The sequence below is a fragment of the Streptomyces sp. NPDC058637 genome (assembly GCF_042717325.1).
GTDB lineage: Bacteria > Actinomycetota > Actinomycetes > Streptomycetales > Streptomycetaceae > Streptomyces.
In genome coordinates, this window is record NZ_JBHXRD010000014.1 from 119962 (window position 1) to 177632 (window position 57671).

The window sequence follows — 57671 nt, forward strand, 5'->3', positions numbered from 1 at the left end:
AACGCCCCGTCCTGGGCGTGCCGGCGAAATGCGGGGCCGGGGGCGGGGGGTGGGGGGCCCCCCGGGGCCCCCCCGACACCCGGCACCCGGCGGTGTGTCAGCATCTGTTGTTGCTGGTCTGGTTGCGCTTGAGGTAGTCGTTCCAGGTGACACCCTGGACGACCGCGACGACGACGGCTCCGTTGAGCTTCTGCTCGTAGTGCAGATGCGGGGTGATGTCGTAGAGGGCGGACGTGTTGCCGACCTCGCCGATCTTCTGGCCCATCCCCACCGTGTCGCCCGCGTGCACCGAACGCGTGTTCAGATGGGCGTACCGCGTCTGCCAGCCACCCCCGTGACCGATGACTATCGTGTTGCCGTACCCGGCGCCCGTCGAGTAGTACGACTCGAGGACCGTGCCACCGGCGCTGGCGAACACCCGGCGTCCCAGGTCGTCAGGGTTGCCGTTCGCGTCGTAGTGGTTCCAGTCGATCGAGTGCGCGGGACTGTGCCCGGACCAGTTGCTGCCGAGCCATGTCTGGTTGCACTCGAAGGGCATCTTGAAGGCGGGCCGTGCGGCCACGGCGGCTTCCGACGAGTCCACGACCGGCGCCGCCACAGCGACCGGAGCGGTGAGCGTGACTGCCGCGAACGCGGCCATGGTGATCAGCGACCGGCGAACGTTCCTTTGCATGGTTCTCCCCTTGTCGTCGGGTGACACGGCGTCGGGTGACACGGCGATTCAAGGAGGCGGGCATACACAGCGGATACATTCCGCCCGCCGAACCTCACGAGCGCACCCCACGGCTCGGGCATACGGGTGGTGGGGCGCGATGACGTCCTTCGCCACGGAGTCGTCCGGTCCTTCGCCGTTCCCCGCCCCACCGAGCGTCATCCGGGCGTGTGGACCGTCTGGATCAGGCGGTTGGACCTGTTCTCGCGGATGAGTACTCCTCGGCCCGTCGGCTGCCGGCTCGCGTACACCCCGGGGAACAGCTGGCCCTCGCTGCGATCCCCGGCCATGAGGACGGCGGTCGCTCCCGACTCACGCAGACCGTGGACCAGCGGCTCGTACATGCCCCACGACGCGCCCGTCACCTGGCGCGACAGGACGAAGTGGAGGCCGATGTCCACGGCCGAGTGGATGTACGGCAGGAAGGGGGCGAGCGGCGAATAGCCGTCCTCCATCAGTACGTCGTAGTCGTCGACGAGCACCACGATCCGTGGGCCGGTGCCCCAGCTACCGGGCTCCAGATCCTCGGGAGGGGTGCTTTCGTCGGGCAGCCGCTTCTCCAGCTCCGTGGCGACTCCGGCGGCGAGCCCCTCGCACAGTTTGGCGTTGTAGGCGTAACCGCCGTCGAACTCCTCGGGGATCACGCCGCGCAGACCCTGCCGCGGGTCGATGACGGCGAAGATCAACTCGTGTTCGCCGTAGCGGTCGACGAGGCCGCGGGCGACGGTTCTGAGGAGATTCGTCTTGCCGCACCCGCGGTCGCCCAGCACGATCAGGTGCTGGTCATGGTGGAAGAGATCGAGCAGAACAGGAGCGAGCGCGTCCTGGTCCAGGCCGATCGGCACCTGCCGGGGCTCGGCGGCCGGGCCGGGGAGCAGGTGCGGCTCCAGGACGGGAGGCAGCACCAGGACGGGCTGTGCGACCTCACCGCTCCAGGCGGCGCTGACCGTACGAACCGTGCGGTCGAGGACCGCCTCCAGATCGATCGTGTCCGCGAGTCCGTCCGTGCGCGGGAGCGCGGTCTGGGCGAAGAGTCCGCCGTCGGTCAGGACACGGCCTGGTTCGTGGGGTGACAGCGTCCCGGCGAGTGTGCGATCGATGCCGGACTCACCGGGGTCGCTCAGGCACAGCTCGATCCGGGTGCCGACTGCCTGGGCGGTCGTGTGCACGTCGTTTCGGCTGAGCAACCCGGCGACGACGTGGATTCCGTAGCCGCCGCCCCGTTCCAGGAGGTCGGCGACCGTGTCGTACAGCTCGTCGAATTCGTCGCGCAGTGTGTCGAAGCCGTCGATGACGAGCACGATCTCGGCGGACGCCAGCTCGGGCAGCCGTCCCGCCGCGTGCGGGGTGCGTAGCTGCTCGACGGAGTCGATGGCGTGCTGGCGGAAGAGGTCCTCGCGGGTGGCGAGCATGCCCCGCACCATCTCGACCGTGCGGCCCGCGCGCTCGCGGTCGGCCCGGCCCGCGATGCCGCCGACGTGTGGCAGCCCGGAGAGGACCTGGAGGCCGTCACCGACCAGGTCGAGGCCGTAGACGCCGACCTCCCGCGGGGTGTGGGTGAGTGCGAGGGACAGGACCAGCGTGCGCAGGAGGGTTGTTTTGCCGGACTGCGGGCCGCCGGTGACGGAGACGTGGCCGTCAGCCGCTGCGAGGTCCAGATACCACGGGCCCTGACTCTGTCCGGTCGGGTCGTCGAGCAGACCCAGCGGAACCTGCAGCGGGCCCTGCCGGCCGGCGAGCTGCATTCCGCGCGGGCCGGCTTCCAGCGGACCGGCGGCCTTGTCGAGGGCGAGCGCGACCGGAAGCGGTGGCAGCCAGATGCCGCCTACCGCCGGGGCTGCGTCCTCCAGCTGCTCGACCACGACGTCCAGCTCGGTCTGCACGGCCTCCCGGTGCGTTGACACCGGTTCCCCTCGGCCAGAGCCGTACGGTGCCGGCAGGGTGTTGAACGCCTCGTACTCCAGGACGAGAGGCAGGCTCTCCACCTCGTCGGCCTGCGGCGTCGGTGCCCGGTAGTCGCCGGAGACATGGCCCGCCCTGAAGCGCTCGTAGTGACCGGTATCGGTCTTGAGGTAGCCGAAGCCCGGCAGCGGCGGCAGGTGGAACGCGTCCGTGGTGCCCAGGACCGTGTGTGACTCGTCGGCGGAGAAGGTGCGCAGACCGATCCGGTACGAGAGGTAGGTGTCCAGGCCCTCAAGGCTGCCGTCGTCGATACGCTCGCCGGACAGGAGCAGATGCACACCGATGGAGTGCCCGACGCGGCCGACGATACGGAACAGGTCGACGAAGTCGGGTTTGGCGGACAGGAGTTCGGCGAACTCCTCGACGACGACGAACAGGTGCGGCAGAGGATCCAGCTCGGGCCGCTCCCCGGAGCGCAGTACGGAGTACTCACCGATGCCGGCGACGCCGCCCGCATCTTCGAGGACCTGCCGGCGGCGCTCCACCTCACCGGCGAGCGAGGCGTGGAGGCGCTCGACGAGGCCCGCCTCGTTCTCCAGGTCGGTGAGGGTACCTGCGACGTGGGGAAGCTCCGCGAACGGCGCGAAGGTCGAACCGCCCTGGTGGTCGACGAGGATCAGGGAGAGGTCCTCGGGCGGGTGCGTCGTCACCAGAGCGAGGACGAGGCTACGCAGCAACTCCGCCTTCCCCGAACCGGTGGCACCGACACACAGGCCGTGCGGGCCCATGCCGAGTTCCGAGGAATCCTTGAGGTCGAGCAGCACCGGTTCGTGCGTGTCGCTGATGCCGATGGGCACGCGCAGGAAATCGCGTCCGTCACGTGGGGCCCACAGCCGTGACAGGTCGAGGTGTGCCACGTCGTCGATGCCGAGCAGGCCGGCGAGGTCGACGGGGCCCGACAGCGGGGCGTCCAGCAGTGCTTCGGCGGACAGCCTCAGCGGCGCCAGCATCCGGGCCAGGCTCTTGGCGAAAAGGGTGCTGACCTCGTCGACGGTGCCGTGGGCGCTGATGTGTTCGGCTTCGCGCAGGTCCTCGACGAGCAGCTCGGAACCTTCGACAGTGATCCGGATGCCGACGTGTCCCGGTTCCTGGACGCGCTGTTCGACAAGGTGCAGGACGGTGACGCCCATGTCGGACAGGCCGACCGTGGTGTCGGGACGGGGCAGATCGACGGCATCCTCGCCGTGCCCGTCGATGAAGACGAGGAGCGGGGGAGCCATGGACAGGGCCTCCTGTCCGGCCGTTCCGGCCGCGCCCCGGCGCACCTCGGCCGCGTAGGAGGCGCGGCGGCGCAGGTCGGGGCCGAGCTGCCGGGCGAGCTGGGGGGCCGACGGGGCGATGCGCCGGGCGGCGACCGGGCCGTCGAGCTGCTCGACGTCCAGGAGGTGGGGCAGCCACTTCGCCCACTCCCAGTCGGCGATCCGGTCACCCGGCACGGCGAGTGCCATGGCCACGTCGTCGGGGGCGTGCGTCGCGGCGGTCTGGACGAGCAGGGCGCGGGCCACCCGCAGACAGTCCTCGCGCGGGCCGATCACGCTGATGTTCCCCACCCGGTCCAACGGAACCGTGAGAGGCAGGTCGATTCCCGTACGGAAGCGTTTCACCAACGCCGAAGCCTCGTTGAGCGTGAAGACGTCCGGCGGAGTGAGGACGGACGAGCTGCCGTCGGCGATCCGCAGGTCGCACACCATCACCTCCCCGATGCCGACCCGCACACGCAGGAAGTCCGCGTCACCCCGGCGGCGTTCCCACAGGCGCGCGGGGTCGCGCACGATGTCGTACAGGGCGTACGGCGGCGGATCGAGCACGTCGGCACGCTCCCGGCGCGCGCGCTCCTCCGTAGCGAACTCCTCACGCAGGTCCTCGACATAGGCGAGGTAGACCTTCCGCCGGGTGCGGCGGGTGCGATGGGCCCTGCCGTACGGGGAGAGGAGGAGCGCGACGGAACTGATGACCGTTGCGACGAGGACGATCGCGCCCAGTGCGGCGAACTGTTTGTCGCGTAGAACGGTCATCATCACGACGGATGTCATGACCCCGGCGACGGGGAGCAGCGACATCGCGATGGTGCCCGTCATCCCCTCGGGGAGGTTGGGCGGGGCCTCGATGGTGCGTGCCGGTGTGGCGGCCGGCGGCCGGGTGGTCCGGGCCGGGCGGTGTATCAGTCGGGTGCTCATGGACGTCCGTCACTCACGGTCAAGCTCGGCATGGGGTCAGCGACGCTGTCTGCGGCAGCTGGAAGACGTCCGCGGCGAGCCGGGTGACGGCCTGACGCGTCGCGTGTGCGAGCGGCTCGGCACGGATCGCTCCGGTGGACGCGAGCTTCCGCGTGGCCTCGCCGAGGTCGATCACGCACGGGGCGCCTGTCCGGTGAGTACGACGACGACCCTGCCCAGGATCACGTGGCGCTGCTGTGCCTGGGCCCACCCGCGCACGTTGCGGGGAGCCGACGGCGCAGTGGCCGGGTGCCGGGGCGTAGCAGCAGTGAGCCGAGCGCCGGGTCCGCGCGGGTGATCCCGGCGACCTTGCGCGCCGCCCACGAGGAAACGATTCGGCGCAATCCGCGCACGGCCTGGGACGCGAAAGGCTCGCCCTGCGACCGCTCCGGGCGGGCGAGCAGCGCGGCGATCAGGGTGAGGAAGGTAGCCACCGCGGACGCGGTGGTCCGGCGCGAGGTCCGCGGGTCGAGGTTGTCGGCCACCTGGTCCGAGACGTCGTGCAGGACGGGAGCGGGAGGCGCGGAACGGGATCTGACGAGCGTGAGTACGGCACCGTCGGACGTCAGCAAACGCCCGGACGACGTGCGCGATGCGACCCGAATGTCGGTCAACTGGGGCATATCCGGCGGTATTTGACTGATCGGCGCACGGGGAGGGCAGCGCGATGTCGTCCCGATGTCGCTCGCCGGCCAGGGTCACCGGCTCAGTCCCGTCCGGGATGTCATTGCTGTGCTCGCCACGTGCGGAAATCTATCATCGCCACGTGGGGAGATTCCGGGCTAACTGTGCGTACTGATCAGGAACTCATGGGGTTCTCGCGCAGCTCGAGTGGGCAAGCGGACCGCCGAAGTAGCCCGGACGATTCCGGCCGACATCGGTGTCTTCGGAAGAAGCACGCCTCTCCGCGGAGAGTTCTGCCCGGCCCCCGACTGGTGCTGTCCGGGCAGACTGCGGATGGCGACCGACGTGGAGAGCTGCGGCCTGGGTGCGTGTGGTCCCACGCTCACTCACAAGAGTGGCAAGGCAGCTATGACGATCGGCGAGATGGGATGCAACCTGGTTGTCAGGACGGATCGACAAGGCGCTTGCCGTTGAGCCAGTGCCGTGACCGGGGTGTCGTGCCGATGCTGCAGTCGGTGAATCTGCCGAACCGACCGTGCGGGCTCATATTCGACTCTCGGCGCAACGTGCCGCCGACCAGCCTCGCTCTGAAGTCTGTTCACGCGTTCGTCGGTCGGCCGGCGAGTGAACGCTATGTGGGGAACTCGCCGCACCAGTTGCGTCCGATGAGGACGGCGGGCAGGTACTCGGACTCCACTTCGATGGGGATGCCTGCGTCGTGGGCGATGCAAGCCATGGCGAGGGGTGCGAGGGCGACAAGGCCGGAGGCCTGGTACATGCGGCTTTCCTCGCTCCAGTACTCCTTGTGCCATTGGAGGGCGGTGGTGAGTGCCTGGGTGAAGCCGGCGTGGTCCTTGCGGACGAAACGGTGGAACATCTCCATTATTTACGGCGTCCTGCTGGGCATTCAGCCGAATACCGCATCGGTGAGGTCCGGTCCACGTCCGTCGATGATGTCGGGAGCCTCGATCCCGTATCCCTCTGCGTGACCGTAGTACGTCGGCTCGCCAGGCTCCGCCTGGACTCCGAGCAGTTGAACGAGCTCCTGCAGGGCGGATGAGAGGCGTGGGGCGTTGGCGGCATGGATGGCCGGATGGGGCCGGCCCCGGAAATCACAGTGACCCCATACGTCGTGGTACACGGATAGTTCGGCCGAAGGGCCGATCTCGTCGGGTGACACGACAAGTTCGACCAGACGGTGCTCGTCGTGGCCAGTTCCGCTCGCGTCGAACCACGTGCCGGATCCGAGTACAAGAATCTCGCCCATCTCTGCCTGCGGATGACCGTTCGGCCGACAGGCGCGGAGGTCTCCGGGCAATGTTGGATCGTCGAGCGAACGCCTGACAAGGTTCAGGCGGCTGTGGATGCCTAGTCCGCCTTTTCCCAGTTGGAACCAGCTCCACTCGAGCGTGTCCGGCCCTAGCAAAGCGTACTTCTGGAGAATCGCGCTCATGCGTCCTGCGGTTCTGAGCGCGGATCCCAGGCCAGGCTCCAACACGCCGTCCAGGTCCCAGAACCACGAGCCGCACTCTCTCGGCGCGCGCATCAGCATAGTCATCGAACCAATCATTGGTCGGCGGCATGAAGCCGGCTTCGGAGGGGGAGCGCGATCAGCGCTCATAGAGGTGAGAATCCCACTCTCGCCGGGCAGCGTGCGCCGCCTTGCCACGCCGGAGGTGGGTTGAGCCGCGGCTCGATGTGTTGCGGACGGACTTCACCGAGCACGTCTCCGATCGGGGAAGCGGTCGGAGACTTCGGTGAGTTCACCGACCTACTGGAGGGCTGGGACCACGTCCTCCCTGAAACCGCGCGGCTGGGGCGGGGAGTTGCGGGGCTGAGCGAATTGGCCGAGACCGTCTTTAGCCCCCACTATTGGAAGTCGGCTTTCAGGTTGGGAACTCGCCCAGCCAGCTGCGATTCAGTAGTTGGACGGGCAGGTAATCCGATTCAACCCCGCTTGGGAAGCCGCCATCGTAGGCGAGGCAGGCGATGGCTAGTGGGCCGATGGCCCACAAACCCTCGATGTCATTCTCGCGGTCATCATCGGCTGTCCAGTACGCTTTGTGGGGCTCTAGTGCTTCAACCAGGGCGGCATAGTCTGGGTGAGAACTGCGGAAGGCTGCTGTGAGCTCCTCAACCATTCTGGGCTGCTGCCGCAACCAGTATGCTTGCAGTGCGGCTGCCCAGTGGTAGAGGTACTCGTCGTGCTCTGCACCGGATGCTCGAAATACATCCTGAGGCACCTCGCACAGTTCGGTCATCCGCTTCTGATCGCGTACCAGAAGGCATCGATCCATTCCGGTGCACTGGCAAAATTCCTGGGTCCCGTAGCGGGCAGTCTTCGCATCTCGTGATGGATGCGGCATTCCACCGAGCCTTCGGTGGTCCTCGCTGCACGGAAGACTGCTGACCCAACCTGCATCGTGTTGACCACCGCTTCCCAGGTGTCGATGGCTGAGCCTCTGGGGTCGACCGTTGAACGTGCCTGAACGCATGTCCGCACAGAGTTCCACAACGCGTCGATCATGTGTGGCGCCTCTTCCAGGGACTCGATCTCCTCGATCGTCCTCGGTGTCACCCTCCGCGCGTAGGCCTCGTCGTCTGGCCCAGGGGCACCATGGCGGGGCACGGTTACGGTCACGAGCGCTCCTTAGCGCAACCCACATGCTTGACGGCCGCCAGACACCTCCGCACAACTCATGTTGGTCGTAGGCATGATCGAAGCGGTGCGCGAAGTGCACCGGATCGCGGAGAGCCTGGACGCTGAGTCAGGCAGGAGAGGCTGAGCGGTGCTCCACCGCATGGCCGGTAATCACGGCTGAAGGGTATGTCTGCTGGTCGTGGTCAGGACCAGAGCGCAGCGCGAACGCGCGCCATAGGCTTCCGCCGGACTGCCGATTCCGCTCTGCGCTGATCGTGCGTCTGAACCGGCCACGGCTCGGCTTCGGAGCGGCTGAGCCGTAACGAGGGAGGAGGGTGTACAGGTGCACCTGGTGGCTGCCTAGTTGGGGTCTGTTTCCCTATGTGGGGAACTCGCCGCACCAGTTGCGTCCGATGAGGACGGCGGGCAGGTACTCGGACTCCACTTCGATGGGGATGCCTGCGTCGTGGGCGATGCAAGCCATGGCGAGGGGTGCGAGGGCGACGAGGCCGGAGGCCTGGTACATGCGGCTTTCCTCGCTCCAGTACTCCTTGTGCCATTGGAGGGCGGTGGTGAGTGCCTGGGTGAAGCCGGCGTGGTCCTTGCGGACGAAACGGTGGAACATCTCCATCGGGGGGTACATCAGCTTGCCCGCCGACTCTGGATCGGAGGCGGCTTGGGGGTCGGTGCCGTCGACGGCTGCTACCAGGTTCTGGACGAGGTCGGGGCCGCCGAGCCAGTAGGTCTGGAGGGTTTTGATCCAGGCGTAGTGGTACTCGTCGAACCTTTCGCCGTTCTCCCTGAGAAGGGAGAGCGGCACCTGGCACAGGGCGGTGATCCTGTCCTTCTCGCGGCATATCACTGCCAGGTAGAAGGCGGTGGTCCAGGCTCCGGGGGTCACGTACCACTGGGGGCCGGTGGCCTGGAGCGTGCGGTCCTTGTGCGCGATGCGGCACTGCACATGCTCGTCGGGCGTGGTCGCTGCGGCGAACACGGCAGAGCTGACCTGCATCGCGGTCACCCAGGCATCCCACGTGGGATAGATCGCCGCGCGCGGGTCCAGCAGGCAGTGGGACTGGGCCAGGGTGAGCGTGGTGCGCTGGGCCCGGCCCAGATTCGTGGAGTCGGACTCAAGTCCCTCGATGAGCTTCTGTGCACTTCCTTGGAGCACGGCAACGCCTGCTTCCGCCTTCTCCGTGGGGAGGGGGAGGCGGGCAATATGGAAAACCAACGCGTTACTCCTTGAAGATCTTGAAATGCTTGAGCTCAGCTCCAGCATACTTACCGGCGTTCTCAGTGGCCTGCACAAGGACGTAGCGCAAGGTCTTGTTCGTGATGGCTGTGTCGATCTCCTCTGCGTACTTCGCGTCCTCCGGCGAGAAGGGGCCGCGGGCTTCCATGTCAGCGACAACCGTGCGGACGTACTCGAGGGTCCCCTGTTTCACCAAGGTGCGGCTGTCCAGTTCGCCGTTGCCTTGACGCCAGTCCAAGGTTCCCTGAGGGCCCTTCGCCTCGACGATGATCAGGTTTCCATCCTTGTCACGCCAAAGCTGGTCAAACCTTCTCGACCCGTTGGGCGTCTCGGGGAGGTCGGTTATTTCCCGGGCGCCGTCGAACTCCTTCAGCAGGAGCATGTGCTTGCGGGCAGCTTCTTCGCCAAGGGCCTCGCCCAGCTTGCTGTTGTTCGAGACGCCCGGCCCGACAGTCTCGTCGAAGTACTGCTGCGCATCGGCGAGTACCCGAGCAGTCTCACCGGTCGGGGTAGTGTCGAATGCCTTCTGGGCATTGTTCAGCTCCATGCCTGCGATGCGCCTGGCCGAGACCTCGTCGAGGTGGTTAAGCCCCTGGGGATCGACTGTGGCACGGTCCCTCACGAGGTCTTCGAGATGGAAGTCCTCCGAGCTTGCGTACGGCAACTCGTTGGAGCTCATCCAACTGCCGTCCGGCTTCTCGATGAGCTTAGGCAGGAGCTGGCCGTCGACCAGGCTCTCGGCGTTGTTGCGTTTGCCGATTCCCCACTTGTCGTAGTGCTGCGCTCGCCAGGCCGGGTCCTCGTTTGCCAGCCGGACGTGTTCGCGGGTGATGACCGCTCGTTCTTCAGGTGTCCGTCTGCCAGCTGGCTTCTCGCGGGCAGCCTCGTACTCCGCGCGGTGGGCTGCGGCCTGGGCGCTGTGCCCCCCGTTGCCCGTCGTCGAGCCGCCAGGGGCGCCGTGAGCCGTACCTCCCGTGGACGGCGTGTCCGAGTGACCTCTGCCGCTGCCAGCGCTGTCCGGAGCCCCGGCCGAGGTGCCGTCGCCACCGCCCGCATGAGGTACGGGGTTGCCGCTGCCTCCTGGTGTGCCGTCGCCAAGGCGGCCCGCAGGTGGGTTGCTGTCCAGGTTGTTGCTCGGCATGTGGTTCGCCGCGCCCCCCGGGGTGCGATCGGCGGCACCACGCTCCGGAAGATTGTCCTCTGCCCGGCCGACGCCGCCCAGGTCGTCGCCGAGGCGTATGCCGTCACCTGCGTTGCCCCCGGCCCGTGCCCCCGCGCCGACCAGCACCGGCTGCCGGACCGGGGCCTCCACGCGGGCGTGGTCCGGGGTGTTCGTGCCGGCGTCGGTCCTGCCGGCTTCCCTGTGGGCGTCCTCGGCCCGCTGGACGAGGACGCCGCTCTCGTCGTAGAGGTTGCCCTCGCGGTCCGCGTAGGCGGCGCCCTCGTCGAAGGGGTTCTTGACCGTGCCCTCCGGGAGGGCGATCACTCCCTCCGGGAGTCTGACCGTGCCGTCGGCGAGCCGGACCGCTCCCTCCGGGAGGGTCGCGCCCGCCGGGAGGTCGACCGTGCCGTCGGTCAGGCGTACGGCGCCTTCGGGGAGGGTGAAGACGTTGTCGGGCAGGGGTGGTATCTCGACGGTGCCCAGGCCCTTGAGGCCGGTCATCGCGTCGCCGATCTTCGACATGCCGAAGCCCGCGCCCTTGAAGACGTACGTCATCGGGTCGACGAACCGGCTCACCTTGCCCGCCGCCGACAGGGCCTTCGCGGCGAGGGCCGCCTTGCCGCCGCCCGCGACCGCGCCGCCGGTGCCGCCCGTGAAGACGGTGGTGACGACGTTGAAGGTGACCGCGCCCGCTGCCCGGGAGGGGTTCTCGCCCCACTGGTCCCAGGCCACCAGGGCCTTGCCCGTCTCCTTCATCGCCGTACGGGAGTCACGCAGCCAGGAGGGGAGTTCGTCGTCCTTCGCCGTCCAGTAGGCCGGTCCCGCCACCACGGTGACCAGCAGGCCGGTGCCGAGCTGGGCCAGGCCTTTCCACGCCTGGCCGGCCGCCTCGAAGCCGTCGTAGCCCACCAGGGTGCCCAGGCCCTTGATCGTGCCCCAGACCCCGTCGACGAAGAAGCCCTTGGTGAAGTCCCAGGCGTGTTCCCACACCTGCCAGCCCGGGGTGGACTCGACGAGCGGGTCGCCCCAGGGGAGGCCTTGGGCCTGCTTCAGGGATTCGGCGTCGTAGCCGTACTGGTGCGAGCTGTCGGAGCCGTCGCTCTTCTTCAGGGGCAGGAGACAGACCAGCGCGGTGATCTTGTTGTAGCAGGTGATCTCCGCGTCCTGGAACGCGGAGAGGGTCTCGGCGATCTCGTCGCGGCGGTTGTTGTTCTCCTCGACGAGGTCGCCGTCCTCGCGCCACTTGTCGTCGGCGTCGACCTTCACGAGGAAGGCGCCGGCGTCCCGCTTGATCTGCCTGAGCTTCTCGACCAGCGGGTTGACCTCGTCCGAGTACGTGCTCAGCGCACCGGCGATGGCCGTGAGGTCGGACTTCAGCCTCTGCCCGTTGTCCGCGACCGGCTTCGTCGTCGCGAACAGCTGGTCCGCCTCGGGTGCCTGGTAGAAGGCCTGGAGGCCGCCGAAGCTGCTGTGGATGTCACCGGTGGTCGTCGCGACGGTTTCCGCGGCCGAGGTCAGCTCGCTGACCTTCACGTCCAGGGTCGCCAGGTTGCCGGTGAAGACCGGGATGCCCTCCAGGCGGATCGGCTGGTCGTCGCTCACCCGCGCCCCCCGGGAGCGTCCTGCAGCAGGTCCAGCCGTACGGCCTTGGCCGCGTCCTGCGCGTGCTTCGCCGCGTCCAGGTCGCCCGCCACGTACTCGTTGGTGGCCTTCGCCGCGCCCAGCACCGCGGCCTGGATGCGTTCCGCCGTCGACTTCAGGAAGCTCTCGCGCTGGGCCAGGTACTGGCTCAGCGCCGAGGCCACCGGCCCCAGCGTGGCCTTCCCCGCCAACGGGGCCGCCCCCACCGGCACCGGACCCTGCACCGGCGTCGAGGCGTCCGTGCCCGGCACGGCCGTCCCCGCGGCCGTCGCCGCCTCCGACATCGTCGTGACCAGGGCCGTCAGAGCCTTCTCCAGGTCACCCGCGTGCGTGCCGGTGACCTTCAACTGGCCCTGCACCCCCTGCGGCTTGATGTCCCACGCCGTCATGAACGCCCCCACCCCGCGTACCGATGTACTGCTTGCACCTACGTCACTGCCCCGACCTCAGGAGGAACGTTCCTCCCGTTCCTCCGGCCCGGACGCGCAGCGGATCAGCCGATGTTGTCGACCGCTGCCTTCGCGCGCGCGAGCGTCTGCTGCGCCGTGCCGTCGTTCTTCTCCAGCGTCGTCCGCAGCAGCTGGATGATGTTCCTGACCTCGGTCGAGGTGCTGTTCCAGCGCAGCTCCTTGCCGTGGTACTCGTCCGCGACCCCGTCCGCGGCGAAGTCGGCCATCGCCGCCTTCACCTGGGCGTCCCGCGCCTGGATCACCTGCTCCAGGCGGGCGATGACCGCCTGGATGTTGCCCTGCGCCTCCGTGGAAGCGCCCGTGTCGTACGAACGGCGGTCACTGTCCGTGGCCATAGTCGATTACTCCCCGTGGAATGAGATCAGACCTGTCGTGGAAGGCCTGGCGTGGAAGAGGGAAAGCGGGAACGCGGGACGGTCAGCCGCGACCGGAGAAGCGGGCCGCGTCGAAGTTCGCCGACGCCATCTGCGACTTCGCGTTCTCGCCCTGCTCCTGGTCACCCTCGCCGAACGCCGCGTCCATCCCCGACTGACCACCCAGCAGCGCGGACAGCGATCCGTTCAGCGCCGCGGTGATCTCGTCCGAACGTGACTTGAACGAGTCGAAGGCCACCTTGCCGGCACCGTTGAACTTGCCCTCCAGCGGCTGCGCGGCCTGGATCAGCTGATTGATCAGCGTGCCCAGGTCCGTGCTCGACTCCGTGGAACGCGACATCAGGTTCGACAGAACCGATGCCCCCATATCGAACTTCATCAGGTTCCCCCCGCCAGACTGAACAACCGTACGAACAACCATGTCTATCAACCCGGACATCGCTGATGCAATCAGCAATCAGGTCACTGTGACCATCCCAGGACACTCCGGCAGCCCCCGTCACGCGCCCTTCAGATGCCGCATCAGCCGCTCGAAGTCCTGCCATCGCGACAGGTCCGACGGATCACCCGGCAGGGGGTAGTACCACGCGGGACGTGCCCGGGACCCGAGCTGAACAGGCTTTTCCGGCAGAGGAGTACGCCGGGCGCGGTCGCCGGGTATCGCCCGGACCTCGTCCGCGCCCAGCACGAAGGCCAGCGGGACACCGGGTCCTTCGAAGCGTGGCGGCACCGCGAGGTCACGCCGGGCTTTGCGGAGTTGTACGAGCATCGACTGGAACCGGTGGCGGGTGGCGAGCACCTCGGCGGCCCGGGGCAGCGCGTCCAGCGGGATCTCCTCGTCCGGTCCGTAGCCGAACGCCAGCGTCACCTCCTCCTCCACCCCCGCCGTCGTACGGGTGACGCGCACGGTGGCGAGCCCGGGCCGGTCGGGGCTGCCGACGACCACGGCCCAGGTGGGCCGTGGGGCCCGCTCGTGGGCGAGGTCCGTGAGGCGCTGCGGTGACCAGGGGAGGTTGGCGGGTTCCGCCGTCCCCCAGCCCGCCGGGGGCGCACCGGTGAGCTCACGCCACACCGACTCCAGGCCGCCGCCGAGCACCAGGCGGTCGTCGGCGGGGTGGACCGAGCGGAACGTCACCGCCAGCTGCCGCTCGCCGGTGTCCGACACCTCCCCGTAGGACGCGGCGACCAGGCTGCGCGGTTCGCCGGTGGTGGCGCCGGGGTCCTCGACCGGTGCGAAGATGCCGTCCTGCCAGCGCAGCACGGCTCCGGACAGCCCGTCGTAGTAGCCGTCCCGTTCGTCCTGGACGATCCAGCGGGAGGGCCACGTTCCCAGGAGGTGACGTACGGCGGGGGAGAGCGTCGTCCCGGGTGGTGCGACGACCTGGAGCCCGAGCCCGGCCTCCGTGGCGGCCCGGTAGGCATCCGCGAGCCAGGCCGTCAGGGCGACGACCGGACGGTCCTGGATGACGACGGCGACCTTCTCGGTGAGCACGTCGACGGCGGGGACCGCGGCGGCCGGGGTGGGCGCGACGCTCACACCGTCGGAGGGCACCACGGCCAGCGAACGGGCGGCCTCCGGTGGCCAGGCGGAGCCACCGGCCAGGTGGGCGAGCCGGGCGGCGAACGTACCCGCGAGCTGTTCGGCCTCCGCGACACCGGTGGTGGCACGGGCCTCCGTCCACCAGAAGGGGACCGGCGGCGCCGTGGCTCCGAGCAGTCGTTCCGCCTCGCCGGTCACCTGGACGAGCAGTGGTGCCTCGACGGATACCAGGGGACGGCCCTCGGGGTCGCAGAGCTGCACGACGGCGCCTTCGCCGTGGGTGCCCACCAGTTTGTCGGGACCTCCGGAGAGCAGTCCGACCAGTACGGTCCACGGGTCGGGCATGCGGGTGGTGAGGGCGATGACGTCCTTGGTCATGGGGTGCGTCCGGTCCTTCGTTGCGTGGGTGCCGGGTGCTATCCGGGCGTGTACACGGTCTGTATCAGGCGGTTCGCGTAGCCCCTGCGGATCAGCACACCGCGTCCCGCGGGCTGCTGGGTGGCGTACACGCCCGGGAACAGCTGGCCCTCGCTGCGGTCGCCCGCCATGAGGACCGCCGAGGCCCCCGATTCGCGCAGACCCTGCACCAGCGGCTCGTACATCCCGCGCGACGCGCCCGCGACCCGGCGCGTCAGGACGAAGTGGAGGCCGATGTCCACCGCGGACGGGATGTACGGCAGGAACGGCGACAGCGGCGACTGTCCGGCCGTCGTCAGCACGTCGTAGTCGTCGATGAGGACCACGATCCGGGGTCCGCTGCCCCAGTTGCCGGGCTCCAGGTCCTCGGCGCCCGTGCTGTCGTCGGGGAGCCGCTTCTCCAGCTCGGTGGCGATTCCCGCGGCGAGGCCGGAGCAGAGCTTGGCGTTGTACGCGTAGCCGCCCCGGAACTCCTCGGGGATCGCGCCGCGCAGGCTGCGCCGCGGGTCCATGACCGCGAAGACCAACTCGTCCTCGCCGTAACGGTCGATGAGGCCGGCGGCGACGGTCCTGAGCAGATTCGTCTTCCCGCACTCGCTGTCACCCATGACCAGCAGGTGCTGGTCGTGCTCGAACAGGTCCAGGAGGACGGGTTCCAGCGCCGTCTGGTCGACGCCGATCGGCACCCGCCGGGGTTCGGCGGCGGGACCCGGCAGCAGGTGGGGTTCCAGGACGTGCGGCAGGACCCGGACCGGCTGGGCGACCTCTCCGCTCCAGGTGGCGCGGACCGTGCGGGCCGTGCGCTCCAGGACCGCTCCCAGGTCGGTGGTGCCGGCGAGTCCGTCCGTACGGGGCAGGGCCGCCTGGGCGAAGAGCTTGCCGTCGGTGAGGACGCGGCCGGGCTCGTCGGGGGACAGGGTCTCGGAGAGCCTGCGGTCGATGCTGGACTCGCTCGGGTCGTTCAGCCGCAGTTCGAGGCGGGTGCCGAAGGTCGACTGGGTGGCTATGCGTACGTCGTTCCAGCGGAGCATGCCCGCGACGACGTGGATCCCGTAGCCGCCGCCGCGCTTGAGGATGTCGGTGACCGCGTCGTCGAGGTCGTCGAAGTCGTCGCGCAGCGCGCCGAACCCGTCGACGACGAGCACGATCTCGGCCGACGCGAGCTGAGGCAGCCCGCCTGCCGCGTGCAGGGTGCGCAGCTGCTCGACGGAGTCGATGGCGTACTCGCGGAAGAGGTCCTCGCGGGTGGCGAGCATGTTCCGCACCTCCTCGACCGTGCGGCCCGCGCGCTCGCGGTCGGCCCGGCCGGCGATGCCGCCGACGTGGGGCAGGCCGGACAGGGCCTGGAGCCCGCCGCCGACCAGGTCGAGGCCGTAGACGCCGACCTCCCGCGGGGTGTGGGTGAGCGCGAGGGACAGGACCAGCGTGCGCAGGAGGGTCGTCTTGCCGGACTGCGGGCCGCCGATGAAGGCGGCGTGGCCGCCCGCCACGGTGAGGTCCAGGAACCACTGGCCCTGCCACTGCTTCGTCGGGTCGTCGAGCAGACCGAGCGGCACCTGGAGCGGGCCCCGTCGCTTGGCGAGCTGCATCCCGCGCGGGCCGGCTTCCAGCGGACCGGCGGCGCCGTCCAGGGTGAGGGCGGTGGGCAGCGGCGGCAGCCAGATGCTCCGTACGGGCCCGGCAGCGCCCTCCAGCTGCGCGACCACGACGCCCAGCTCGGTCGGCCCGGTCTCGCGGCGGCGGGACGCCGGTTCCCTCGGGCCCGACTCGTCCGGCCCGGCAAGGGTGTTGAAGGCCTCGTACTCCAGGGCGAGGGGACCGCTCTCCGTCTCGTCCGCGCGCTGCACGGGGCCCCGGTAGCCGCCGGAGACGTAGCTGGCCTTGAAACGCTCGTAATGACTGGTGTCGACCTTGAGGTAGCCGAAGCCCGGCAGCGGCGGCAGGTGGAACGCGTCCGTGGTGTCCAGGACCGTGCGCGACTCGTCGGCGGAGAAGGTACGCAGACCGAGCCGGTACGAGAGATAGGTGTCCAGGCCCTTGAGCCTGCCGCCCTCGATGCGTTGGCTGGACAGCAGCAGGTGCACCCCGATGGAGCGGCCGATACGGCCGATGGACAGGAACAGGTCGATGAAGTCGGGCTTGGCGGTGAGGAGTTCACCGAACTCGTCGATGACGACGAACAGGTGCGGAAGCGGGTCGAGGTCGGGCCGCCTGTCGGCGCGCAGCGCGGCGTAGTCGCCGATGTCGGCGATGTCGCCCGCGTCCTTGAGCGCCTGCTGGCGGCGCTTCACCTCACCGGCGAGGGAGGCGTGGACGCGCTCGACGAGGCCCGCCTGGTTCTCCAGGTTGGTGATGACCCCGGCGACGTGGGGCAGCTTCGCGAACGGGGCGAAGGTCGCACCGCCCTTGTAGTCGACGAGTACCAGCGCGAGGTCCTCGGGCGGGTGCGTGGTCACCAGGGCGAGGACGAGGGAACGCAGCAGCTCGGACTTTCCCGAACCGGTGGCGCCGACACACAGGCCGTGCGGGCCCATGCCGAGCTCCGAGGACTCCTTCAGGTCGAGCAGCACCGGTTCGTGCGTGTCGCTGATGCCGATGGGCACGCGCAGGAAGGCGCGTTCGCCGCGCGGGGCCCACAACCGCGACAGGTCCAGGTGTGCCACGTCGTCGATCCCGAGCAGGCCGGCGAAGTCGACGGGGCCCGACAGCGGGGCGTCCACCAGCGACTCGGCGGACAGCCTCAGCGGCGCCAGCATCCGGGCCAGGCCCTCGGCGAAGGGGCCGCCGACCTCGTCGACGGTGCCGTGGGCGCTGACGGGTTCGGGCTCGCGCAGATCCTCGACGATCACCTGGGCGCCCTCGACGGTGACGCGGATACCGACGTGTCCCGGCTCCTGGACGCGCTGTTCGAGCAGGTGCAGGACGGTGACGCCCATGTCACGCAGGCCTACCGCGTCGTCGGGGCGCGGCAGGTCGACGGCGTCCTCGCCGTGCCCGTCGGTGACGACGAGGAGCCGGGAGTTCATGGCCAGGGCGTCGCGCCCGGCCAGGCCCCGGCGCACCTCGGCCGCGTAGGAGGCGCGGCGGCGCAGGTCGGGGCCGAGCTGCCGGGCGAGCTGGGGGGCCGACGGGGCGATGCGCCGGGCGGCGACCGGGCCGTCGAGCTGCTCGACGTCCAGGAGGTGGGGCAGCCACTTCGCCCACTCCCAGTCGGCGATCCGGTCACCCGGCACGGCGAGTGCCATGGCCACGTCGTCGGGGGCGTGCGTCGCGGCGGTCTGGACGAGCAGGGCGCGGGCCACCCGCAGACAGTCCTCGCGCGGGCCGATCACGCTGATGTTCCCCACCCGGTCCAACGGCACGGTGAGGGGCAGCTCGGTCCCCGTACGGAAGCGTCTCATCAGCGCCGACGCCTCGTTGAGCATGAAGAGGTCCGGCGGGGTGAGGACGGAGGAGCCCTGGTCGGCGATGCTCAGGTCGCGGACGGGCATCTCACCGGTGCCGACCCGCACACGCAGGAAGTCCGTGTCGACACGGCGGCGTTCCCACAGGCGCGCGGGGTCGCGCACGATGTCGTACAGGGCGTGCGGCGGCGGATTGAGTACGTCGGCACGCTCCCGGCGCGCGCGCTCCTCCGCGGAGAGTTCCTCGCGCAGGTCCTCGACGTAGGCGAGGTAGGCCTCCCGCTGGGTGCGGCGGGTGCGCTGGGCCTTGCCGCGCTGGGAGAAGAGGAGCGCGACGGAGCCGATGACGGTCACGACCAGGATGATCGCGCCCAGCGCGGCGAACTGGCTGTTGCGTACGACGGTCATCATCACGACGGACGACATGACCCCGGCGACGGGAAGCAGCGACATCGCGATGTTGCCCGCCTTCCCCTCGGGGAGGTTGGGCGGGGCCTCGATGGTGCGTGCCGGTGTGGCGGCCGGCGGCCGGGTGGTCCGGGCCGGGCGGTGTATCAGTCGGGTGCTCATGGGCGTCCGTCACTCACGGTCGGGCTCGGCATGGGGTCAGCGACGCTTCTGCGACAGCTGGAGGACGTCCGCGGCGAGCCGGGTGACGGCCTGACGCGTCGCGTGCGCGAGCAGTTCCGTACGGATGGCTCCGCCGGCGGCCAGGTGGCGGTCGAACGGGAGGACCTGGACGCTCGCCCCGGTGGACGCGAGCTTCTGCGCGGCCTTGTCGAGATCGATCCCCCCGCGGGGCGCCTGTTGGGTGAGCACGACGACCGTGCCCTCGATCACGTGGCGCGGCAGCGCCTGGATCCACTCCAGGACGTTGTGGGTGCTCGTGACGCCTTCCAGCGTGGCCGGCGCGGTCAGTACACGGGCCTGGGACGCGGAGAGCGCGACCCGGGCGACCTCGGCGGGCAGGGTCTCGCAGTCGACGACCGTCACGCCGAAGTAGCGGCGCAGGGAGACCATCACCTGCTCGTACGCCCTGGTGTCCAGCATCGCGCCGATCCGGCCCTGACTGCCGGGCAGCAGCCAGGCGTTGCCGGGGAGCTGGACGAGATAGCCGGTGACATCGAGCAGGGACATCTGGGGTTCGACGATGTCCGCCATGTCACCGGTGGTCCAGCGCAGCGACTGGACGCCGAGCCGCAGGGGCAGCGATCCGAGTGCCGGATCCGCCTCGACGAGCAGGACCGGGTCCTGCCTGTAGTGCGCGTACGTGGTGCCGAGCAGCGCGGCGACGGTCGACTTGCCGGCGCCGCCCCTGATCGACGTGACGGCGATCTGCCGGCCGGTCGTCACGGGCTGCTGAAGGCGCTCTGCGGTGCGGGTGAGCTCGGCGACCTCGCGCGCCGCCGACGAGGAAACGATTCGTCGCAAACCGCGCACGGCCCGGGACGCGAAGGGCTCGCCGTGACGGGGCTTGCGCACCGCTCCGGCCAGGCCGTCGTCCACCACGGGCCGGGAGTCGGGGGCGGTACGCGGGGGCCTGCTGCCGGGGGTGTGCGAGGCGGCGGGTGTCTGCTCCCGGCCCTGCTGAGCTGCGGGCGCGGGAACCGCACGGGCGGCGTCCGGCAGCGGGGCCCCGGGCGGTACCGGGCCGGGCCCCGAAGCGGGGGCACCGGTGACCTGCGCCGGTCCGGTGCCACCCCGCCCGGCGGGTGCGGCAGCGCCCCTCAGGTCGCGCAGCACATCGCCCTGCCAGTCGTCCGTGTTCGGCATGTCTGCCTTTCCCCTCCACCGCGGCGCCCCGGCGGAGCGCCCGCGCGTCGACCCATAACTTGTTGAACAGCCGTCCGGCACTCAGAACTTGTCGAGCAGCTGGCCGAACACGCCGAACACACCCACGGCGAGCGGGAAGAGCGCCACCATGCCGATGGATTCGACCAGATCCGCCGTGCGGCGCAGCCGGACCCGCACGTGCTCCGGCGGCTCCACCGCCAGCACCAGCAGCGGCAGCAGCGCTGCCGCACCGAGCACGGCGATCGCCCCCGCGCCCCCGGCATGCTGCATCCACAGCATCATCAGGCGTACCAGGAGGACCCCGGCGGCGGCCACGAGCGCCACCACCTCCACCACCAGCGGGAACGCGCGGGCCCTCGACAGGAGCACCACGGCGACGACGGAGGCCAGCGCCACCGTCCACACGGTCGGCCGCCCGGCCGAGGCGAGCAGCCAGCCCGCCGCAACCGCCGAGACCGCCACGACCAGGGTCGCGAGGGCCAGTCCCCGGTGCGTGGCCGCGAGGGCGTTGCCCACCTCGTGACGGCTGACGGAGACGCCTCCGGAGCGGCGGTCGTCGAGCGCGGTGAGTCCGGACGCCATCAGGGCGATCCTCGGCAGCAGACCGAGCAGCACCACCGAGAAGACCGCCATGGCGGCTCCGAGCCGGGCCGGGTCCTGCTGGACGGCGGCGACACACTCCCAGACCACGGTGACCGAGGCGGTCGCCGCGGCGCCGATCAGTCCGCCGCGGCCGAGCGGCGAGAAGTGTCCGAGCAGCACCAGGGTCAGCGCCAGCGCGCCCGCGACGGCGGCCAGACGCACGGTCCCCGCCCAGTCGTACGCGTCGGCCGCCGTCCACGCGGTGAGCACACCGAGGCCGCCGGAGACGGACAGCAGTGCGGTCGCGAGCCCACGGTTGCCCTGCTTGGCCCTGGCGGCGAGCGCACCGGACGCCAGGAGGACGAACGTGACCAGGGCGAGGGTGCCCGCGAGAGCGCCGAGCGAGAACTCCCGGCGGGCGAGCACCGCGGCGACCACCGCGAAGACCATGGTGGCCACGCCCGCACTGGCCCGCCGCGCGACAGGACGCCAGCGCCAGGCCCGCAGGTCGAGGTCGTCGGCCACCTGGTCCGTGACGTCGTGCACCACGGGGGCGGGCGGCGCGGAGTGGGACCTGACGAGCCGGAGCACGGCGCCGTCGGATATCCCGGCCGATGCCAGAGTGCTGTCGTGCGGCAGTGCCGAACCGTCGGACGTCAGCAACTGCCGGGTCAACGGGCGCGATGCGACCCGATCGTCCAGCAACTGGAGAATGTCCGGGAGCAATTGCCCGATCGGCGTATCGGAGGGCAGGACTATGTCGGCCCGACGCCGCTCGCCGACCAGGGTCACCCGGCTCAGTTCCGTCCGGGATGTCATTGCTGTGCTCGCCACTTACGGCAACCTATCATCGCGATGTCAGGAGATTTCGGGCCAACTGCGCATAGCCGTACGGTCGGCCTTGAGTCATTCCGGGAGAGGGCTCGCCACAGGCACGGAAAACCAGACGCCCATTTCCGGCCCGAATGCGGAATCCGCCTCGGTCAGGGCTGTTTCGTCGGTTTCGTTGCGGGCTGCCCGTACTCCTGGGCCTGACGCTGCTGCTTGTCCTGCTCCGCCTGCTGTTTCTCCAGCGTGTGCTGGAGAAAGGACCACCCCACACACCCCGCGCACAGGACGGCCGCGACGGCGATCCCCGCGAATGCCTTACCGAGCCGTTCGTCCGCCGTACGCCGGGCCCGCTGCGCGCCGAACAGGAGCGCGTCCCGCATCCGCCGACGGCGCACTCCCACCGATTCCAGCAGTTGGCTGTCGTAATCCCGTGCCATTCCGCTTCCACCCCCGTTGCTTTGCCTCTGCAACATAAGGCATCGGTTCGGGGCAGTACACCTCAGGGGCGTGCCGTCCCGGACACCTGAGACCCCGTCACGCGCGGGCCGGGCCGTCGTCAGCGCAGCGCGACCCACAACTCCGTGCGTACGTCCATGTCGTCCAGGTCCGCGTCCAGCAGCGCCGCGCACCGGGCGACGCGCTGGCGGACCGTGTTGCGGTGGATCTTCAGGGCGACCGCCGTCCGGTCCCAGCTGCCGTGCAGGCTCAGCCAGCAGCGCAGGGTCTCGGCCAGGGGTTCGGTGAGCGGGGCCAGCAGGGTGCGGGCGTGGGCGTCGGCCAGGTCGGCGGGGATCAGCGCGGCCAGGCCGCCGGTGCCCGCGCGGTGCGTGGCCAGCGGGGCGCGGGTCGCCTCCGCGCGGCCCAGGGCGCGGGCCGCCTCCGTGTCGGCTGCCGGCAGGGCCGTGACGGGGCACGGGGCGGAGGCGCCGAGGGCCCAGCCCTGCTGCGCCGTCGCCTCACGGGGGCCGGCGAGCAGGACCCGTACGGTTTCGCGGCCCGCGTCGACCAGGGGGGAGCCCAGCGAGGCGCCGAGGGCTCCGGCGGTGAGCGGGTCCGGGGCCCTGCCGTCCGTACGGCGGGCATGGACCACCGTCCAGGGAGCCCCGTCGTCGGCCAGGAGCGGGGCCACCTCCTGCGGGGAGGCCCCCAGCAGCATCCGTACGAGCGCCGCCGAGCGGGCCGCCGCGTCCGCGCCCTGGTGCGGGGCGGTCAGCAGGGCGAGCAGGACGGCGGCGATCCCGGCGACGGTGTGGTCGCCGGGGTCACGGCGGCGGGTCGCCAGGGCCAGGGTCAGCCCCTGACCGCCGCCGAGTGCGTAGGCGGCCAACTGCGTGCCGTCCCGGGTGTCGGTCGCGGAGGTGGGGGAGGCGGGAGAGGGGGGAGGGGCGGAGGAGGCCGCGGAAGCGGGGGAGGCGGTCCGGCGGCCGGGGGAGACCACCCGGGACAGCTGGGTCAGGGCGGCCCGTTCGTCCGGAGGGGACTCGCCCGCCGCGTGCAGCTCCTCGCCCCGCGCCGTGAGCAGCACCGCCCGGCCCTCCAGCTGTACGGCCAGCTGGTGCAGCACCGCGGGCACCGGGTCGGGGCGGGCGGCCGCGGCCGCGAGGGCCTGCTGGGCGCGGGTCACCCGGCGCAGCTCGCGGTGGCGGGCCTCCGCCATCAGCCGCCACACCGCGCGCGCGATCGCCGTGAAAGGGGTCTCGGGGGGCACTTCCAACAGCGGCAGCCCGTGCCGGTCGCACGCCTCCACCAGCTCCGCGGGCACCGTGTCGTGCACCGGGGCCACCCCGAAACCGAGCGCCGCCGCGCCCGCCTCCACCAGCCGTGCCACATACGTGTCCGCGTCCGTGAGCAGCACCCCGGCGCTCAGCAGCAGCTCACCGCCGAGCAGATACGGATACGGGTCGGCCATCTCGGAGGTGTGCACCCACAGCAGCTCCGCCCGGTCCGGTCCGGCGATCCTGCGCAGCCCCAGCTCCTTCCGGGCCAGCAGCTCGGCCAGCGGGATCGGAGGCGTCGGCGGAGCCGTGGGGGGCCGGTGTCCGGCGGGGGAGTCCGGCATGGAGGTTCCATCCGTTCGGTGGGTCGAGAATGGATGAAACGTACACTTCAGCGTCGGCTTCCGGCCACCTACCGTCTTCACCACGCACGACCTGTGCGACGGGACGAGACGGAGGAAGCCCATGGCTGTCGACCCTCGCTCGCGGTGTACGTGATCGTCTCGCAGGCGACGAGGCCGACGGACACCGCGGTGCTCGCCGCCTGGCGCGAACGGCTGGCGGGGCGGGGCCCGGAGACCGAGCCCGCGGCCGTCCCGGAGCCGGCCACCACCTGACCCCTCCTGGCCGGACCCGTCGCGGCGGGCCCCGCACCCCGCCGCACCCCCGCACACTGGATACCGTACGAAAACCGAAGGAAAGGCACTCCGCCCCATGAGCAGCAACGAATCGCCGCGCGGCCCCGTCGACTCCTCCCGCGTCCCGCGGTACGCCGGCCCCGCGACGTTCGCCCGGCTGCCCCGGCTCGACGAGGTCGGCTCCGCCGACGTCGCCGTCGTCGGCGTGCCCTTCGACAGCGGCGTCTCCTACCGCCCCGGCGCCCGCTTCGGCGGCAACGCCATCCGCGAGGCCTCCCGCCTCCTGCGCCCCTACAACCCGGCACAGGACGCCTCCCCCTTCGCCCTCGCCCAGGTGGCCGACGCCGGGGACATCACCGCGAACCCGTTCGACATCAACGAGGCCGTCGACGCGGTCGAGGCCGCCGCCGACGACCTGCTCTCCACCGGCGCCCGACTGATGACGCTCGGCGGCGACCACACCATCGCGCTGCCCCTGCTGCGGTCCGTCGCCAAGAAGCACGGCCCCGTCGCCCTGCTCCACTTCGACGCCCACCTGGACACCTGGGACACCTACTTCGGCGCCGAGTACACCCACGGCACCCCGTTCCGCCGGGCCGTCGAGGAGGGCATCCTCGACACCGAGGCGCTCTCCCACGTCGGCACGCGCGGCCCGCTGTACGGCAAGCAGGACCTCACCGACGACGCCAGGATGGGCTTCGGCATCGTCACCTCCGCCGACGTCATGCGCCGCGGCGTCGACGAGATCGCCGACCAGCTGCGACAGCGCATCGGCGACCGGCCGCTCTACATCTCCATCGACATCGACGTCCTGGATCCGGCACACGCCCCCGGCACCGGCACCCCCGAGGCCGGCGGCCTCACCTCGCGCGAGCTCCTGGAGATCCTGCGCGGCCTCTCCTCCTGCCACCTGGTCTCCGCCGACCTGGTCGAGGTGGCCCCCGCGTACGATCACGCGGAGATCACCTCCGTCGCCGCCTCCCACACGGCGTACGAGCTGACGACGATCATGGCCCGCCAGATCGCGGCGGCGAAGGGAGCGCGGGGCAAGTGAGCCACGACCACGACGACCGGCCGCAGCTCACCCCCGCACAGGCCGGGGCGGCCCTGAACCCCCCGCCCGGACGCAACGGCGGCGACCTCGTGATCGAGACCCTCCAGGGCCTCGGCGCCACGACCGTCTTCGGACTGCCGGGCCAGCACGCGCTCGGCATGTTCGACGCGCTGCGCCGCTCCTGTCTCACCTACGTCGGCCTGCGCGTCGAGAACAACGCGGGCTTCGCCGCCGACGCCTACGGCCGCATCACCGGCGAGGTCGCCCCGCTGCTCCTCTCCACCGGACCCGGCGCACTGACCTCGCTGGCCGCGCTCCAGGAGGCGGCTGCGGCGTCCGCGCCCGTACTCGCCGTCTCCAGCCAGATCCCGACCGCCGGACTCGGCGGCCGGCGCCACGGCTACCTGCACGAACTCCGCGACCAGCAGGCCTCGTTCCGCGACGTCGTGAAGTCCGTGCACACCGTGCGCACGCCCTCGCAGATCCCGTCCGCGATCGCCGCCGCCTGGGAGTCCGCGCTCACCGCCCCGCACGGTCCTGTCTGGGTGGAGATCCCGCAGGACGTGCTGCTCGCCGAGACGGTCCTGCCGGTCGTCAGCGCCCTCGACGCCACCCCGCGCGAGGTGTACCCGCGCCCGGAGCTCACGCTCGTCGCGGCCCACCTGCTGTCGCACGCCCGACGGCCCGCGATCATCGCGGGCGGCGGCGTCGTACGGTCCGACGCGACCGGCAAGCTGCGGGCCCTCGCCGAGAAGATCAACGCCCCCGTCGTCACCACCTTCGGCGGGAAGGGCGCCTTCCCCTGGGACCACCCGCTCTCGCTCCGCTCCTGGCTGGAGGACCGGCACACCACGGACTTCCTGGAGGACGCGGACGTGCTGCTGGTCGTCGGCTCCGGGCTCGGCGAACTCTCCTCGAACTACCACACGTTCGCCCCGCGCGGCCGGCTCGTCCAGATCGAGGCCGACGCCGGGAAGCTGGAGTCCAACCACCCCGCGCTCGGCATCCACTCCGACGCCCGCGAGGCCCTCTCCGACCTCCTGGACACGGTGGAGGCCCGCCCGGACGCCACCGCCGCCGAGCGCGTCCGGACGCTGCTGCACGCCGTCCACGACCGGATCGCCGCCCAGGACCTCGCCCTGGAACAGCAGGTGCTCGCGTCCGTCCGCGAGGCGCTGCCCGACACCGCGCCCAGCTTCTGGGACATGACGATCCTCGCCTACTGGGCCTGGTCCGCCTTCGACGCCCGCCACCCCAACACGATGCATTCGGCCCAGGGCGCGGGCGGCCTCGGCTACGCCTTCCCGGCCGCGCTCGGCGCCGCTGTCGCCGACCCCACGAAGCCCGTCCTCGCGGTCTCCGGGGACGGCGGCGCGATGTACTCGATCGCCGAGCTCGCCACCGCCCGGCAGTACGACCTGCCCGTCACCTGGCTGATCGTCGACGACGGCGGCTACGGCATCCTGCGCGAGTACATGACGGGCGCCTTCGGCGAGGCCACGGCGACGGAACTCTCGCGCCCGGACTTCGTGGCCCTGGCCGAGTCCTTCGGCGTACCCGCGCTCCGCACGACACCGGAATCCCTGGCCGCCGACCTGGGCAAGGCCCTGGCGGATCCGGGGCCGTCGGTGGTGGTGCTTCCCGCGCTGCTGAAGATGTTCGAGCCGACGCACCTGTAGCCGACAGGGAGGCTCAGACGGTGGCTGCCTGTTTCGCGCCCGTATCCGTCGCCCCGGCGGCTGCGGGCGCGGGGTCGGCCCGGTCGTCGCCTGACGCCGCGATCGCGGTGTACGCCACCCGGAAGCCGCCTCCGTCGGCCTCCAGGCTGAACGCCGCGTCCATCGCCCGTGCGAGGCGGGCCGGCAGGGCCACTGTGGGCGCAGTGCCGCCGAGCCCCGCCTCCGACCATGGGCCGAGAATTGTTGCGGCGGGATGAAATCCGCAGCTGGGCGCGTTGGTCACGTGCGGTAGGTCAGACGCATGCGGCGGGGCGAACGGGAGGCACGGGGTGGCGGTCGCGAAGGACCAGGGCGCGGAACAGGGCACGGAGCACCCGGACACGGAGCCACGGGCGGTGCTGCCGCAGGGCTGGGGACGGCGGCTGACCGGGTACGCCTGGCGCTACCGGCGCAACGTCCTGCTGGCCCTGGGCTCGTCCCTCGCCGGTATGGCCGTGATGGCCCTCGTGCCCCTCATCACCAAGGTGATCATCGACGACGTCGTCGTCGACCACACCCGCTCCCTCGGCCTCTGGACCGGCCTGCTCATCGGCGCGGCCGTCCTCGTCTACATCGCCACGTACATCCGCCGCTACTACGGCGGCCGGCTCGCCCTCGACGTCCAGCACGACCTGCGGACCGACATCTACACGACCCTCACCGGGCTGGACGGGAAGCGGCAGGACGAGCTGTCCACCGGGCAGGTCGTCGGGCGTGCCACCAGCGACCTGCAGCTGATCCAGGGGCTCCTCTTCATGCTCCCGATGACCATCGGGAACGTCCTGCTCTTCCTCATCTCCCTGGTGATCATGGCGTGGCTGTCGCTGCCCCTGACCCTCGTCGCCCTCGCCGTCGCCCCCGCCCTCTGGTTCATCGCCCGCCGCTCCCGCACCCGCCTCTTCCCCGCCACCTGGTACGCCCAGAGCCAGGCCGCCGCCGTCGCCGGAGTGGTCGACGGGGCCGTCTCCGGGGTACGCGTCGTCAAGGGGTTCGGGCAGGAGGAGCAGGAGACCGGCAAGCTCCGCGAGGTCGGCCGCAAGCTCTTCGCGGGCCGGTTGCGCACCATCCGGCTGAACTCCCGCTACACCCCCGCCCTGCAGTCCGTACCGGCCCTCGGCCAGGTCGCGATGCTGGCGCTGGGCGGCTGGCTCGCCACCCGTGGCGAGATCACCCTCGGTACGTTCGTCGCGTTCTCCACCTATCTCGCCCAGCTCGTCGGCCCCGTCCGGATGCTCGCCCTGGTCCTCACCGTCGGCCAGCAGGCCCGGGCCGGGGTGGAGCGCGTCCTGGAACTGATCGACACCGAGCCGACCATGCGGGACGGCACGAAGGTGCTCCCCGCCGACGCCCCGGTGAGCGTCGAGTTCGACGACGTCCGCTTCGGCTACGACCCGGACCGCCCCGTACTCGACGGGTTCTCCCTCACGATCGAGCCCGGCGAGACCGTCGCCGTCGTCGGCGCCTCCGGGAGCGGCAAGTCCACCGTCTCGCTCCTGCTGCCCCGCTTCTACGACGTGACGCACGGCGCCGTCCTGGTCGGCGGCCACGACGTCCGTGAACTGACCCAGGACTCGCTCCGGGCCGCCGTCGGACTTGTCCCGGAGGACAGCTTCCTCTTCTCCGAGTCGGTCGGCGCCAACATCGCGTACGGGGTCCCCGACGCCACCCGGGAACAGATCGAGCGGGCCGCGCGTACCGTCCAGGCCCACGGATTCATCTCCGAGCTGCCCGACGGCTACGACACCAAGGTCGGCGAGCACGGTCTCACCCTCTCCGGTGGCCAGCGCCAGCGCGTCGCGCTGGCCCGCGCCATCCTCACCGACCCCCGGCTGCTCCTCCTGGACGACGCCACCTCCGCCGTCGACGCCCGGGTGGAACACGAGATCCACGAGGCCCTGGCGCAGGTCATGGCCGGCCGCACCACCCTGCTGATAGCGCACCGCCGCTCCACCCTCGGCCTCGCCGACCGCATCGCCGTCCTCGACCGGGGACGCCTCGCGGACATCGGCACGCACGCGGAGCTGGAGGAGCGCTCCGCGCTCTACCGGCGGCTGCTCACCGACCCGGACGAGCTGGGCGGCACCTCACCCGGCCACCGGCCGGTCACGACCGGGGCGCCCGAGGACGACGACCGTGCGCTCCAGGAGGAGCTGGACGCCGAGTTCGACGCCGAGCGTGGCATCACCCCCGAGCTGTGGATCCGCAAGGAGGAGCCGCGCGACGCCGCGGCGGCCGGGATGCCCGCCACCCCCGAGCTGCTCGCCCAGGTCGACGCGCTGCCGCCCGCCACCGACACCCCCGGTATCGACGAGGCGAGCGCCGTCCGGCCGGAGGAGTCCTACGGCCTGCGCAGGCTGCTGCGCGGCTTCGGGCTGCCGCTGCTGGCGAGCCTCGGTCTGGTCGCCGTGGACGCGGGCATGGGCCTGCTCCTGCCCGTGCTGATCCGGCACGGCATCGACGAAGGCGTCACGCAGATGGCGCTCGGCGCCGTCTGGGCGGCGGCGGGACTCGGTCTGCTGGCCGTCCTGGTCCAGTGGGCGGCGCAGATCGGGGAGACCCGGATGACGGGCCGCACCGGTGAACGCGTCCTGTACTCCCTGCGCCTCAAGATCTTCGCGCAGCTCCAGCGGCTCGGCCTCGACTACTACGAGCGCGAGCTGACCGGCCGGATCATGACCCGGATGACGACGGACGTCGACGCGCTGTCCACGTTCCTGCAGACGGGCCTGGTCACCGCCTTCGTCTCGGTCGTCACCTTCTTCGGCATCACGGTCGTGCTCCTCGTCCTCGACGTCCAGCTGGCCCTGGTCGTCTTCGCGACCCTTCCGGTGCTGGTCGTCGGCACGTTCTTCTTCCGTCGCAAGAGCGTCGCGGCGTACGAGCTCGCCCGTGAACGCATCAGCGTCGTCAACGGCGATCTCCAGGAGTCCGTCGCCGGGCTGCGGATCGTGCAGGCGTTCCGGCGCGAGCACGACGGCGCCGAGCGGTTCGCGGCGCGCAGCGACCACTACCGCCGGGCCAGGGTGCGCGGGCAGTGGCTGATCTCCGTCTACTTCCCGTTCGTGCAGCTGCTGGCCTCGGTCGCGGCGGCCGCCGTGCTGATCGTCGGCGCCGGCCGGATCGACAACGGCACACTGACGACGGGTGCGCTGGTCGCCTACCTGCTCTACATCGACCTGTTCTTCGCACCCGTGCAGCAGTTGTCGCAGGTCTTCGACAGCTACCAGCAGGCCACCGTCTCGCTCGGCCGGATCCAGGAACTCCTGCGGGAGCCGACGTCCACCGCCGACCACGACCGGCCGAAGGACGTGACGTCGCTGCGGGGCGACATCGCCTTCGAGGACGTGTCGTTCGCGTACGGATCGCTCGACGACGCGACCGTGAAGGAGGAGGCCCTCACCGGCATCGACCTGCGGATCCCGGCCGGTCAGACGGTCGCGTTCGTCGGTGAGACGGGTGCGGGCAAGTCGACGCTGGTCAAGCTCGTCGCCCGGTTCTACGACCCGACGGGCGGGCGGGTCACGGTGGACGGCGCCGATCTGCGGACCCTCGACATGACCGCCTTCCGGCACCGGCTCGGCGTCGTGCCCCAGGAGTCCTACCTCTTCGCCGGCACGGTCCGCGACGCCATCGCCTACGGCCGGCCGGAGGCCACCGACGCGCAGGTGGAGGCGGCGGCCCGCGCGGTCGGCGCGCACGACATGATCGCCACCCTGGAGGACGGCTATCTGCACGAGGTCGCCGAGCGCGGCCGCAACCTCTCGGCCGGCCAGCGCCAGTTGGTCGCCCTCGCCCGCGCCGAGCTCGTCGACCCCGACATCCTGCTGCTCGACGAGGCGACCGCCTCCCTGGACCTCGCCAGCGAGGCCCTGGTCAACCAGGCGACGGACCGGCTCACCGGCCGCCGCACCACGCTGGTCGTCGCCCACCGGCTGACGACGGCGGCCCGTGCGGACCGGGTCGTGGTCATGGCCGACGGCAGGGTCGCCGAGGACGGCACGCATGACGAACTCCTCGCCAGGGAGGGCACGTACGCCCGGCTGTGGCGCACCTTCATAGGGGAGGACATAGGCGAGGACGCCCCGGCGGGCGTCTGACCCCCACCGGGGCGCGGAGCGGTCGGCGGGAGGGCCGGCCGCTACGGGAACCTTTCCGTCCGCTCCGTGCGTCGTACGCACAGGCATACGTATGTGCGTACGGAGGCCGAACGGTCGAGGGAACAGGTGGGGTGGCCAGGATGGTGAGACCGCTGGGGTCGTCGAGGCCGAGGAGAGGGCCCGTCGCCAGACGGCTGGGGGCCGGGCTGCTCGTCCTCCCGCTGCTCGGGGCGGCCGGTCTGGTCCAGGCCACATCCGGGGCGGCTCCGGCGCACGCCGCGTCGGCCTGTTCCGGACGGCTGGTCAAGAAGGTGGCGTTCTCCACCGGTTCGCTGCGCGTGTACGAGAGCCGCGCCTACGCGTGCGCCGTCACCGTCGCCAAGAAGCCGGGCAAGCGCCGCGCGATGCGGGTCTCGCTGCAGCCGCGCGGCGGCCGGGCGGCCGTCGACAGCGGCAACTTCACCAAGCTGGCCGGGCCGGTCACGGTCCACGCGCTGAACCGCTGCGTCCGCGCGTCCGGTTCCGTCTCCGGGGTGTCGGCGTCCACCGGGTGGATCCTGTGCTGAGATCCAACCGGGTCTGGCGTGAGCGGTGTCACCCCCGCTAGGTTCACGGCGACTGTCGTGAATCAAGGGGAGGGTGCATGCGCAAGGCGCTCAGAGGGGTTCTGTCGCTCGCGGTGCTCATAGGCACGGTGAGTGCGACGGGAGCCTCGGCCGGTGCGGCCACAGCCGCGGAACCGACCGCCAAGCAGAGCAGCGGCTTCACCAGCAGCAGCAGCGAGAGCAGCAGCGAGGACATCAAGGACCGCGTCCTGGCCATCCCGGGAATGAGTCTGATCCAGGAGAAGCCGTACCCCGGTTACCGCTTCTTCGTCCTCGAGTACACCCAGCCGATCGACCACGAGCGGCCGTCCAAGGGCACCTTCCAGCAGCGGATCACCCTGCTGCACAAGGACACGACCCGCCCGACGGTCTTCTTCACCAGCGGCTACCACGTCTCGACCAATCCCAGCCGCAGCGAGCCGACGCAGATCATCGACGGCAACCAGGTCTCCCTGGAGTACCGCTTCTTCACGCCGTCCCGTCCGGAGCCCGCCGACTGGTCGAAGCTCGACATCTGGCAGGCCGCCAGCGACCAGCACCGGGTGTTCAAGGCGCTGAAGAGGATCTACTCCGAGAACTGGCTGACCACCGGCGGCTCCAAGGGCGGTATGACCGCCACCTACTTCGAGCGCTTCTACCCGAAGGACATGGACGGCGTCGTCGCGTATGTCGCGCCCAACGACGTGGTCAACAAGGAGGACTCGGCGTACGACCGGTTCTTCGCCGAGGTCGGCACCGAGGAGTGCCGGGACCGGCTGGCCGGCGTCCAGCGCGAGGCACTCGTCCGCCGTGAGCCGCTGGAGAAGAAGTACGAGGCGTACGCCGCCGGGAACGGCTACACCTTCGAGACCGTCGGCTCGCTCGACAAGGCGTACGAAGCCGTCGTCATGGACTACGTCTGGGCGTTCTGGCAGTACAGCACGGTCGCCGACTGCGAGGCCCTGCCCGCGGACGCGCCCCACGCCACCGACGAGGAGATCTGGGACTCGGTCGACGGGATCTCCGGCTTCTCCGCCTACGCGGACCAGGGCCTGGAGGCGTACACGCCGTACTACTACCAGGCGGGCACCCAGCTCGGCTCGCCCGACATCGCCCAGCCCTGGCTGGGCGACCTGAGCCGCTACGGCTACCAACCGCCGCGCTCCTTCGTGCCCCGCTCCATCCCGATGAGGTTCCAGCCGTCGGCCATGCGGGACGTGGACAGCTGGGTCAGGAACAACGCCCGGCGGATGATGTACGTCTACGGGCAGAACGACCCGTGGGGTGCCGAGCCCTTCCGCCTCGGCAAGGGCGCCCGTGACAGCTACGTCTACACGGTTCCGGGCGGCAACCACGGCTCCAAGGTCGCCGGCCTCGTCACCGACGAGAAGGCCGAGGCCACCGCGGCCATCCTGCGCTGGGCCGGTGTGGCCCCGGCGGCCGTCGAGGCCGACCCCGCCAAGGCGAAGCCGCTCGCGAAGTTCGACGCGCGCCTCGACAAGCGCGACGCGGAGCTGGAGCGCGACGGGGGCACGCTGAGGCCGTAAGGCCGATCGGGCCGGTCCGGCCGTCGGGCCGCGCGCACCGGGTGGTCTCACACCCGGTGCGCGCAGCCCACCGGCCGCTCACCGCCCAACTGGACGAAGAGATCGGTCGTCTCCGGGCACAGCGCGCGCCGCGCCACCGCCGAGCGGATCTCGAACCCCGGTGGCCGCTCGCCCGATCCGTCGCAGGCGGTCTCCCTGACCTCGCCCCCGCGGGGGCCGTGGACGCAGTCCCCGACGACCGTCAGAGGGCCGCCGCCCTGCCCGGGATCCCCCGGGTGCGGGGATTCCAGGTTGCGCATGCACGCGTATGCGCGGGGCACGGCCGCCTTCCCGGGAGGTCCGCCCTCCGAGATGTGCAGCACGAAGTCCGTCGTGGGCGGACAGGCCGGGCCGTCCGACGGCGCGCCCGCGTGCCGCTCCAGCACCCGTGCCGCCGCCTTCTCGCTGCCGCACGGCACCTCGCCCACCGTCTCCCCGCGCGAACCGCAGTCCCCCGCTCCCAGGAACACCGCCCCGTGGCCCGGCGGCGGCGTACCGGCGGCCGGGCCCGGCGTACCGCCCGCGGGCTGCTGACAGGCGGTCAGGGACAGCGCCGCCACCACGGGCAGCAGCGCGCGCCACACCGCCACCGCGTGGCGCTCGTCCATGGAAGACCTCCGATACGTCTGTGAGAGACGTACACCCGGCGTGACCCGCCGGAGCGGGCACACGCCGGGTGCGCGGGGGTTCTCGCGCCTTCCGGGCCGGTACGCCTACGAGCCGGCGTACGTCGGGTACGACAGCCCGTAGCCGACCGGGTACAGCGTCTGCGTGGGTGCGTCCGCGCGCTGCACCGGCACCGGCAGCTTGCCCTCCGGGGCGGCCCGGCCGGCGATCACCCGGGCGGCCGCCCGTAGTTCGACGTCCGTCCAGGAGTACGCGGCGAGGCTCGCGGCGTAGCCGGTGCCGGCCAGCTGGGCGATGTCGTACGGGTTGCGGATCGCCACCGTGACCACCGGGACCCCGGTCGCGGCGAGGGCGCTGACCAGGGTGCGCTGGGAGCTGGTCGCCGAGACGTTGTACGTGCCCACGATCACGGCGTCCTTGCCCTGCGCGGCGGCCACCGCCTCGGCGATCTTCGCCTGGGAGGGGGCCGTGCCGGTGGGCAGGGCGGTCGCCGTGAAGCCCAGCTCGCCGAAGGCCCCGGCGAGCGTGGTGGTCGGCGGCCCGGTCGTGCCGGACGGGGAGGCCGGGTCCGCGCCGACCACGAGCAGATTCCGGTGGGACCTGCGGGACAGCGGCAGCAGCGAGCCGGTGTTGGCGAGCAGCGTGGTCGTGTGCTCGGCGATCCGGTCGGCGGCGGCCAGGTGCGCGCGGACGCCGACGGTGCGGTCCACGCCCCGGGACGTGACGTAGGGGTCGCGGAAGAGCCCCAGCTTCGCCTTCAGCCGCAGGATGCGCAGGATCGATTCCTCGATGCGGTCCACGCCGAGCTCGCCGCTCTTCACCGCCTGCAGGACGGCGTTCCAGGCCACGGACAGATTCGGCGGGTTGAGCAGCTGGTCGACACCGGCCTTCAGCGCGAGTACGGGGACGCGCTCGTCGCCGTACTTCGTACGGACGCCCTCCATGCCGAGGGAGTCGGTGACCACGACACCGTCGTAGCCGAGCTCCTCGCGCAGGATGCCGGTGAGGATCGGCCGGGACAGCGTGGCGGGGTCCTCCGAGGGGTCCAGGGCGGGGACCACGATGTGTGCCGTCATGATCGAGTCGATGCCCGCGGCGACGGCCGCCCGGAACGGCGGCGCGTCCAGCTCGGCCCACTGCTCGCGGGTGTGGTGGATGTAGGGCAGACCGGTGTGGCTGTCCGTGTTCGTGTCGCCGTGGCCGGGGAAGTGCTTGGCCGTGGCGGCGATCCCGGCGCCCTGGTAGCCCTTCACCTGGGCGGCGACCAGGCGCGCCACCGATTCGGGGTCGGAACCGAAGGACCGTACGCCGATGACCGGGTTGGCCGGGTTGACGTTGACGTCGGCGACCGGGGCGTAGTTCTGGTTGATGCCGACGGCGGCCAGCTCGGCCCCCGCGATACGGCCCGCCGCCCGCGCGTCGGAGCGCGAGCCGCCCGCGCCCAGGGCCATCGCGCCCGGGACCAGCGTGGCCGGCTCGCCGACGCGGCAGACGATGCCGTGCTCCTGGTCCGTGGAGACGAGGAGCGGCACGGGCGTCGGCCCGGCGAGCGCGGCCCGCTGGATGCCGTTGGAGAGATCCGCGATCTGGTGAGGGTCACGGGTGTTGTGCGCCCAGGCGAAGTAGATGATTCCGCCGACGTGGTACGTGGAGATCAGCTCGGCGGCGGTCCGGACCCCGATCTCGGTGAGGTTGGCGTCGATGTCCGCCTGGTCGGGCGTGGTGGCGGAGTGCCCGTACACCCGCATCACGAAGAGCTGGCCGACCTTCTCCTCCAGGCTCATCCGGGCGATGAGCCGCTTGAGGCGGCTGTCCGTGGAGGTGCCGGACGTGGCCTGGGCGGTGCCGGGAACGGTGACGACGCCGGTCGCCGCCGCGGCTGCGGTGGCTGCGGTGACGGTGAGGAGGGTGCGTCTGGAGGTGCGGTGGTGCACGTGAGCCCCTTCCGGTGCTGAAAGAAACTTCCAAGAAGGTACGGATATATGGAAAGTAACTGCCAGTCAAGAGGGCCGCCCGAGAAAGGGAGTGACACGCGGGAGGGTGGGTGGACATGCCCGGACATGGCCCGCACCCGTGCCGCACGGCGGCCCCGCCGAGCGCTCGGCACCCGCCGTCGAGACCCCGGCGCACCACCGCTGAGTGCCTCAGCATCCCCGCTGAGTGTTCAGCGTCCCTACCGGGCGCTCAGCACCCCCGCGCCGTGCTCCTGGAGCGCCGTCACCGCGGCGGTGATCGCCGGCCGTCGCGCCGCCCCGGAGCGCCACAGCGCGTACAGCCTGCGCACGGGGACGGGGTCCAGCCGCACCGCCACCACGCCCGGCGGCAGCGGCCCCCGTCCGAGCCGCGGGATCATCGCCACACCGAGCCCGGCGGCGACCAGGGCCAGCTGGGTGTGGTTCTCCTCCGCCCGGTGCCGGATGTCCGGCTCGTACCCCGCCGCCCGCAAGGTCCTCACGAGCCAGTCGTGGCACACCGTGCCCGGCGGCTGGCACACCCACCGCTCCCTCGCCAGCTCCTCGCGCCGCACGGCCCTGCGCCCCGTCAGCGGGTGCCCCTCGGGCACCAGCAGGTCGCACCGGTCGTCGCCGATCACCGCCTGCGCCACGCCCTCCGGTGCGGGCAGCGGCGCGATGTCCCAGTCGTGCGCGACCGCGAGGTCGATCACGCCCTTCGCCACCAGATCGACCGAGAGGTGCGGATCGACCTCGGTGAGCCGCGCGTCCAGGTCCGGATGGTCGCGTGCCAGCTCCGCCAGCACGCCCGGCAGCAGCCCGCGTGCCGCCGAGGCGAAGGCGCCGACCGACAGCCGTCCGGCCGGCAGCCCCCTGCGCTCCTCCAGTCCGGTCTCCGCCCGCTCCACGATCGCCAGCAACTGCTGGGCCGTGTCCGCGAGACGCAGCGCCTCCTCGGTCAGCGCGACCCCGCGTCCACGTCGTTCGAGCAGGGTCGTCCGCGTCTCGCGCTCCAGCTTGGTGATCTGCTGGGAGACCGCCGACGCGGTGTAGCCGAGTGCGCTCGCCGCACCGGCGACGGAGCCATGGACGGAGACGGCGTGCAGGGCGCGCAGCCGGGACAGATCGAGCACCGTGACCTCCGGGCGGGAAGCGTGAGGAACACTTAATCCAACCATGAAGGAATCCGCGCTGGTGCTACATGGTCCTCGCGTCCGATCCTCGGTGCATGCGTCCCCTCCACATCGCCCTGGCCGCGCTGGTCGCCGCCGTCTGGGGCGTGAACTTCGTCGTCATCGAGATCGGCCTCGACCACTTCCCGCCCCTGCTCTTCTCCGCCCTGCGCTTCCTCGCCGCCGCGCTGCCCGCCGTGTTCCTCGTCGGCCGGCCCACCGTCGCCTGGAAGTGGATCATCGGTGTGGGCCTGGTCCTCGGGGTGGCCAAATTCGGGCTGCTCTTCGTCGGCATGGACCGGGGGATGCCCGCCGGGCTCTCCTCCCTCGTCCTCCAGGTCCAGGCGGTCTTCACCGTGCTCTTCGCGGCCCTGGCACTCGGTGAACGGCCGGGCGGGGTACGGGTGCTGGGGATGGGCGTGGCACTCGCGGGCATCGCGGTCGCCGCCGTCGACGAGGGGGCGGGCGGCCCCGTCCTCGCCTTCGTCCTGGTCGTCGCCGCGGCGGCCTGCTGGGGCGTGTCCAACGTCCTCACCCGCAAGGCTGCCCCGCCCGACGCCCTCAACTTCATGGTCTGGGTGTCGACCGTCCCCGTCCTGCCCCTGCTCGGCCTGTCCCTGCTCGTCGAAGGCCCGGAACGCGGCGCCGAGGCCCTCGCGGCGCTCGACCGGACCGGCGTCGGCATCATCGTCTACGTCGCCTGGGTCACCACGGTCTTCGGCTTCGGGGCGTGGGGTTTCCTGCTCCGCCACCACCCCGCCTCGTCCGTCGCCCCGTTCACCCTGCTCGTGCCGGTCTTCGGTATGTCCTCGGCGGCGCTGTTCCTCGGCGAGGACATCAGCCCGCTGCGATGGTGCGCCGCCGCGCTGCTGGTCGGCGGGGTGGCGCTGACCTCGCTGTCCGGCGCCCGCGCCACCGTGCCGCGGACGCCCTCGCCCGCCGGGGAGCCGGCGGCGCGGGTCTGAGGCCTACTGCTTCGGCGCGCCCAGCCGCAGCAGGTGCTCCCGCCCCGCGGCCAGCAGCCCCGGCAGCTCCGGCGCGCCGGGGTACCAGCGCTTCTCGTACTCCCAGCACACCCAGCTGTCGGCGTCCAGCACGTCCAGGGCGGCCTTCAGCGGCAGCACCCCGTCCCCGAGGGCCAGCGGCGCGGTGTCCTCGGCCGACGCGATGTCCTTCACCTGGAGGTATCCCAGGTGCGGGGCCAGCACCGCATGGCTGACCACCGGCTCCTCGCCCGCCAGCCAGGTGTGCATGACGTCCCAGAGGGCACCGATCCGCCCGTGCCCGACGGTCCCCACCACCCGGGCCACGTCGGCCCCGGCGCGGTGCGAGTCGTGGGTCTCCAGGAGGATCCGTACGCCCAGGTCGGCGGCGTGCGGAGCCGCGGCGCCCAGCCGTCGTGCGGCGGTCGCGTCGGCCTCGGCGGGATCCTGGTCGCCGCCGCCCGGGAACACCCGGACGTTCGCCGCACCCAGGTCGCGGGCCAGCTCCACCAGCCCGGCGAGCTCGGCCAGCACGGGCGCGTCGTCACCCTCGGCTGCGACCCGCGCGTATCCGGCGAGCGCCAGGATCTCGACCCCGCCCCTCTTGAACTCCTCGACCACGGCGGCCCGTTCGAGCGGGGTGAGCCCAGGGTGCACGGGCTCCTCGGGATGGGTGCGCAGCTCCACACCCTGGTACCCGTGCCCGGCGGCGAGCCGTACCACCTCGGCCACGGGCATCCCCGGTACTCCGAGGGTCGAGAAAGCGAGCTTCACGTAGGTGTCCTTCCCCTGGTCAGCTGAGGGAGCCCGGTCCGGCGCCCTCACCGGCTCCTGCCCGCCGGACCGGCCGGCACTCCTGTGCGCGAGCGCCCGGGGCCGCCGTCAGCCGGTGCCCCGCAGCACCTGCTCCAGACTACCGAGCAGCCTCAGCGCGTCCTCGCGCTGCGCTCCGCCCAGGGCCCGGACGGCGTCCACCGTGCCGTCCGCGGCACGTTCCGGGGTGACCACCCGCAGCGCCGCGGCGGCCTGCCGGGCGAACATCGCCAGCAGGTCCAGCTCACGCAGGCCCGACCGGGCCTGGGGCGACGGGTCCAGCACCTCCAGCACCCCGAGGATCCGCGAGTCGCTGATCAGCGGGGCCGCCATCAGCGCGTTCGGCACATAGGCGGTGGACTCGGCCAGCGAGCGGTCGAAGGAGGAGTGGGCGGTCAGGTCGTCCACCACCATCGGCTCGCCCGAGGTCGCCACCCAGCCGGCGATACCGCGCCCGGCCGGGAACCTGCGGCCCACGAGGAATTCCTCGCCCTCACCGGAGACCGCCTGGAAGACCAGCTCGTCCGCCTCCTCGTCGAGCAGGAAGACCGAGCTGGCCGCGGCGCCGAAGATCGCGCGCGCCACGTCGACGACGGACTGGAGCAGCTCGCGCCGGGGGCCGTCGGCCGGGGCGGCCGGGGACGCGAGGGGGGAATCAGTTCTCGGAGTCGTCACGGGTGTCTCCTGCCGCTGTGGAAGGACGCGGGCCCTGGTGCACGTTGGCCGCGGACAGATAGAGGGCGTTCTTGAGCTGGAAGACCGTCACCCTGGGGTGCGCGGACAGGACGCGGGCGCACAGCCCGGCGACGTACGGGGTGGCGAAGCTGTTGCCGGTGGTACGGATCGTCCTGCCGCCCAGCCATGGCACGGACACGTTCTGGCCCGGCCCGAAGAACTCCACCGGAGGCTCCGGGTTGTACAGGTGGAGCCCGGGGTCGTCCTCCTGGTGGCTGCCGACGGAGATCACCGAGGCGAACCGCCAGGGGAAGCTCTCCACCGGGGTGTTGTGGGCCGAGGCGACGATGACCGTACGGGCGAAGTAGGCGCTGTCGGCCAGGCTGTGCAGCTCCTGGGCGAAGCGGGTACGGGTGGTCGACAGGCTCAGGTTCACCACGTCGAAGCGCTGCTCCACGGCCCAGCGCAGCCCGGCCATCAGGACGTCGCCCGTCCCGGAGAAGCGTTCACCGAGCACCCGGACGCTGTGGATCTCGCAGTCGGGAGCGGTCCGGCGGATGATGCCCGCGCACGCCGTCCCGTGCCCGCAGGTGTCCCCGGTGGTCGTCGGCTCCACCGTGATCTCCCCGCTCTCCCCGTCCTTGACCACCACCCAGGACCCGGCGAGCGGACCGACCTGCGGATGGTCACGCTCCACCCCCGAATCCACCACGCACACCCGTACGCCCCGCCCCGTGGCGGGTTCCACGGGCAGCCCGCCAGGTGGTCCCGGGTCCGCCAGTACGGGCACGTCCTCGGGGGTGCGCCCCCGCAGGCTCCAGGTCAGTCCCTGCCCCGGTGCCGTTCCCGTGGTTCCCATCGGTCAGCTCCTCTCCGTCGTCGTGACCACGGGCCCGTCCCCGGCCCCGTCCCGGGTGAGGCCGGCGGCCCGGCGGACCCCCGGCAGATGCCCCTTGCTCGCGAAGTGGTCCCGTGCGGCCCGGGCCGATGCCAGGGCCTCGGCCCGCCGGCCCAGCGCGGCCAGGGTGCGGGCCCGGTCCAGCTCCGCCGTCGCCTGGACCAGCGGGGAATCGGTGAGCAGCGAGGCCCGTACCGCCCGGTCCGCGTGGACGACCGCCTCGGCCGGACGCTCCCGGGCCGCCGCGAGCCGGCCCCGCAGGCCCTCCAGGTCGACGGCGTCGGCATGACTCAGGTCCGACGCCCCGCCCACGGACGCGACCCAGGCCGCCGCCCGCTGCGTCCGGCCGTCGTCGAGTTCGAGACGTGCCGCGTCGAGCGCGACGGCCGTCCGCATGCCGTCCGCCCCGGTACGGCGGGCCGCCTCGTCCGCCCGCGCCAGCAGCGCGAGCGCGACGGAGCCGTGCCCGAGCAGGGACTCGACCGCCGCCCGGAACACCGGCAGGAAGACGTCCGCCTCGGCGAACCCCAGCTTGAGGGCCAGGGCCTCCGCCTCGGCCAGCGCGCCGTGCGCCTCGCGGTGCCTGTCCTGGAGCGCGTACAGCACCGCCAGCGGGCAGTTGAGCGTGAGCCGGACCGTGGGCCTGCCCGCGCCGTGCGCCGCCAGCAGGTCGCGGCAGCGGGTCACCGCCAGGGGCGCCGGCGCCGGGCCGCGCCACAGGGAGATCCCGATGGCCCCGAGGGCCCCGGCCCGCTCCGGTTCCGCCCCGGCGAGCACCGCGTGCTCCAGGGCCCGTGCCTGGTCGCGTTCCGCCTCCTCGTGCCGGCCGGAGCGCTGGAGCTGCTGGGCGAGCCTGAGGTGCGCCCGGGCCCGGCCGACGGAGTCCCCGGCCGCCTCGAAGACCGGCAGTACCGCCCGGGCCGTGGCCGCGGGGCCGGGCCCGGGTCCACGGGGATCCAGGACGGCGAGGGCCAGCCGGGCGTGCGCGGCCTCCACCGGGGCGGACGTCAGATCCCGCACCCGGCGCAGCAGCTCGGCCCCGGCCTCGGTCTGCCCGAGCGCCACCCGTACCTCGCCGAGCCGCCGCACGGATCCCGCACCCCCGGGATCCAGGTCCACCGCCCGCTCCAGCAGGCTGTGCGCCCACGGCAGGTCGGACCGGGCGGCGGCCTGCGCCCCGGCCCGGCCCAGCGCGGTGGCGGCACGGTCCCGCAGCCGCCGGGTGCGGTCGTCGAGCAGCCCCAGGTCGGCGCGGTAGCGGTGGGCCCGCTCCAGATGACCGCCGACGGCACCGTCCCCGGCACGCAGCACACTGGGCAGCTCCGCCGCCCAGGCGTGCCGGTCCGCCTTGGCGCGCTTGGACAGCGAGGCGTACGTCACCTCGTGCACGAGCCCGCTGCTGAACCGGTAAGCGGTCAGGTCCGTCGCCGGCGGGGCCGGCTCCACCAGGCGCCGCCGGCCCAGCACCGTCAGTGCCTCCTCGACGCGCCGCAGGTCCCGCGCCCGGTGCCCGACGGTCACCGGCCCGGAGGCGTGCTCCCCGTCCGCCCGCGCGGACAGCTCCAGCAGCACCAGCTCCGCGGCGGTGAACTCACGGCCGATCACGGCCGCCAGGTCGACCACCGTGCGCTCCGCCCTGGCCAGCGCCCCGATCCGGGCACCCAGCAGGGCCTGGAGCGTGGGGGGCAGCTCCGCTTCCGCGCCCACGGCTCCGTCCGCCCCGTCCGGCGCGCCGACCAGCAGCTGTTCCAGATAGAGCGGATTGCCTTCGGAGCGGGCCAGGAGGCGCTCGTCCACCGGGCCCCTCCGGCCGTCGATCCCGGCGAGTCCGGCGGCGAGCAGCGCGGCCTCCCGCGGCGGCAGTCCGGTGAGCTGCAGATGGCCGGCGTCGCGGCCCGGCCCGACGGGCCCGCCGTCCGCCGCGTCCGGCCGGCCCACACAGACCACCAGCACCCCCGCCGGCCCCGCACGGTCCGTCAGCCGCTCCACCGTGCGCACCAGGAGGGGCGCCGCAGCGTGCCAGTCGTCGAGCACCAGGAGCACCGGGCGGGTCCGGGCGGCCCGGTCCAGCACCGTGGTCAGCGCGGCGCACATGTCCTCGAAGGGCGCGTTCGGGGTGCCGTCGTGGAGCAGGCCCCCGGAGAGCAGCGCCCGCGCGTCGCCGTCCGCGCCGTCCGTGCCGTCCGTGCCGTCCGTGCTGTCCGCGTCCGGGTGCGCCGGAGCGGTCGCCGGCAGGGCGCGCAGGGCGTCGGCGAGGGGGGTGAGCGTGCCGTGGTCCCCGTAACTGCGGCACCGGCCCGCACCGTACGCGAGGACGCCCTCGGCCGCGCGCCGCACCGCCCACTCCCGTACCAGCCGGGTCTTGCCGACGCCCGCCTCTCCGGTGAGCCGCAACAGGCCCGCGCCGCCGACGCGGACGGTGTCCTCCAACGCCGCGTCCAGAGCGCCCTGTTCGGCACGGCGTCCGACGAACGGGGCGTCGAAGCGGCGCAGCTGCTCCGGGTCGTCCGTGCCCAGCGCGAGCAGCCGGTAGGCGTCCACGCTGTCCTGCTTGCCCTTCAGCCGGAGCGGTCCCGTGGCCTCGGCGGACACCGTCGGCCCGGCGGCGCGCAAGGTGTCCGGGCCGATGAGGATCTCGCCTGGGCCCGCGTTCTGCTCCAGGCGGGCGGCGATGTTGACGGTCTCCCCGGACACCAGGGCCTGGCGGGCCGTCGCGTCGCCGCCTGCCACCACCTGGCCGGTGTTGACGCCGATCCGGGTGGCGAGCCGGATGCCGAGCGTGGTGTGCAGCTCCTCGTTGAGACGCGCCAGCGCGTTCCGCATCCCGAGGGCTGCGGCCAGCGCCCGGCGGGCGTCGTCCTCACGGACCACCGGCACCCCGAACACCGCCATCACGGCGTCCCCGATGAACTTCTCCGGGGTGCCGCCCCGCGCCACGATCTCCGCGCTCATCGCCTCGAAGTACCGCAGCGTCACCGTGCGCAGGGTCTCCGGGTCGAGCACGCCGGACAGCGCCGTGGAGCCGACGAGATCGCAGAACAGCACCGTCACCGGCTTGCGTTCGTCGTCGGCCGGCGCGACGGCGACGGCGCACGGCGTCCCGCAGGAGAAGCAGAACCGGGCGTCCGGCGGCAGGTCCTGACGGCACGAGGGGCAGGTCATGAGAGTCCTTCTCTCCGGGAACGGGCGGCACTGCCCGGCGGGCGTCGGCCGGCACGGCCGTGGCATAACGGCCGCACCGGCCCCGACTCCGAGCCGCTAGAACAGGGCCCCGCCGGCTATCTCGCCGTGTGCCTGGACCTCGGGTTCCACGGCGTCGAGCCTGCTCTTGATGTCGAGGAGCACGGCGAGTTCCTCCGGGGTCAGCTCGCTGAGCACGAGGCGCTGCTCGTCGGTGAGCAGGTCCACGGGCAGCCCGGCCTCGTACAACGCGGCGGGCAGGACGGGCCGGTCCCCGCCGCCGTCGGCCGGGTGGGGGGCTCCGCCGCTCCCTGGCGGTCCGGTCATGGTGTGACTCCCATCGGTGAGGAAGGTCCGGCCCCCCGTGGCGACGGCGCCGCCGCGGAGCGCCCGAGCCGGACGAACAGCTGGGTGAGCGCGTCGAGGGAGTGCAGTGCGCTGACCGTCACGGCAGCCTCCTGGTCCCGGGTCAGCGGCAGCCGGTCCAGCAGTGCGTACAACTCGCCCAGATGGCCCGTGTCCAGCACGGCGTGTTCCCGTACGGTCCGCAGGGCGGCGTCGGGCAGTCCCGTCAGACGGGCGATGCGGGGCGTCAGACCGGGGGAGGGGGCGTAACCCTCCAGGACGGCGATGTAGCCGAGCAGCGTCACCGGGTGGTGGTGCTCGATCCAGTAGTACTGGGCGCCGACGAGCCCGGCGACGACCGGCGAGGGCATCGGGCCGAGCGCCTCGGCGGGGGTCCGGCCCGCCGAGCGGAGGTCCTCCAGCAGCCAGGTGTCGTGCCCCTCCTCCTCCTGGACGTGCTCCGCCAGATAGGCCGCCAGCGGCGCGCCCAGCGGGTCACCGCAGGTGTCCAGCAGCCGGGCGCGCTCCCGGGCCCGCAGCATCAGAGGGACGGAGGCCCGCACCACGGCGTGCATGGTGCACAGATACGTCCGGTAGCGCGGCAACAGGTCCTCGGCACGCCACATGTGGTCCAGCGCGGCCCGCAGCCCGCTGTCCCCCAGCCCCAGGATGATCCGCAGCCGCGACGACGGGCCGGGTCCGGCGGCGCTCACCGCGATCCCCGCCCGGCAGCGGCGGATCCGGAGGCGGCCGCGCCCGCGACGACGAGCGGGGCGTACGCCGCGCAGCCGTGCCGCCGGACCACCCCCTCCGGACCGCCCGCCGCCCCCCGGCGCGCCGCGGCCAGGTCCAGCAGCGCCCCCGCGGCCCCGGCCGCCGTCCCCTCAGCCGCGGCCACCTCGTCGGCGCCCAGCGCCCGGCAGCCGTCACAGTACGAACCGGGCCGGGACACGGACGCCCGGGCGGAGAGGTGCGTGGGACCGACCGTACGGATCATGCGCAGCACCGGGGACTCCTGGGCACGCCGGCGTACGGTCGCCCAGTCGTCGGCCGCGATGTGCCCGAGGTCCAGATGGGCGGGTACGGGCCGCAGATCGACGGTGTCCTGGTTGCAGCAGGCAAGCACCCTGCCGTCGAAGGCGACCACCGGCCAGGCGGCCATCGCGCACGGGGACACCGTGCCCGCGTCCGGCGCGGTGCGCGCGGGCCGCGCCCACGATACGGCCCGGCCGAACGGGCGCACCTCGTTGACGAGGGAGGGCACCCGGCCGTCGAACTCCGCGTCCACGGCCCGGGTGATGTCCGCGAGATAGGGATCGTCCGCACCCGTCCCGGTGAGGTGGAAGCTCACGGCCACGCCCGTCTCCCGGATCCGGCGCACGGCACGGAACACGTCCGCGCGCGGGACCTCCCGCTCGTGGTGGACGTCGAGGCTGGCGGAGAAGTGGTCGACCCGGCCGATCGCGTCCAGCACCGTCGGCGGTATCTCCCGGGAACGGGCGAAGAACATGCCGCTGAGCAACGCGGTACGCGAACCGGCCCGGCGGGCGAGGGTGCTCAGCTCCCCCGCGAGCGCGGGCAGCAGCAACGGCTCCCCACCGGTCAGCATCACGACCTCGGGACGGTTCTCCTCGGTGAAGGAGCCCACGAAGCGCAGCAGCCGGCCGGTGTCCGGCTCCTCCCGCGCGGTCATGTCCGACCCGGTGGAGCAGTGGGCGCACCGCAGGGGGCAGCGCCGGGTGAGACCGAGCAGCAGACCGGCGGCGGGGAAGGGCCGCAGTCCGACGAGTTCGCCGAGTTCCATGCGGGGCCGCCTCCTTCGAGGGCTGAGGCATGTCGGGCGCGTACCCAGGCTGCGCCGCCGCGGTTCGACGACGGTCCGAAACCGCTTCAGGAGCGGTATGTGCACAGGTCGCCGGGGGGGGGGCTGCGCCCTCGCCGGGCCCCGCCGTTCACCCGAGTACGAGCGGCAGGTCCCGCCCGGTCCGCTCCCGGCCGCGGTCCGGCCCGGTCCGCTCCCGGGCGTACAGACAGAGCAGGCGCGGCACCTCGTACAGCGCGGCGTGCGCCGTGACCTCCCCGGCCGGGGACGTCACGGCACCGGTGCCGATGAGCGACTCGACGGTGCGGATCGCCGCCCGCTCCCCGCAGCCCAGCACGTCCATCGCCCGGTCCAGCGTGAAGCCGCCGTCCTGCGCGGCTCCCGCGAGCAGGGCCAGCGCCCCCCGGTTCTCCTCGGTGAGGTCCTGCCAGCCCGAAGCGATCCGGGACCGCACGGACACGTCCCCGGCGACCAGCTCGTCCAGGGCCGCCGACGGGTCGTCGAGCCGGGCCGCGTACTCCGCCAGCGGCAGATGCCGCAGCACCGCGAGGCGCATCCCGCTCACGGCCACCGCCAGCGGCAGCGCCCCGCAGGCCCGTACGACGCGCAGCGCCGACGCCGGGTCCGTCCGCAGCCGCCCCGCCCCGGTCAGTCTGCCCAGCAGCTCCAGCGCCTCCCCGTCGGCGAGCGCGGTCAGCGCGACCCGGAGTGCCGGGGCCAGTCCGGCCAGCTGACCCCGCGCGGTGAGGACCACCGAACACCGCCCGGACCGGGGCAGCAGCCCGCGCACCGAGGCCTCGTCGGGTACGTCGTCCAGGACGACCAGCGCCCGGTGCCGTGACAGCCAGTCCTGCCAGGCCGCCTCCGCCTCCGCCCCGTCCGGCCGGACGCGCACCCCGCACAGCCGCCCCAGCTCGCCCAGTACGTCGGCCCGGGTGCGGGCGACGCCGTCCTCCCGCCGCACCCGGACGTGGACCCGCCCGTCGGGGAAACCGTCCGCGAGGAGGTGGGCGGCCCGCACGGCCAGCGCCGACTTCCCGGCCCCGGCGGGACCGGAGACGATCAGCACCCCTCCCTCCGGGCGGCCCGCCCCGTCCAGCACCTCACGCAGTTCGTCGTGGCGTCCGGTGAAGTCGCGGGCGGCGGCGGGCAGCGACACCGCGGTGTCCCGGGCGGCGGCGGGCCGGGCCGCGCGGCCCCGGCCGAGCATGTCCGCGTAGAGGGCGGCCATCGCCGGACTGGGTTCCAGGCCCAGCTCCCGTGCGAGCAGCTGCCGGTATTCGTCGTACACCGCCAGGGCCTCCGCCTGCCGTCCGGACTGGTGCAGGGAGTTCATCCAGGCCGCACGGAGCCGCTCCCGCAGCGGGTGGCGCTCCACCAGGTCCCGCAGACCGTCCACCGCGACGGCCGCCCGCCCCGTCTCGATCTCCGCCTCCGCCCAGTCCTCGTAGACCGTCAGACAGCGGGACTCCAGACGCCCGGCCTCCTCCGCCACCCCGGCGGAGTCCCGCAGGTCGTGCAGCGGCTGCCGCTCACCCCACAGGTCGAGTGCCTCCCGCAGCAGCCGTGCGGCCGTGCGCAGGTCGCCCCGCTCGCCGGCCGCCCGGCCCGCGCGCGCCAGCGCCCCGAAGCGCAGGGTGTCCAGCTCGCCCTCACCGATCCGCAGCCGGTAGCCGCCGTAACCGTGCACCACCCGGTCACGGTCGCCGTCACCCACGGATCCGAAGAGGGTGCGGGCCGCGCTGATGTAGACCTGAAGGTTCTTGCGCGCCGTGCGGGGCGGTGCGTCCGGCCACACCACGTCGGTCAGCACGTCGACCGGCACCGGGGTGTTGGGGCGGGACAACAGGGTGGCCAGGACCAGGCGTTGCTTGCGCGGGCCGAGCGGCAGCGGCCTGCCGTCCGCCACTGCCGTGAGCGGACCGAGGAGGGAGAAGTACACCGTGCCGGAGGGGGCGGGAAGGGCGCAGGGACGGATCATCAGCGGGCCTCCTGGGGTGGGGACGGGCGACAGGCTGCCGTACCCCGCCGATCCTTCCGCCCCGCCGGCCGGCGTGCATCGGTGATCCACCCGCATCTTCCGGGGGCGTACCCGACCCAAAACGGCCCGTGCCCCCATGTCGCCGTGGCCTTCCCCCATCCTGCCGGGCGGCGGACCTCGGCCCGGGGGACTTCAGGCGGGCTCGACCGCGTACTCGGCGGCGTACTCGCACAGGGCGGCCCGGTTCGCCCGGCCGGTCTTGCTGAGCAGACTGGCCATGTGCTTCTCCACCGTGCGGGGCGAGATGGACAGCCGCCGGGCTATCTGCTGGTTGCCCGGCCGCTCGGCCAGCAGCACGAACACCTCGTACTCGCGTGGCGTCACCCCGTTGGTGCGCAGCGACGAGGGGATCCGGTCCCGGCCGCCGCGGTGCTGGGTGACGCTCGCCCCCGCCTGCCGCAGGGCGGCCCGGCACGCGGCCGCCACCGGCTGCACCCCCGCCCCGTAGAAGAACTCCTCGGCGGTACGCAGCCAGACCACCGGCTCCCCCCAGCCGTCGGCACGGGCGGCGTCCGCGACCAGCCGCAGGCCGAGGTGGCGGGCCACCGGGAACTCCGCCGACCGCGCCTCGAAGGCGGCCACCAGCCGGGCCGCACCGGCACGGTCGCCGTCCCGGCCCAGCAGGACCGCCTCCGCCAGATCCAGGAACTGCCTGTTCCAGGCCAGACAGGCACCCGGCGAGGCCCTCACGGCGTCGTACTCCCGCCGGTCCGCCTCGCCCGCCAGCACCCGCAGCAGCGGGCGCAGCCCGTAACGGCCGCTCAGGTAGAAGTAGCTGGGGTGGTCGCTCTCCCAGGTCAGCGCGGCGTCCAGGTCCGCCAGGGCGCGGCCCCGGTCCTCGTCCAGCAGCGCGCCGATCGCGCGGCAGAGCCCCAGGCGCAGGGGCACCAGCAGGGACTGCTCCCCGCCCGCCCGGCGGAACGCGGTGAGAGCCCGGTCCATCTCGCGCCTGCGGCCGCGATGCGCGGCCATCGTCGCCCCGGCCAGCAGCAGATAGCGGTGCGCCGACAGATTGCCGACCCGCGCGCTGGCCTCCGCCGAGCGGTCGATGATCTCCTGCGCCTCGCCCCAACGGGCGCACATCACCGCGTTCATCGCGAGGAGCCCGTCCACCGTCCGGGTCAGCAGCAGCGCGCCAAGCTCCGTGGCCGCCGCCCGCGCCGAGTGCAGCCGGGCCGCGTCCCCGGTCCGCATGAAGCCGTTCGCACCCAGCCGCACCAGTGCCTCCACCCGCCACAGGGGCAGGGAGTGTTCGGTGGAGAGCGTGAGCATCCGCTCCAGACACGCGTCGGCCGCGTCGAAACCCTTCTCCCGGGACAGCAGCGCCAGCAACTGCCAGGCCTGACACGCGACGACGGGAAGACCCTCGGCCTCGGCGGTCTCCGCGGCGCAGCGGGCGGCCCGCTCGGCCTCCTCGGGATCCCCGCGGTCCTCGCCGGGAAGCAGCGACAGATGGCCGTCGACGACGACGAGTGCCGCGCGCCGGGCCGGGGAGGGATCCGGGCCGAGCAGGGCGTGCGCCGCGCCGACCTGGCGTGCCGCGTCGGCGGCCCGCTCCGCCATCACCGCCACCCAGGCGATCTTGATGTGTGCGTCGCCCCGCCGGGCGGCTGCCTCGGAACGCGCCGGCACCGGCGGCAGCCCGTCCGTCAGCGCCAGGGCGCCGTCCAGATCCCCGCTCTCCGCACGGGCCACGGCAAGACCCTCGGCGACGGCCGCCCGGTCGGACTCGGCGGCCAGGGAGTGCGCCCGCTCCAGCAGCACCACGGCCGAACCGTGGGTTCCCGAAGCGAGCATCCGTCTCCCGGCCTCCGCGAACTGGAGGGCCGCTCCCGTACGGTTGCCCGCCGCCAGTTCCAGGGACGCGACGAGCTGCCTCCTGTCCTCGTCCAGCGGCTGCCCCGAGTGCTCGACGGCCGCGGCGGCACGCCGGGCGAGGGCGGCACGTTCGGCGGGGGCGAGCGAGGAGACCAGCGCCTCGGCGGTGAGCGCGTGCCGGAAGGTGTAGCGGTCGGGGGCCGCACCGTCGGGGGCTATCACGCCCGCCTCGACGGCGGATCTCAGGTGGGTGAACAGGGCCCGGTCCTCGAAACCGGTGACGGTCTGCAGCACCGTCACCGAGAACTGGCTGCCCAGGGTGGCCGCCGTCAGCAGCAGGTCCCGCACCGGCTCGTCCAGCCGGTCGAGCCTGCGGGCCCAGCTCCGCAGGATCCCCGAAGGCAGGGCGCCTTCCGGCTGGTCCACGGCTTCCCAGCCGTCGTCGGCCGGGCGTAACTGGCCGGTGTCGAGCAGATCGGCCAGCAGCAGCTCCACCAGGTACGGGTTGCCCGCGGCGCGTTCGGCCAGCCGCCGCTGGACCACGGGCGGTATCCGCTCCGGCGGGGTCTCCAGACAGGCACCGGTCAGCAGCCGCACCTGTTCGTCGCCGAGCGCCCGCAACTCCCGCACCACCGCCGTGTGCCGCTGCTCGGCGGAGCGTACGAGGTCCAGCGCGGCCCCCGCCTCCGGCCGCAGGGTGCCCAGCAGCAGGATCGGCAGGTGGGCCAGATTGTCGATGACGTACTCGACGACCGCGACGGTCTCCGTGTCGGAGTCGTGCAGGTCCTCCAGCAGGATCACGCAGCCCCTGTCCCGGCCCAGCACGGACAGCAGCCGCAGCAGCGCCTCCGCGAGCTCGACCACCGTCTCCGGATAGCCCGGGGACGACCCGCGCCGCCACTCCGGCACCAGCCTCGCCAACGCCGGGTGGTACGGCGCCAGTTCCGGATCGGTGGGGGTTCCGGCCGCCCGGAAGTGGCTCGAGAGCGCCTCCACCAACGGGCGGTACGGTACGACGAGACCGGTCGAGCTGGCCCGCCCGCGCAGCACCGGCATGCCCGACCCGTAGGCACGGTAGGCGCATTCGCCCACCAGCCGGGACTTGCCGATGCCCGCTTCGCCCAGGAGGAACAGCGCGCGCCCCGAACGCCGTCGCGCGGCGTCCAGGGCGCTGCTCAGCAGGCCGATCTCATCGTCTCGTCCGACGGTGACCGGCGAAGTGGCTCGCATGGCCGCAGGCTACTGGAGCGGCAGAGCATGCGGCAGTAGGCCACATTCGGTGGATTACGGTGCGATATCGGGCGATGTGGTCACAACGGGTTCGTCATGGTCGTCCACGGCAGGTCGTGGGAGTAGCCGATGTCGCCCTCCGAAACGCTCAGGAGCCGGCTGCGCAGGCCCAGCGCTCCGCCGTGTCCGAGGGATATCTGTCCCGCGGGGTGCTCGGGGGCACCCTCGTGCGCCGTGACGGCTGCCCGCATGGCCGTTTCGCTGATCTGCGTCATCATCTCTGCCTCATCTGACTGGTCGACAACGGAGGGTGGAAGGGGACGCCGTCCCCGTGGTGGCCCCGGTGGAGGGGCGCATGAGCAGTGCCGGGCCGATCCGGTCGGGGAATCCCGCCCGCAGCAGCCCGTGTCCTATCCCCGAAAGGCCGGTGAGCAGCCCGGGGTGAGGTACGTGCCCGGGCGTCCCGCAGTGCGGTCCGGCCCGGTCGGCGGCGGCCAGGAGTGTTCCGGTGCGGCGCACCCAGTGGGCGCGGACGCCCGGCAGGGCACCGTGGCCGAGGAGCTCCAGCACACCCAGCTCGCCGTGGCAGAGGCTGTCGTTGGCCGGCGGCGGGGCCTTCGCCAGCTCGCCGGCCCGGTCGGCCAGCCAGCCGGAGAGCTCCGGATCGGCCAGCGCGTCGGGGCTGTCGGCGACCGCGAGCGCGATGCCGGCCGCACCGTCGCACCAGGCCTGCCCGATGCCCGCGCCGGGGACCGCGCGGCGCAGGGCGTGCAGGCCGGCGGCGCGGTAGCGGGACGCTCCTTGGGCGGGTTCCGGTCCGGGTTCGGGTCCGGGTTCGTTCCTTGCTCCGGAACCGGTTCGGGCCTCGGGCTCTGCTCGGGCACGGGTGGTGGCGTCGGCTCGGGTGGTGGCGTCGGCTTGGGCCTCGGCTTCGGCTTCGGCGAAGCGCAGCAGTGCCCAGCCGATGCCCGCGGCTCCTTCGGCGAAGCCCCCGGCTTCCGGGAGCGGCGCCGCCGCGATCCGTTCCGCACACCGCTCGGCGCCCCGCCAGGCCTCCGCCCGGCCGGTGGCCCGGTGCACCGCGAGCAGCGACACCAGCCCGCCCGCCGCGCCGCCGCGCACCCCGTACCCGGCCTCCGCCGCCCCCGCCGCGCAGCACAGCCGGGTGGCCGGGCCGGCCCAGTCCATCACCTGGCGGTCGTCCAGCAGGACGCCCACCTCGGTCAGCGCGTACGCGATACCGCCGAGGCCGGCGAAGGCACCCGAACCGAGCAGCCCGAGGTCGTCCACCCGCTCATGGAGGGTGTCCAGCAGCCCGGGGACGGGGGCCAGCGCCTCACGGGCCGCCTCGGCGTACCGCGATACCCCTGTCAGGGAGGCCAGTTGGGCGAGGAAGAGTGCCGGTCCCGTGTAGCCGCCCGCGAGGTCCGCCGCCATCGGCGTGAGCCGCCAGTAGCGTTCCCCGAGCAGTTCCAGGCCGATCCAGTTGGTGCGTCCCCCGTGGTGGTAGGCCAGCGAGACGAGCTGGTCGCCCACCGACCGCGCGGCGGAGAGCAGGCGCTCCGGTTCCGGTGCGGTGGCCACCGTCAGCGGCCGGTGGCCGGTGCCGGCCCGGTGCGCGGGCTCGGGGGAGGTGCTGACCATGGCGGCGCGGATGACGCGCTCCTGGTCCTGCCGGTCCACGGTGTCCAGGGCACGGATCTTCGCCTCTACCCGCGCCAGCCCGGTGGCGGCCTCCGGGCCCGGGACCCGGCGTCCGGTACCGCTCCACAGGTCCGTGGAGTCCGGCCGGGCGGCGAACACCGGTACGTCCCCGTGCCACAGCTCCGCGATCTCCTCGTCCTCCAGCCCGGGCAGCGCGGTGATGCCCAGGGACGGGGTCCGCAGCAGCGCGAAGATCCGGTGCCGTTCGGCGGCGTCCCGCATCAGGTCGGGGTGGGTGGACTCGTCCAGCAGGGTGGTGTACGTCCAGGTCGGCCGGGGTACGACCCGTATCTCGTCCTCGGCGAAATGACGCAACAACCCTTTCTCGCCCAGGAGTTCACCCCGGGCGTCACTGACGGCCGTGTACCCCGCCCGGAATCCGTCGCACAGGGCCTCGGTGTACGAGGAGGGGTCGGCCGGAATCCCGCCGAGCCGTGGGCGGTTGGCCGACTCGGTGAACCGGCCGGCCTTCCGTACCAGCCGCATCCCGTCCGTCCCCGCCGCCGCCCAGCCCGCCGTCTCGATGGGGGAGTGGCCCGCCCGGCCGCCGCCGATCGCGGACATGTCGAGCGCGGTGGTGTCCCCGACGAGCAACTGGGGCAGCAGTCCGACGCGGTGCACCGAGGCGTGCAGCGCCCGTGCGGCCGGATCGGCGGACCGGGCCGGGATCAACGGCGGATGGAACAGGGTCTCCACATCGACCAGGACGGGGTGCGGGCCGCAGGCGATCAGGTTCTCGTGGTGCAGGTCGGTGCCGTCCAGCATGTGCAGCAGCGCCAGCAGGGCGCCCTGACGCCGGTAGAAGCGGGTGGTCTCCTCCGCCGACTCGCAGGGCCGCTCCTCGACGAACTCGACCCAGCCGTACGCCCCCCGGTCCAGCACCCTCGGGGTCCGCAGACCGGGCGTCGCGGGCAGCGAGTTGAACCACTCGACCAGGGTGTTGAAGTGCTGGTGGGCGGCGAGCGGGCGCGGCTTGTACACCAGCCGGGAGCCGTCGCCGAAACGCAGCAGCATCACCGACCTGCCCCCGCGATGGCTGTCACCCGCTCCGGTCCCGACCCCGGTCGGCCCCCCGGGCCCCCGGTCACCGAGAGCCCCGGCGCCCCGGTCGCCCAGCACCCCGGAGGCCCGGTCTCCCAGCACCCCGGAGGCCCGCAGCAGGTCCCGGTCGGCCGCGAGCCTCTCCAGCATCTCCGCGAACGCCTCGGCCGCGTTCATGCTCGCCCGGGCCATGATCCGGGCCAACACGGGATACCGGGTGACGAGCGAGGCGAGACCGGACCGGCGTGCCGTCAGCCGGAGGAAGTCCCGGAACCGCTCCCGCGTCCCGTCCCCGCCGAGCCGGCCGTCCTGCCGTGCCTCGTGCAGTTCCAGCACCAGCGTCCGGGCGGCGAGGCGGGCCAGGCGGGAGGCCAGGTGGGACCGGAAGTCGTCCAGCACGGCGGCGGAGCACATCACGGGCCCGGACGCGTCGGCTTCGGGCGCGACCGGTCCGCCCACGCTCCCGCCCCGTGCCTGCCCGGCCACCTGTTCCGTCACCCGGTGGGCCGCCCGTGCCGCGAACGGTGCCACGACCAGCTCGAAGCCGGTCAGCCCCGGGTAGTCCCGGTCCGGGACCACCACGTCGCGTGGTGCGTGCGCCACCACGTCCCGGACGAACGCCGCCCAGTCGGGCTCCTCGGCGGGCCGCTGTCCGACGACACCCGGCAACCACCACGGGTCGCCGCCGTGCCCCCGGGGACCGAGAAGGCCCAAGGCGTCCGGAGCGTGCGCATGCTCCGCGCCTACGGCACTCGCGCGCCCGGCCGGCACATCGGGAAGAGAGGCGATCGGGTTCGCTCTGCCGTTCGGATCCTTCTGCGCCACCGCACACACCCCCCTGGCCCGGGGAGGCCTACCGGTCCTCCCGCACCCCATCCTGGGGGCGGAGGCGGCCCGGCACATGGGGGAGTCGCCCCCATCTTTAGGGTGCGGGACGCGCCCCGTGAACCGACGTACCGCCACATCGATGGAGGCAACGGCCGGTCGTTCACCCCCGAGGCGGAGCCGTGGACCCCCGCACCATCAGTTCCGCCTCGATCGTCGCGATGCCCCCCGGCGGCGGTGTCTCCTTGCCCATGGCCAGCCGCCCCGCCCGCGCACCCGCCTCGAACAGCGGCAGCCGTACGGTCGTCAGGGCCGGCACCGCGTCCACGGAGAACGGCAGGTCGTCGAAACCGGCCACCGACACGTCTTCCGGGATACGGAGTCCGCGGTCCCGGATCGCCGCACCGGCACCCAGCGCCACGGTGTCGTTCGCGGCGACGACCGCCGTCACCTCCGGTGCGCGGCGCAGGAGTTCGAGCGTCGCGTCGTAGCCGGAGCGCCGGTCGTACGGGCCGTGCACGGTGAGGCTCTCCTCGTCCGCGTACAGTCCCGCCGCCTTCATCGCCTCGCGGTGGCCCTCCAGGCGGTGCCGGGTCGTGGTGCGCTCCAGCGGGCCCGCGACGTAGCCGATGCGCCGGTGGCCGAGCTCCAGCAGGTGTTCGGTGAGGCGCCGGCCGCCGCCCCGGTTGTCGAAGGCCAGGGCGGCCACGACCGCGTCCGTGTCCGGCAGCGGCGGCCGCCCGCAGAAGACGATCCGGGTGCCCGCGTCCGCGAGCTTCGCCAACTTCGCTGCCATGGCGGCCTGATGGGCCGGATCCTCCAGCGCGCCGCCGGTGAGGACGACGGCCGCGGCACGCTGGCGCTGGAGCAGCGTGAGATAGGTGAGCTCACGCTCGGGGGAGCCACCCGTGTTGCACACCACGGCGAGCTTCTCGCCGCCCCCGCGGCCGGAGCCGTCCCCGGGACCACCGATCTCGCTCTGCGCGGCGCCCGCCATGATCCCGAAGAACGGGTCGGCGATGTCGTTGACGAGGATCCCGACGAGGTCGGACGTGGCGGCGGCGAGGGAGCTGGCCGGGCCGTTCAGCACGTAGTCCAGATCGTCCACCGCACGCAGGACCCGGTCCCGGGTGGACGCGGCGACCGGATAGTTGCCGTTCAGCACACGGGACACGGTGGCCGGGGACACCCGGGCGCGGGCCGCCACGTCCGCCAGGGTGACTGTCATCGCTGTCCTCCGAGGAGTTGTGGAGCGGCCCCCCTTGTCCGGGCCGCTGTCGGCAGGCTAGCGTCATACCGCATAGAAAGCGCTTGCTACGGCTGTATGGAGGGAACTTTCGTGACACGCAGGACAGTGCGCATCGCCATGAACGGCGTCACGGGACGCATGGGATACCGGCAGCACCTGGTGCGCTCGATCCTCGCGATCCGCGAGCAGGGAGGCCTCGACCTCGGTGACGGCGAGGTGCTGTGGCCCGAGCCCGTCCTCGTCGGCCGCCGAGCCCACGCGCTGGAGGCGCTCGCCGCACAGCACGGTCTGACCGAGTGGTCGACCGACCTCGACGCGGTGCTCGCCGACGAGTCGATCGACATCTACTTCGACGCCCAGGTCACCTCCGCCCGCGTCGACGCGATCAAGAAGGCGATCGCGGCGGGCAAGCACATCTACACCGAGAAGCCCACCGCCACGGACGTCGAGGGCGCGCTCGAACTCGCCCGCCTCGCCCGCGACGCCGGAATCAAGCACGGTGTCGTCCAGGACAAGATCTTCCTCCCGGGCCTGCTGAAGCTGAAGCGCCTCATCGACGGCGGCTTCTTCGGCGAGATCCTCTCCGTGCGCGGGGAGTTCGGCTACTGGGTCTTCGAGGGCGACTGGCAGGACGCCCAGCGGCCGTCCTGGAACTACCGGGCGGAGGACGGCGGCGGCATCGTCGTCGACATGTTCCCGCACTGGGAGTACGTCCTGCACGAGCTGTTCGGCCAGGTCACGAGCGTGTCCGCGCACGTGCAGACACACATCCCGCAGCGCTGGGACGAGCAGGGCAAGCCCTACGACGCCACCGCCGACGACGCCGCGTACGGCACCTTCCAGCTGGCGAGCGGCGCCGTCGCCCAGATCAACTCCTCCTGGGCGGTCCGGGTCAACCGCGACGAGCTCGTCGAGTTCCAGGTCGACGGCACCCACGGCTCCGCCGTCGCCGGGCTGCGCAACTGCCGCGTCCAGCACCGCTCGGCCACCCCCAAGCCGGTCTGGAACCCCGACCTCCCGGTCACCGAGCCGTTCCGCGACCAGTGGCAGGAAGTCCCCGACAACGCCGTCTTCGACAACGGCTTCAAGGCCCAGTGGGAGCTCTTCCTGCGCCACATCGTCCTCGACGAGCCCTACAGCTGGGACCTGATGGCCGGCGCGCGCGGCGTCCAGCTCGCCGAGCTCGGCCTCAGGTCCTCCGCGGAGGGCCGCCGCTTCGACGTACCGGAGCTGAGCCTGTGACCATCCACCTCCCGCACGGGCCCTACGAGCCCCGCACCACCCCGCTCGACCTCGCACCGGGCGGCGCCGCGCTCGCCTCCCGTACGGTCTTCTCCGCCGCCCACGTCGTCGCCGACCCGTACGCCGACATCAGCCCGGACGCGCCCGCCGTCGTCGACTGGGACGCCACCCTCGCCTTCCGCCGCCACCTCTGGTCGCACGGCCTGGGTGTCGCCGAGGCCATGGACACCGCGCAGCGCGGCATGGGCCTCGACTGGGCGGGCGCCGCGGAGCTGATCCGCCGGTCGTCCGCCGAGGCGAAGGCGGTCGGCGGCCAAATCGCCTGCGGCGTCGGCACCGACCAGCTCACCGGCCCCGCGACGCTCCCCGAGGTGCGTGCGGCGTACGAGGAGCAGCTCGCCCTCGTGGAGGAGAGCGGCGCCCAGGCCATCCTGATGGCCTCCCGCGCACTGGCCGCCGCGGCGAACGGCCCGGAGGACTACCTGGAGACGTACGCGCACCTCCTGCGCCAGGCCACCGAACCGGTCGTCCTGCACTGGCTCGGACCGATGTTCGACCCCGCGCTGGAGGGCTACTGGGGTTCCCCGGACCTCGACACCGCCACCGACACCTTCCTGAAGGTCATCGCGGAGCACCCGGACAAGGTCGACGGCATCAAGATGTCGCTCCTGGACGCCGAACGCGAGATCGACGTACGCCGCCGCCTGCCCGGCGGGGTGCGCTGCTACACCGGCGACGACTTCAACTACCCCGAGCTGATCGCGGGCGACGACCGGGGCTTCAGCCACGCCCTGCTCGGCATCTTCGACCCGCTCGGCCCGCTGGCCGCCCACGCGGTCCGGGTCCTCGACACCGGTGACGTGGACGGCTTCCGCGCCCTCCTCGACCCCACCGTCGAGCTGTCCCGCCACCTCTTCCAGGCGCCGACGCGCTACTACAAGACGGGCGTGGTCCTCCTCGCCTGGCTGGCGGGCCACCAGGAGCACTTCACGATGGTCGGCGGTCTGCAGTCCGCGCGCTCACTGCCGCACCTGGCGAAG

At 72.5% G+C, this 57671-nt stretch carries 43 protein-coding genes and 1 pseudogene (1 of these 44 running past the window's edge); 9 read left to right on the forward strand and 35 right to left on the reverse strand.

What is annotated here, in order from left to right; all coding sequences use genetic code 11:
- Positions 1 to 97: 97 nt before the first annotated feature.
- The 19 genes and pseudogenes from ACFWVP_RS16815 to ACFWVP_RS16905 all read right to left on the reverse strand — a co-directional run bounded on the left by ACFWVP_RS16815 (position 98) and on the right by ACFWVP_RS16905 (position 23681).
- Positions 98 to 673, reverse strand: a complete 576-nt coding sequence (locus tag ACFWVP_RS16815; protein WP_384497308.1) for a M23 family metallopeptidase — start codon at positions 671 to 673, stop codon at positions 98 to 100.
- A 197-nt stretch (positions 674 to 870) separates the two neighbouring features.
- Positions 871 to 4851, reverse strand: coding sequence for a type VII secretion protein EccCa (gene eccCa, locus ACFWVP_RS16820; protein WP_384497310.1), 3981 nt, complete (start codon positions 4849 to 4851; stop codon positions 871 to 873).
- A gap of 19 nt (positions 4852 to 4870) precedes the next feature.
- The gene (locus tag ACFWVP_RS16825; protein ID WP_384497312.1) at positions 4871 to 5026 is read right to left on the reverse strand and encodes a hypothetical protein; all 156 of its coding nucleotides are present in this window, start codon (positions 5024 to 5026) and stop codon (positions 4871 to 4873) included.
- A gap of 46 nt (positions 5027 to 5072) precedes the next feature.
- Positions 5073 to 5462 carry a hypothetical protein gene (locus ACFWVP_RS16830; protein ID WP_384497314.1) on the reverse strand — a complete coding sequence of 130 codons (390 nt, stop codon included), beginning with the start codon at positions 5460 to 5462 and terminating at the stop codon, positions 5073 to 5075.
- A 683-nt stretch (positions 5463 to 6145) separates the two neighbouring features.
- Positions 6146 to 6397 carry an immunity 49 family protein gene (locus tag ACFWVP_RS16835; protein WP_384497315.1) on the reverse strand — a complete coding sequence of 84 codons (252 nt, stop codon included), beginning with the start codon at positions 6395 to 6397 and terminating at the stop codon, positions 6146 to 6148.
- 24 nt (positions 6398 to 6421) lie between these two features.
- Complete coding sequence (locus ACFWVP_RS16840; protein ID WP_384497408.1) at positions 6422 to 7066, reverse strand: hypothetical protein; 645 nt, start codon at positions 7064 to 7066, stop codon at positions 6422 to 6424.
- Positions 7067 to 7400: 334 nt separating this feature from the next.
- Complete coding sequence (locus ACFWVP_RS16845) at positions 7401 to 7655, reverse strand: immunity 49 family protein (protein ID WP_384497410.1); 255 nt, start codon at positions 7653 to 7655, stop codon at positions 7401 to 7403.
- Between the two features lie 9 nt (positions 7656 to 7664).
- Positions 7665 to 8041: pseudogene (locus ACFWVP_RS16850) on the reverse strand (immunity 49 family protein); the annotation flags it as partial.
- A 493-nt stretch (positions 8042 to 8534) separates the two neighbouring features.
- On the reverse strand, positions 8535 to 9326 hold the full coding sequence (locus ACFWVP_RS16855; RefSeq protein WP_384497316.1) for an immunity 49 family protein: 792 nt from the start codon (positions 9324 to 9326) through the stop codon (positions 8535 to 8537).
- Between the two features lie 64 nt (positions 9327 to 9390).
- Positions 9391 to 12171 carry a hypothetical protein gene (locus ACFWVP_RS16860; RefSeq protein ID WP_384497317.1) on the reverse strand — a complete coding sequence of 927 codons (2781 nt, stop codon included), beginning with the start codon at positions 12169 to 12171 and terminating at the stop codon, positions 9391 to 9393.
- The gene (locus ACFWVP_RS16865) at positions 12168 to 12599 is read right to left on the reverse strand and encodes a DUF6507 family protein (protein WP_384497318.1); all 432 of its coding nucleotides are present in this window, start codon (positions 12597 to 12599) and stop codon (positions 12168 to 12170) included. The genes ACFWVP_RS16860 and ACFWVP_RS16865 overlap by 4 nt, the downstream gene beginning before the upstream one ends.
- A gap of 104 nt (positions 12600 to 12703) precedes the next feature.
- On the reverse strand, positions 12704 to 13015 hold the full coding sequence (locus tag ACFWVP_RS16870; RefSeq protein WP_384497319.1) for a pore-forming ESAT-6 family protein: 312 nt from the start codon (positions 13013 to 13015) through the stop codon (positions 12704 to 12706).
- An 82-nt stretch (positions 13016 to 13097) separates the two neighbouring features.
- Positions 13098 to 13433 carry a hypothetical protein gene (locus ACFWVP_RS16875; protein ID WP_056798011.1) on the reverse strand — a complete coding sequence of 112 codons (336 nt, stop codon included), beginning with the start codon at positions 13431 to 13433 and terminating at the stop codon, positions 13098 to 13100.
- A 120-nt stretch (positions 13434 to 13553) separates the two neighbouring features.
- Positions 13554 to 14972 carry a DUF6177 family protein gene (locus ACFWVP_RS16880; protein WP_384497321.1) on the reverse strand — a complete coding sequence of 473 codons (1419 nt, stop codon included), beginning with the start codon at positions 14970 to 14972 and terminating at the stop codon, positions 13554 to 13556.
- Positions 14973 to 15010: 38 nt separating this feature from the next.
- Entirely contained in the window at positions 15011 to 18985 is a 3975-nt protein-coding gene (gene eccCa, locus ACFWVP_RS16885; RefSeq protein WP_384497323.1) for a type VII secretion protein EccCa, read from the reverse strand.
- A 36-nt stretch (positions 18986 to 19021) separates the two neighbouring features.
- Positions 19022 to 20188: a CpaE family protein gene (locus ACFWVP_RS16890; protein WP_384497325.1), complete on the reverse strand. Its 1167-nt coding sequence runs from the start codon at positions 20186 to 20188 to the stop codon at positions 19022 to 19024.
- Positions 20189 to 20269: 81 nt separating this feature from the next.
- Complete coding sequence (gene eccD, locus ACFWVP_RS16895) at positions 20270 to 21610, reverse strand: type VII secretion integral membrane protein EccD (protein WP_384497412.1); 1341 nt, start codon at positions 21608 to 21610, stop codon at positions 20270 to 20272.
- 164 nt (positions 21611 to 21774) lie between these two features.
- On the reverse strand, positions 21775 to 22059 hold the full coding sequence (locus ACFWVP_RS16900) for a hypothetical protein (RefSeq protein ID WP_384497326.1): 285 nt from the start codon (positions 22057 to 22059) through the stop codon (positions 21775 to 21777).
- A 119-nt stretch (positions 22060 to 22178) separates the two neighbouring features.
- Positions 22179 to 23681: a PucR family transcriptional regulator ligand-binding domain-containing protein gene (locus tag ACFWVP_RS16905; protein ID WP_384497328.1), complete on the reverse strand. Its 1503-nt coding sequence runs from the start codon at positions 23679 to 23681 to the stop codon at positions 22179 to 22181.
- 93 nt (positions 23682 to 23774) lie between these two features.
- On the opposite strand from ACFWVP_RS16905, the gene ACFWVP_RS16910 reads away from it, so the two are divergent.
- From ACFWVP_RS16910 to ACFWVP_RS16920, 3 genes are all read left to right on the forward strand, one after another.
- The gene (locus tag ACFWVP_RS16910) at positions 23775 to 23954 is read left to right on the forward strand and encodes a hypothetical protein (RefSeq protein ID WP_384497421.1); all 180 of its coding nucleotides are present in this window, start codon (positions 23775 to 23777) and stop codon (positions 23952 to 23954) included.
- Between the two features lie 97 nt (positions 23955 to 24051).
- Complete coding sequence (gene speB / locus ACFWVP_RS16915; protein ID WP_384497330.1) at positions 24052 to 25029, forward strand: agmatinase; 978 nt, start codon at positions 24052 to 24054, stop codon at positions 25027 to 25029.
- Complete coding sequence (locus tag ACFWVP_RS16920) at positions 25026 to 26708, forward strand: thiamine pyrophosphate-binding protein (RefSeq protein ID WP_384497332.1); 1683 nt, start codon at positions 25026 to 25028, stop codon at positions 26706 to 26708. The genes speB and ACFWVP_RS16920 overlap by 4 nt, the downstream gene beginning before the upstream one ends.
- Before the next feature lie 13 nt (positions 26709 to 26721).
- On the opposite strand, the gene ACFWVP_RS16925 is transcribed toward ACFWVP_RS16920, so the two are convergent.
- Complete coding sequence (locus ACFWVP_RS16925) at positions 26722 to 26901, reverse strand: hypothetical protein (protein ID WP_384497334.1); 180 nt, start codon at positions 26899 to 26901, stop codon at positions 26722 to 26724.
- A gap of 202 nt (positions 26902 to 27103) precedes the next feature.
- Here ACFWVP_RS16925 and ACFWVP_RS16930 point away from each other — a divergent pair, with 202 nt between their 5' ends.
- The 3 genes from ACFWVP_RS16930 to ACFWVP_RS16940 all read left to right on the forward strand — a co-directional run bounded on the left by ACFWVP_RS16930 (position 27104) and on the right by ACFWVP_RS16940 (position 32975).
- A complete protein-coding gene (locus ACFWVP_RS16930) occupies positions 27104 to 30844 on the forward strand; it encodes an ABC transporter ATP-binding protein (protein WP_384497414.1) in 3741 nt (1246 codons plus the stop codon).
- A gap of 140 nt (positions 30845 to 30984) precedes the next feature.
- A complete protein-coding gene (locus ACFWVP_RS16935; protein WP_384497336.1) occupies positions 30985 to 31410 on the forward strand; it encodes a hypothetical protein in 426 nt (141 codons plus the stop codon).
- Between the two features lie 77 nt (positions 31411 to 31487).
- A complete protein-coding gene (locus ACFWVP_RS16940) occupies positions 31488 to 32975 on the forward strand; it encodes a S28 family serine protease (RefSeq protein ID WP_384497338.1) in 1488 nt (495 codons plus the stop codon).
- 47 nt (positions 32976 to 33022) lie between these two features.
- Here the strand turns inward: ACFWVP_RS16940 and ACFWVP_RS16945 are convergent, their stop codons facing one another.
- The 3 genes from ACFWVP_RS16945 to ACFWVP_RS16955 form a co-directional block, all read right to left on the reverse strand.
- Positions 33023 to 33622: a hypothetical protein gene (locus ACFWVP_RS16945; protein ID WP_384497340.1), complete on the reverse strand. Its 600-nt coding sequence runs from the start codon at positions 33620 to 33622 to the stop codon at positions 33023 to 33025.
- 105 nt (positions 33623 to 33727) lie between these two features.
- Positions 33728 to 35575, reverse strand: a complete 1848-nt coding sequence (locus tag ACFWVP_RS16950; RefSeq protein ID WP_384497342.1) for a glycoside hydrolase family 3 protein — start codon at positions 35573 to 35575, stop codon at positions 33728 to 33730.
- A 239-nt stretch (positions 35576 to 35814) separates the two neighbouring features.
- Positions 35815 to 36726, reverse strand: coding sequence for a LysR family transcriptional regulator (locus ACFWVP_RS16955; protein WP_384497344.1), 912 nt, complete (start codon positions 36724 to 36726; stop codon positions 35815 to 35817).
- A gap of 95 nt (positions 36727 to 36821) precedes the next feature.
- On the opposite strand from ACFWVP_RS16955, the gene ACFWVP_RS16960 reads away from it, so the two are divergent.
- Entirely contained in the window at positions 36822 to 37730 is a 909-nt protein-coding gene (locus tag ACFWVP_RS16960) for an EamA family transporter (protein WP_384497346.1), read from the forward strand.
- A gap of 3 nt (positions 37731 to 37733) precedes the next feature.
- On the opposite strand, the gene ACFWVP_RS16965 is transcribed toward ACFWVP_RS16960, so the two are convergent.
- From ACFWVP_RS16965 to ACFWVP_RS17020, 12 genes are all read right to left on the reverse strand, one after another.
- Positions 37734 to 38522 carry a sugar phosphate isomerase/epimerase family protein gene (locus tag ACFWVP_RS16965; protein ID WP_384497347.1) on the reverse strand — a complete coding sequence of 263 codons (789 nt, stop codon included), beginning with the start codon at positions 38520 to 38522 and terminating at the stop codon, positions 37734 to 37736.
- A 108-nt stretch (positions 38523 to 38630) separates the two neighbouring features.
- The gene (locus tag ACFWVP_RS16970) at positions 38631 to 39236 is read right to left on the reverse strand and encodes a GAF domain-containing protein (protein WP_384497349.1); all 606 of its coding nucleotides are present in this window, start codon (positions 39234 to 39236) and stop codon (positions 38631 to 38633) included.
- Positions 39217 to 40095, reverse strand: coding sequence for a S8 family serine peptidase (locus tag ACFWVP_RS16975; RefSeq protein ID WP_384497350.1), 879 nt, complete (start codon positions 40093 to 40095; stop codon positions 39217 to 39219). The genes ACFWVP_RS16970 and ACFWVP_RS16975 overlap by 20 nt, the downstream gene beginning before the upstream one ends.
- A 3-nt stretch (positions 40096 to 40098) precedes the next feature.
- Positions 40099 to 43296 carry an adenylate/guanylate cyclase domain-containing protein gene (locus ACFWVP_RS16980; RefSeq protein ID WP_384497352.1) on the reverse strand — a complete coding sequence of 1066 codons (3198 nt, stop codon included), beginning with the start codon at positions 43294 to 43296 and terminating at the stop codon, positions 40099 to 40101.
- 96 nt (positions 43297 to 43392) lie between these two features.
- Entirely contained in the window at positions 43393 to 43641 is a 249-nt protein-coding gene (locus tag ACFWVP_RS16985; RefSeq protein WP_384497354.1) for an aroma-sacti cluster domain-containing protein, read from the reverse strand.
- A complete protein-coding gene (locus ACFWVP_RS16990) occupies positions 43638 to 44372 on the reverse strand; it encodes an iron-containing redox enzyme family protein (protein WP_384497356.1) in 735 nt (244 codons plus the stop codon). Before ACFWVP_RS16990 ends, ACFWVP_RS16985 begins: the two co-directional genes overlap by 4 nt.
- Entirely contained in the window at positions 44369 to 45463 is a 1095-nt protein-coding gene (locus ACFWVP_RS16995; RefSeq protein ID WP_384497357.1) for a radical SAM protein, read from the reverse strand. Before ACFWVP_RS16995 ends, ACFWVP_RS16990 begins: the two co-directional genes overlap by 4 nt.
- Before the next feature lie 148 nt (positions 45464 to 45611).
- Entirely contained in the window at positions 45612 to 47462 is a 1851-nt protein-coding gene (locus ACFWVP_RS17000) for a BTAD domain-containing putative transcriptional regulator (protein WP_384497359.1), read from the reverse strand.
- A gap of 192 nt (positions 47463 to 47654) precedes the next feature.
- Entirely contained in the window at positions 47655 to 50570 is a 2916-nt protein-coding gene (locus ACFWVP_RS17005) for a helix-turn-helix transcriptional regulator (RefSeq protein ID WP_384497361.1), read from the reverse strand.
- A gap of 80 nt (positions 50571 to 50650) precedes the next feature.
- A complete protein-coding gene (locus tag ACFWVP_RS17010) occupies positions 50651 to 50845 on the reverse strand; it encodes a hypothetical protein (RefSeq protein WP_384497415.1) in 195 nt (64 codons plus the stop codon).
- A gap of 10 nt (positions 50846 to 50855) precedes the next feature.
- Positions 50856 to 54218: a type 2 lanthipeptide synthetase LanM family protein gene (locus ACFWVP_RS17015; protein ID WP_384497363.1), complete on the reverse strand. Its 3363-nt coding sequence runs from the start codon at positions 54216 to 54218 to the stop codon at positions 50856 to 50858.
- 85 nt (positions 54219 to 54303) lie between these two features.
- Positions 54304 to 55368, reverse strand: coding sequence for a LacI family DNA-binding transcriptional regulator (locus ACFWVP_RS17020; RefSeq protein ID WP_384497365.1), 1065 nt, complete (start codon positions 55366 to 55368; stop codon positions 54304 to 54306).
- Positions 55369 to 55479: 111 nt separating this feature from the next.
- Here ACFWVP_RS17020 and ACFWVP_RS17025 point away from each other — a divergent pair, with 111 nt between their 5' ends.
- Positions 55480 to 56631: a Gfo/Idh/MocA family protein gene (locus tag ACFWVP_RS17025; protein ID WP_384497367.1), complete on the forward strand. Its 1152-nt coding sequence runs from the start codon at positions 55480 to 55482 to the stop codon at positions 56629 to 56631.
- On the forward strand, positions 56628 to 57671 hold the 5' portion of the coding sequence (locus ACFWVP_RS17030) for a dihydrodipicolinate synthase family protein (protein ID WP_384497368.1). Its footprint extends 99 nt past the window's final position; only the first 1044 of its 1143 coding nucleotides appear in the window; it begins with the start codon at positions 56628 to 56630; its stop codon lies off the right edge, out of view. The genes ACFWVP_RS17025 and ACFWVP_RS17030 overlap by 4 nt, the downstream gene beginning before the upstream one ends.

Coding starts and splice junctions, on each gene's coding strand:
- ACFWVP_RS16905 (WP_384497328.1), bottom strand. CDS start 23,681: ATGCCGGACTCCCCCGCCGGACACCGGCCCCCCACGGCTCCGCCGACG.
- ACFWVP_RS16980 (WP_384497352.1), bottom strand. CDS start 43,296: ATGACCTGCCCCTCGTGCCGTCAGGACCTGCCGCCGGACGCCCGGTTC.
- ACFWVP_RS16985 (WP_384497354.1), bottom strand. CDS start 43,641: ATGACCGGACCGCCAGGGAGCGGCGGAGCCCCCCACCCGGCCGACGGC.
- ACFWVP_RS16815 (WP_384497308.1), bottom strand. CDS start 673: ATGCAAAGGAACGTTCGCCGGTCGCTGATCACCATGGCCGCGTTCGCG.
- ACFWVP_RS16845 (WP_384497410.1), bottom strand. CDS start 7,655: ATGGTTGAGGAGCTCACAGCAGCCTTCCGCAGTTCTCACCCAGACTAT.
- eccD (WP_384497412.1), bottom strand. CDS start 21,610: ATGACATCCCGGACGGAACTGAGCCGGGTGACCCTGGTCGGCGAGCGG.
- eccCa (WP_384497310.1), bottom strand. CDS start 4,851: ATGAGCACCCGACTGATACACCGCCCGGCCCGGACCACCCGGCCGCCG.
- ACFWVP_RS17010 (WP_384497415.1), bottom strand. CDS start 50,845: ATGACGCAGATCAGCGAAACGGCCATGCGGGCAGCCGTCACGGCGCAC.
- speB (WP_384497330.1), top strand. CDS start 24,052: ATGAGCAGCAACGAATCGCCGCGCGGCCCCGTCGACTCCTCCCGCGTC.
- ACFWVP_RS16835 (WP_384497315.1), bottom strand. CDS start 6,397: ATGGAGATGTTCCACCGTTTCGTCCGCAAGGACCACGCCGGCTTCACC.
- ACFWVP_RS16995 (WP_384497357.1), bottom strand. CDS start 45,463: ATGGAACTCGGCGAACTCGTCGGACTGCGGCCCTTCCCCGCCGCCGGT.
- ACFWVP_RS16875 (WP_056798011.1), bottom strand. CDS start 13,433: ATGAAGTTCGATATGGGGGCATCGGTTCTGTCGAACCTGATGTCGCGT.
- ACFWVP_RS16975 (WP_384497350.1), bottom strand. CDS start 40,095: ATGGGAACCACGGGAACGGCACCGGGGCAGGGACTGACCTGGAGCCTG.
- ACFWVP_RS17000 (WP_384497359.1), bottom strand. CDS start 47,462: ATGATCCGTCCCTGCGCCCTTCCCGCCCCCTCCGGCACGGTGTACTTC.
- eccCa (WP_384497323.1), bottom strand. CDS start 18,985: ATGAGCACCCGACTGATACACCGCCCGGCCCGGACCACCCGGCCGCCG.
- ACFWVP_RS17015 (WP_384497363.1), bottom strand. CDS start 54,218: ATGTGCCGGGCCGCCTCCGCCCCCAGGATGGGGTGCGGGAGGACCGGT.
- ACFWVP_RS16890 (WP_384497325.1), bottom strand. CDS start 20,188: ATGCCGAACACGGACGACTGGCAGGGCGATGTGCTGCGCGACCTGAGG.
- ACFWVP_RS16900 (WP_384497326.1), bottom strand. CDS start 22,059: ATGGCACGGGATTACGACAGCCAACTGCTGGAATCGGTGGGAGTGCGC.
- ACFWVP_RS16960 (WP_384497346.1), top strand. CDS start 36,822: ATGCGTCCCCTCCACATCGCCCTGGCCGCGCTGGTCGCCGCCGTCTGG.
- ACFWVP_RS16940 (WP_384497338.1), top strand. CDS start 31,488: ATGCGCAAGGCGCTCAGAGGGGTTCTGTCGCTCGCGGTGCTCATAGGC.
- ACFWVP_RS17005 (WP_384497361.1), bottom strand. CDS start 50,570: ATGCGAGCCACTTCGCCGGTCACCGTCGGACGAGACGATGAGATCGGC.
- ACFWVP_RS16880 (WP_384497321.1), bottom strand. CDS start 14,972: ATGACCAAGGACGTCATCGCCCTCACCACCCGCATGCCCGACCCGTGG.
- ACFWVP_RS16945 (WP_384497340.1), bottom strand. CDS start 33,622: ATGGACGAGCGCCACGCGGTGGCGGTGTGGCGCGCGCTGCTGCCCGTG.
- ACFWVP_RS16865 (WP_384497318.1), bottom strand. CDS start 12,599: ATGACGGCGTGGGACATCAAGCCGCAGGGGGTGCAGGGCCAGTTGAAG.
- ACFWVP_RS16935 (WP_384497336.1), top strand. CDS start 30,985: ATGGTGAGACCGCTGGGGTCGTCGAGGCCGAGGAGAGGGCCCGTCGCC.
- ACFWVP_RS17020 (WP_384497365.1), bottom strand. CDS start 55,368: ATGACAGTCACCCTGGCGGACGTGGCGGCCCGCGCCCGGGTGTCCCCG.
- ACFWVP_RS16840 (WP_384497408.1), bottom strand. CDS start 7,066: ATGCTGATGCGCGCGCCGAGAGAGTGCGGCTCGTGGTTCTGGGACCTG.
- ACFWVP_RS16870 (WP_384497319.1), bottom strand. CDS start 13,015: ATGGCCACGGACAGTGACCGCCGTTCGTACGACACGGGCGCTTCCACG.